At 60.5% G+C, this 55,742-nt stretch carries 56 protein-coding genes and 1 pseudogene (2 of these 57 cut by a window edge); 33 read left to right on the top strand and 24 right to left on the bottom strand.

The genetic code is table 11. The annotated features are described in order from the left end of the window. Positions 1 to 392, bottom strand: partial view of a GtrA family protein gene (locus ABIB48_RS15240; RefSeq protein ID WP_354213533.1) — the 5' portion only. It extends 106 nt beyond the left edge of the window; the window shows 392 of its 498 coding nt (coding positions 1-392); it begins with the start codon at positions 390 to 392; the stop codon falls past the left edge of the window. Between the two features lie 367 nt (positions 393 to 759). On the opposite strand from ABIB48_RS15240, the gene secA2 reads away from it, so the two are divergent. Both secA2 and ABIB48_RS15230 read left to right on the top strand, forming a co-directional pair. Then, complete coding sequence (gene secA2 / locus ABIB48_RS15235; RefSeq protein WP_354213532.1) at positions 760 to 3,135, top strand: accessory Sec system translocase SecA2; 2,376 nt, start codon at positions 760 to 762, stop codon at positions 3,133 to 3,135. Positions 3,136 to 3,206: 71 nt separating this feature from the next. Next, positions 3,207 to 3,773 (top strand): dihydrofolate reductase family protein, encoded by a 567-nt coding sequence (locus ABIB48_RS15230; RefSeq protein WP_110105384.1) that lies wholly within the window; start codon positions 3,207 to 3,209, stop codon positions 3,771 to 3,773. A 10-nt stretch (positions 3,774 to 3,783) separates the two neighbouring features. Here ABIB48_RS15230 and ABIB48_RS15225 read toward each other — a convergent pair whose 3' ends face one another. Further along, entirely contained in the window at positions 3,784 to 4,542 is a 759-nt protein-coding gene (locus ABIB48_RS15225; RefSeq protein ID WP_354213531.1) for a M50 family metallopeptidase, read from the bottom strand. A 76-nt stretch (positions 4,543 to 4,618) separates the two neighbouring features. On the opposite strand from ABIB48_RS15225, the gene ABIB48_RS15220 reads away from it, so the two are divergent. Further along, positions 4,619 to 4,969 (top strand): hypothetical protein, encoded by a 351-nt coding sequence (locus tag ABIB48_RS15220; protein WP_146212997.1) that lies wholly within the window; start codon positions 4,619 to 4,621, stop codon positions 4,967 to 4,969. On the opposite strand, the gene ABIB48_RS15215 is transcribed toward ABIB48_RS15220, so the two are convergent. Further along, positions 4,949 to 5,653, bottom strand: coding sequence for a hypothetical protein (locus tag ABIB48_RS15215; protein ID WP_354213530.1), 705 nt, complete (start codon positions 5,651 to 5,653; stop codon positions 4,949 to 4,951). The genes ABIB48_RS15220 and ABIB48_RS15215 overlap by 21 nt on opposite strands. 134 nt (positions 5,654 to 5,787) lie before the next feature. Between ABIB48_RS15215 and pta the strand changes: the two genes are divergently transcribed. Then, positions 5,788 to 7,875 (top strand): phosphate acetyltransferase, encoded by a 2,088-nt coding sequence (pta, locus tag ABIB48_RS15210; protein WP_110105648.1) that lies wholly within the window; start codon positions 5,788 to 5,790, stop codon positions 7,873 to 7,875. Beyond that, positions 7,875 to 9,008 (top strand): acetate/propionate family kinase, encoded by a 1,134-nt coding sequence (locus ABIB48_RS15205; RefSeq protein WP_354213529.1) that lies wholly within the window; start codon positions 7,875 to 7,877, stop codon positions 9,006 to 9,008. Before pta ends, ABIB48_RS15205 begins: the two co-directional genes overlap by 1 nt. Positions 9,009 to 9,039: 31 nt before the next feature. Here the strand turns inward: ABIB48_RS15205 and ABIB48_RS15200 are convergent, their stop codons facing one another. Both ABIB48_RS15200 and ABIB48_RS15195 read right to left on the bottom strand, forming a co-directional pair. Further along, the gene (locus ABIB48_RS15200; protein ID WP_354213528.1) at positions 9,040 to 10,503 is read right to left on the bottom strand and encodes a pyridoxal phosphate-dependent decarboxylase family protein; all 1,464 of its coding nucleotides are present in this window, start codon (positions 10,501 to 10,503) and stop codon (positions 9,040 to 9,042) included. Further along, a complete protein-coding gene (locus tag ABIB48_RS15195) occupies positions 10,500 to 11,909 on the bottom strand; it encodes an MFS transporter (RefSeq protein WP_354213527.1) in 1,410 nt (469 codons plus the stop codon). The genes ABIB48_RS15200 and ABIB48_RS15195 overlap by 4 nt, the downstream gene beginning before the upstream one ends. Positions 11,910 to 12,006: 97 nt before the next feature. On the opposite strand from ABIB48_RS15195, the gene ABIB48_RS15190 reads away from it, so the two are divergent. Then, the gene (locus ABIB48_RS15190) at positions 12,007 to 13,962 is read left to right on the top strand and encodes a glycoside hydrolase family 3 N-terminal domain-containing protein (protein ID WP_354213526.1); all 1,956 of its coding nucleotides are present in this window, start codon (positions 12,007 to 12,009) and stop codon (positions 13,960 to 13,962) included. Between the two features lie 144 nt (positions 13,963 to 14,106). Here ABIB48_RS15190 and ABIB48_RS15185 read toward each other — a convergent pair whose 3' ends face one another. The 3 genes from ABIB48_RS15185 to ABIB48_RS15175 form a co-directional block, all read right to left on the bottom strand. Then, complete coding sequence (locus tag ABIB48_RS15185; protein ID WP_354213525.1) at positions 14,107 to 16,296, bottom strand: S9 family peptidase; 2,190 nt, start codon at positions 16,294 to 16,296, stop codon at positions 14,107 to 14,109. A gap of 67 nt (positions 16,297 to 16,363) precedes the next feature. After that, a complete protein-coding gene (locus ABIB48_RS15180) occupies positions 16,364 to 17,197 on the bottom strand; it encodes an SDR family oxidoreductase (protein WP_315914402.1) in 834 nt (277 codons plus the stop codon). Further along, on the bottom strand, positions 17,194 to 18,900 hold the full coding sequence (locus ABIB48_RS15175) for an FAD-binding oxidoreductase (protein WP_354213524.1): 1,707 nt from the start codon (positions 18,898 to 18,900) through the stop codon (positions 17,194 to 17,196). Before ABIB48_RS15175 ends, ABIB48_RS15180 begins: the two co-directional genes overlap by 4 nt. A gap of 17 nt (positions 18,901 to 18,917) precedes the next feature. Here ABIB48_RS15175 and ABIB48_RS15170 point away from each other — a divergent pair, with 17 nt between their 5' ends. The 7 genes from ABIB48_RS15170 to paaZ all read left to right on the top strand — a co-directional run bounded on the left by ABIB48_RS15170 (position 18,918) and on the right by paaZ (position 27,248). After that, on the top strand, positions 18,918 to 19,541 hold the full coding sequence (locus ABIB48_RS15170) for a TetR/AcrR family transcriptional regulator (protein ID WP_110105392.1): 624 nt from the start codon (positions 18,918 to 18,920) through the stop codon (positions 19,539 to 19,541). Continuing rightward, complete coding sequence (locus ABIB48_RS15165) at positions 19,538 to 21,109, top strand: glycerol-3-phosphate dehydrogenase/oxidase (protein ID WP_354213523.1); 1,572 nt, start codon at positions 19,538 to 19,540, stop codon at positions 21,107 to 21,109. Before ABIB48_RS15170 ends, ABIB48_RS15165 begins: the two co-directional genes overlap by 4 nt. Then, a complete protein-coding gene (locus tag ABIB48_RS15160) occupies positions 21,106 to 22,035 on the top strand; it encodes a diacylglycerol/lipid kinase family protein (protein WP_354213522.1) in 930 nt (309 codons plus the stop codon). Before ABIB48_RS15165 ends, ABIB48_RS15160 begins: the two co-directional genes overlap by 4 nt. 140 nt (positions 22,036 to 22,175) lie before the next feature. Continuing rightward, complete coding sequence (locus ABIB48_RS15155) at positions 22,176 to 23,402, top strand: thiolase family protein (RefSeq protein ID WP_354213521.1); 1,227 nt, start codon at positions 22,176 to 22,178, stop codon at positions 23,400 to 23,402. Then, positions 23,402 to 24,199 carry an enoyl-CoA hydratase/isomerase family protein gene (locus ABIB48_RS15150; RefSeq protein WP_354213520.1) on the top strand — a complete coding sequence of 266 codons (798 nt, stop codon included), beginning with the start codon at positions 23,402 to 23,404 and terminating at the stop codon, positions 24,197 to 24,199. The genes ABIB48_RS15155 and ABIB48_RS15150 overlap by 1 nt, the downstream gene beginning before the upstream one ends. Positions 24,200 to 24,303: 104 nt before the next feature. Then, positions 24,304 to 25,152 (top strand): 3-hydroxyacyl-CoA dehydrogenase family protein, encoded by an 849-nt coding sequence (locus ABIB48_RS15145; protein ID WP_502914141.1) that lies wholly within the window; start codon positions 24,304 to 24,306, stop codon positions 25,150 to 25,152. Further along, positions 25,149 to 27,248: a phenylacetic acid degradation bifunctional protein PaaZ gene (gene paaZ, locus ABIB48_RS15140; protein WP_354213518.1), complete on the top strand. Its 2,100-nt coding sequence runs from the start codon at positions 25,149 to 25,151 to the stop codon at positions 27,246 to 27,248. The genes ABIB48_RS15145 and paaZ overlap by 4 nt, the downstream gene beginning before the upstream one ends. 9 nt (positions 27,249 to 27,257) lie before the next feature. Here paaZ and ABIB48_RS15135 read toward each other — a convergent pair whose 3' ends face one another. From ABIB48_RS15135 to paaI, 4 genes are all read right to left on the bottom strand, one after another. Continuing rightward, positions 27,258 to 29,255, bottom strand: a complete 1,998-nt coding sequence (locus ABIB48_RS15135; protein WP_354213517.1) for an HNH endonuclease signature motif containing protein — start codon at positions 29,253 to 29,255, stop codon at positions 27,258 to 27,260. A 157-nt stretch (positions 29,256 to 29,412) separates the two neighbouring features. Beyond that, positions 29,413 to 30,030: a TetR/AcrR family transcriptional regulator gene (locus ABIB48_RS15130; RefSeq protein ID WP_354213516.1), complete on the bottom strand. Its 618-nt coding sequence runs from the start codon at positions 30,028 to 30,030 to the stop codon at positions 29,413 to 29,415. Between the two features lie 38 nt (positions 30,031 to 30,068). Then, positions 30,069 to 31,394, bottom strand: coding sequence for a phenylacetate--CoA ligase PaaK (gene paaK / locus ABIB48_RS15125; RefSeq protein WP_354213515.1), 1,326 nt, complete (start codon positions 31,392 to 31,394; stop codon positions 30,069 to 30,071). 12 nt (positions 31,395 to 31,406) lie between these two features. Continuing rightward, positions 31,407 to 31,862 (bottom strand): hydroxyphenylacetyl-CoA thioesterase PaaI, encoded by a 456-nt coding sequence (gene paaI, locus ABIB48_RS15120; RefSeq protein ID WP_354213514.1) that lies wholly within the window; start codon positions 31,860 to 31,862, stop codon positions 31,407 to 31,409. 189 nt (positions 31,863 to 32,051) lie between these two features. Between paaI and paaA the strand changes: the two genes are divergently transcribed. The 6 genes from paaA to ABIB48_RS15090 are packed head-to-tail and all read left to right on the top strand — an operon-like array spanning position 32,052 to position 36,808. Further along, a complete protein-coding gene (gene paaA / locus ABIB48_RS15115; RefSeq protein ID WP_502914140.1) occupies positions 32,052 to 33,014 on the top strand; it encodes a 1,2-phenylacetyl-CoA epoxidase subunit PaaA in 963 nt (320 codons plus the stop codon). 2 nt (positions 33,015 to 33,016) lie between these two features. Beyond that, complete coding sequence (paaB, locus tag ABIB48_RS15110; RefSeq protein WP_315914392.1) at positions 33,017 to 33,358, top strand: 1,2-phenylacetyl-CoA epoxidase subunit PaaB; 342 nt, start codon at positions 33,017 to 33,019, stop codon at positions 33,356 to 33,358. Beyond that, the gene (gene paaC, locus ABIB48_RS15105) at positions 33,355 to 34,236 is read left to right on the top strand and encodes a 1,2-phenylacetyl-CoA epoxidase subunit PaaC (protein WP_354213512.1); all 882 of its coding nucleotides are present in this window, start codon (positions 33,355 to 33,357) and stop codon (positions 34,234 to 34,236) included. The genes paaB and paaC overlap by 4 nt, the downstream gene beginning before the upstream one ends. Positions 34,237 to 34,262: 26 nt before the next feature. Beyond that, complete coding sequence (paaD, locus tag ABIB48_RS15100; protein ID WP_354213542.1) at positions 34,263 to 34,805, top strand: 1,2-phenylacetyl-CoA epoxidase subunit PaaD; 543 nt, start codon at positions 34,263 to 34,265, stop codon at positions 34,803 to 34,805. Beyond that, entirely contained in the window at positions 34,805 to 36,010 is a 1,206-nt protein-coding gene (gene paaE / locus ABIB48_RS15095) for a 1,2-phenylacetyl-CoA epoxidase subunit PaaE (protein WP_354213511.1), read from the top strand. Before paaD ends, paaE begins: the two co-directional genes overlap by 1 nt. A 15-nt stretch (positions 36,011 to 36,025) precedes the next feature. After that, positions 36,026 to 36,808: an enoyl-CoA hydratase/isomerase family protein gene (locus tag ABIB48_RS15090; protein WP_354213510.1), complete on the top strand. Its 783-nt coding sequence runs from the start codon at positions 36,026 to 36,028 to the stop codon at positions 36,806 to 36,808. Here the strand turns inward: ABIB48_RS15090 and ABIB48_RS15085 are convergent. The 3 genes from ABIB48_RS15085 to ABIB48_RS15075 form a co-directional block, all read right to left on the bottom strand. Beyond that, positions 36,795 to 37,349: a hypothetical protein gene (locus ABIB48_RS15085; RefSeq protein WP_354213509.1), complete on the bottom strand. Its 555-nt coding sequence runs from the start codon at positions 37,347 to 37,349 to the stop codon at positions 36,795 to 36,797. The two genes, ABIB48_RS15090 and ABIB48_RS15085, sit on opposite strands and share 14 nt — an antisense overlap. A 363-nt stretch (positions 37,350 to 37,712) precedes the next feature. Beyond that, positions 37,713 to 38,321 carry a recombinase family protein gene (locus tag ABIB48_RS15080; protein WP_354213508.1) on the bottom strand — a complete coding sequence of 203 codons (609 nt, stop codon included), beginning with the start codon at positions 38,319 to 38,321 and terminating at the stop codon, positions 37,713 to 37,715. Positions 38,322 to 39,277: 956 nt separating this feature from the next. Continuing rightward, positions 39,278 to 39,703, bottom strand: coding sequence for a hypothetical protein (locus ABIB48_RS15075; RefSeq protein ID WP_354213507.1), 426 nt, complete (start codon positions 39,701 to 39,703; stop codon positions 39,278 to 39,280). Between the two features lie 302 nt (positions 39,704 to 40,005). Between ABIB48_RS15075 and ABIB48_RS15070 the strand changes: the two genes are divergently transcribed. After that, positions 40,006 to 40,620: a hypothetical protein gene (locus ABIB48_RS15070; RefSeq protein ID WP_354213506.1), complete on the top strand. Its 615-nt coding sequence runs from the start codon at positions 40,006 to 40,008 to the stop codon at positions 40,618 to 40,620. A gap of 85 nt (positions 40,621 to 40,705) precedes the next feature. Here the strand turns inward: ABIB48_RS15070 and ABIB48_RS15065 are convergent, their stop codons facing one another. Further along, a complete protein-coding gene (locus ABIB48_RS15065) occupies positions 40,706 to 41,137 on the bottom strand; it encodes a hypothetical protein (RefSeq protein WP_354213505.1) in 432 nt (143 codons plus the stop codon). A gap of 199 nt (positions 41,138 to 41,336) precedes the next feature. Here ABIB48_RS15065 and ABIB48_RS15060 point away from each other — a divergent pair, with 199 nt between their 5' ends. The 5 genes from ABIB48_RS15060 (at position 41,337) to ABIB48_RS15040 (ending at position 44,562) form a co-directional block, all read left to right on the top strand. Beyond that, positions 41,337 to 41,600 carry a type II toxin-antitoxin system Phd/YefM family antitoxin gene (locus ABIB48_RS15060; RefSeq protein ID WP_110107668.1) on the top strand — a complete coding sequence of 88 codons (264 nt, stop codon included), beginning with the start codon at positions 41,337 to 41,339 and terminating at the stop codon, positions 41,598 to 41,600. Next, complete coding sequence (locus ABIB48_RS15055; protein WP_110107669.1) at positions 41,597 to 41,857, top strand: type II toxin-antitoxin system RelE family toxin; 261 nt, start codon at positions 41,597 to 41,599, stop codon at positions 41,855 to 41,857. The genes ABIB48_RS15060 and ABIB48_RS15055 overlap by 4 nt, the downstream gene beginning before the upstream one ends. Positions 41,858 to 42,188: 331 nt before the next feature. Then, on the top strand, positions 42,189 to 42,416 hold the full coding sequence (locus ABIB48_RS15050) for a hypothetical protein (RefSeq protein ID WP_110107671.1): 228 nt from the start codon (positions 42,189 to 42,191) through the stop codon (positions 42,414 to 42,416). 200 nt (positions 42,417 to 42,616) lie between these two features. After that, the gene (locus tag ABIB48_RS15045) at positions 42,617 to 43,648 is read left to right on the top strand and encodes a PDDEXK nuclease domain-containing protein (protein WP_354213504.1); all 1,032 of its coding nucleotides are present in this window, start codon (positions 42,617 to 42,619) and stop codon (positions 43,646 to 43,648) included. 218 nt (positions 43,649 to 43,866) lie between these two features. Next, the gene (locus tag ABIB48_RS15040; RefSeq protein ID WP_354213503.1) at positions 43,867 to 44,562 is read left to right on the top strand and encodes a hypothetical protein; all 696 of its coding nucleotides are present in this window, start codon (positions 43,867 to 43,869) and stop codon (positions 44,560 to 44,562) included. Positions 44,563 to 44,850: 288 nt separating this feature from the next. Here ABIB48_RS15040 and ABIB48_RS15035 read toward each other — a convergent pair whose 3' ends face one another. From ABIB48_RS15035 to ABIB48_RS15025, 3 genes are all read right to left on the bottom strand, one after another. Next, positions 44,851 to 45,309, bottom strand: coding sequence for a GNAT family N-acetyltransferase (locus ABIB48_RS15035; protein ID WP_354213502.1), 459 nt, complete (start codon positions 45,307 to 45,309; stop codon positions 44,851 to 44,853). Between the two features lie 62 nt (positions 45,310 to 45,371). Then, a complete protein-coding gene (locus ABIB48_RS15030; RefSeq protein WP_354213501.1) occupies positions 45,372 to 45,860 on the bottom strand; it encodes an anthrone oxygenase family protein in 489 nt (162 codons plus the stop codon). Next, complete coding sequence (locus tag ABIB48_RS15025) at positions 45,857 to 46,699, bottom strand: Rossmann-fold NAD(P)-binding domain-containing protein (RefSeq protein WP_354213500.1); 843 nt, start codon at positions 46,697 to 46,699, stop codon at positions 45,857 to 45,859. Before ABIB48_RS15025 ends, ABIB48_RS15030 begins: the two co-directional genes overlap by 4 nt. A gap of 80 nt (positions 46,700 to 46,779) precedes the next feature. On the opposite strand from ABIB48_RS15025, the gene ABIB48_RS15020 reads away from it, so the two are divergent. Next, positions 46,780 to 47,766, top strand: a complete 987-nt coding sequence (locus tag ABIB48_RS15020; protein WP_354213499.1) for an AraC family transcriptional regulator — start codon at positions 46,780 to 46,782, stop codon at positions 47,764 to 47,766. 275 nt (positions 47,767 to 48,041) lie between these two features. On the opposite strand, the gene ABIB48_RS15015 is transcribed toward ABIB48_RS15020, so the two are convergent. The 3 genes from ABIB48_RS15015 to ABIB48_RS15005 form a co-directional block, all read right to left on the bottom strand. Further along, positions 48,042 to 48,395: an Imm8 family immunity protein gene (locus ABIB48_RS15015; RefSeq protein ID WP_110106853.1), complete on the bottom strand. Its 354-nt coding sequence runs from the start codon at positions 48,393 to 48,395 to the stop codon at positions 48,042 to 48,044. Between the two features lie 469 nt (positions 48,396 to 48,864). Further along, a complete protein-coding gene (locus ABIB48_RS15010; protein WP_110106854.1) occupies positions 48,865 to 49,224 on the bottom strand; it encodes a hypothetical protein in 360 nt (119 codons plus the stop codon). Positions 49,225 to 49,436: 212 nt separating this feature from the next. After that, on the bottom strand, positions 49,437 to 49,862 hold the full coding sequence (locus ABIB48_RS15005; protein ID WP_110106855.1) for a hypothetical protein: 426 nt from the start codon (positions 49,860 to 49,862) through the stop codon (positions 49,437 to 49,439). 643 nt (positions 49,863 to 50,505) lie between these two features. On the opposite strand from ABIB48_RS15005, the pseudogene ABIB48_RS15000 reads away from it, so the two are divergent. The 5 genes and pseudogenes from ABIB48_RS15000 to ABIB48_RS14980 form a co-directional block, all read left to right on the top strand. Then, positions 50,506 to 50,747 (top strand): annotated as a pseudogene (locus ABIB48_RS15000) (IS110 family transposase); the annotation flags it as partial. A 72-nt stretch (positions 50,748 to 50,819) separates the two neighbouring features. Beyond that, a complete protein-coding gene (locus tag ABIB48_RS14995; RefSeq protein WP_110107675.1) occupies positions 50,820 to 51,227 on the top strand; it encodes a DUF3021 domain-containing protein in 408 nt (135 codons plus the stop codon). Between the two features lie 253 nt (positions 51,228 to 51,480). After that, positions 51,481 to 52,212: a hypothetical protein gene (locus ABIB48_RS14990; protein WP_354213498.1), complete on the top strand. Its 732-nt coding sequence runs from the start codon at positions 51,481 to 51,483 to the stop codon at positions 52,210 to 52,212. A gap of 65 nt (positions 52,213 to 52,277) precedes the next feature. Next, positions 52,278 to 52,481: a hypothetical protein gene (locus ABIB48_RS14985; protein ID WP_354213497.1), complete on the top strand. Its 204-nt coding sequence runs from the start codon at positions 52,278 to 52,280 to the stop codon at positions 52,479 to 52,481. Between the two features lie 301 nt (positions 52,482 to 52,782). Next, on the top strand, positions 52,783 to 53,412 hold the full coding sequence (locus tag ABIB48_RS14980; RefSeq protein WP_146213099.1) for a hypothetical protein: 630 nt from the start codon (positions 52,783 to 52,785) through the stop codon (positions 53,410 to 53,412). Positions 53,413 to 53,653: 241 nt separating this feature from the next. On the opposite strand, the gene ABIB48_RS14975 is transcribed toward ABIB48_RS14980, so the two are convergent. Beyond that, positions 53,654 to 53,956, bottom strand: a complete 303-nt coding sequence (locus ABIB48_RS14975) for a recombinase family protein (protein WP_281268053.1) — start codon at positions 53,954 to 53,956, stop codon at positions 53,654 to 53,656. A gap of 64 nt (positions 53,957 to 54,020) precedes the next feature. Between ABIB48_RS14975 and ABIB48_RS14970 the strand changes: the two genes are divergently transcribed. Together ABIB48_RS14970 and ABIB48_RS14965 are read left to right on the top strand one after the other, a co-directional pair. Further along, positions 54,021 to 54,365: a hypothetical protein gene (locus ABIB48_RS14970; protein ID WP_110107682.1), complete on the top strand. Its 345-nt coding sequence runs from the start codon at positions 54,021 to 54,023 to the stop codon at positions 54,363 to 54,365. A 600-nt stretch (positions 54,366 to 54,965) separates the two neighbouring features. Further along, positions 54,966 to 55,439, top strand: a complete 474-nt coding sequence (locus ABIB48_RS14965; protein WP_354213496.1) for a hypothetical protein — start codon at positions 54,966 to 54,968, stop codon at positions 55,437 to 55,439. Between the two features lie 100 nt (positions 55,440 to 55,539). On the opposite strand, the gene ABIB48_RS14960 is transcribed toward ABIB48_RS14965, so the two are convergent. Further along, positions 55,540 to 55,742 carry the 3' portion of a hypothetical protein gene (locus ABIB48_RS14960; protein WP_110107686.1) on the bottom strand. Its footprint extends 163 nt past the window's final position, so 203 of the gene's 366 nt are visible here — the last part of the coding sequence; its start codon lies off the right edge, out of view; it ends in the stop codon at positions 55,540 to 55,542.

Raw genomic sequence — 55,742 nt, 5'->3', positions numbered from 1 at the left:
CGGAAAATGGTGGCCAGAACCAGGCCCACCACGCCGCCGGCAATGAAGTCTGCCGTGAAGGTGGTGTATCCCAGAACATAGCGGGAGATGACCTGGCAGGCCAGCACAATGCCAAGGCCTAGCCCGTTCATCAGCAGAAATAGTGCAAATTCTTTCCATACCCGCTCGGAACGGCGGTGGCGGAAAGTCCAGTACCGGCTGGCGAACCAGGCGAACAAGGTGGCGATGATGGTAGAGACCACGCGGGCCTTGATGGTGCCATCTGACATGGGGCCGTGCCACAGTAACGTGTAGATCCCGTTGTCTATAAACCAGCCCAGACCGCCCACAGCGCCAAACTTAAGCACCTCGCGCCACAGCAGGGCAATGAGGTTGGACATTTTCTTAATCAAGCGAGGTCCTTCCGGCGATTCGGGAGTTCCGGCGCCGCCCTCGCCGCCAGTGTTATGCATCACAATTTAGCATTGAGACCGCAAAAAGTCGCCCCCGCAGCCCAACTGAGTGGCAAATGATCCTTTTGTGACGCAGCGCACTAACGGTAGGGCGCTGTGCGTGGGCGTGTCTGAGGTAATGGGGAGAGGTGGGGGCCAGAAACAGAGGAGTAGGCTGTGGCTGCCTTCGCAAAAGTACTGAGCGCAACCGGGCAAACGCCGCGGCACTGAACTTTCGCTGTTGCCGGAACCGCCGGTGAAACTACAGCCGGGGAGGGTACGTTGGTAGGAGCACCGGCTGGACCGGTTCCCAGAGACTCGAGGTATTTTGCGCCTGCCTAACAAGTTCAAGAACTGGCTCTTCAACGCCCCAGGGGTTGTAGACACCAGCGGCCTCGGTGGCGTTGTCAGCAAAGCCGTCCAACGTGCTGCTAGCCGTGGCGCCGCGCCCGAGCAGATCGAGGCGCTGCTGCAGAAGCTTCGTTCCACCGCCCCCTCTGGGAGCAGTTCCGCAGCCTCCTCTGGGAGCAGTCCCGCGGCCTCATGGAGCAATCAGGAACTCGAAGACTATTTATTTGCTGCCTCCGTGACAGCAACCCGGACCCTAGGCATGACACCCTTTGACACCCAGCTGCTGGCCGCCGCCAACATGCTGCGCGGCACCGTGGTGGAGATGGACACCGGCGAAGGAAAAACCTTAGTGGGCGCACTGGTGGCTGGAGCCCATGCCCTGTGCGGGCGCCGCGTTCATGTTCTGACCGTCAACGACTACCTTGCCCGGCGAGACGCCGCGTGGATGGGCCCGTTCTTTGCGCGTCTGGGTGTCACGGCGGCCGCGGTGACCGAGGACATGGAGTCGGAGGACCGCCGCCGCGCCCATGCATCCGACATTGTCTATGTCTCCGTCAATGAGCTTGGCTTCGATGTGCTGCGGGACCGCACGTGCACCGAACCGGAACAAATCATGGTGGCGCCCTTCGAGGTGTGCATTGTGGATGAAATTGATTCGGTCCTGGTGGATGAGGCGACGGTTCCGCTGGTCCTGGCCGGCCGGGCACGCAGTGAATTGCAGTCAGTTGACGTGGCGGACTTCGTCAAAACGCTTCACGCAGGCCGCGACTACACCATTGAATCCGACAAGCGGAACGTGTCCCTGACCGACGCCGGGCTAGCCAAAGTCGAGGTGAGGTGGCCCGGCGTCGAACTTTATTCCAGTGAAGGCACGCCGCTGTTTTCCTCCATCAACACCGCTCTGCATGCAGAGGTTTTGCTGCAGCGCGACGTTGACTACATTGTCCGTGATGGCAAAGCCCAGATTGTCTCCGATTCTCGCGGCCGGGTTGCAGCGTTGCAGCGTTGGCCGGACGGTTTGCAGGCCGCCGTGGAAACGAAGGAGGGCCTGAACACGACGGAGCAGGGCGAGGTACTGGACCAACTGCTGGTGCGGGACCTCATTAAGTCGTTCAAGTCCGTGACGGGTATGAGCGGCACGGCCGTGGCGGTTTCGGAGTACCTGCGCACGCACTATGAGCTGGATGCTGGCCGGATCGAATCCCACAAGTCGTGCATCCGCCAGGACCTGCCTGAGAAGATTTATGCCACCGCCGGGCAGCGCGATGCCGCCGTCATTCAGGCGGTCCAGGACGCCCATGCCACGGGCCAGCCCGTTCTGGTGGGCACCCACAACGTGGCCACTTCGGAGCGGTTTGCCACACTTTTTCAGGCCGCCGGCATTGACTGTCAGGTCCTGAATGCTCGCAATGACAGCGTGGAGGCGCAGGTGATCGCCCAGGCCGGGCGGCGTGGCACCGTCACGGTCTCGACCCAGATGGCCGGTCGCGGCACGGACATTCTGCTCGGTGGATCGCCGGCGGACCCGGCGGCGCACAAGGAGGTCGCGGCGCTGGGCGGCCTGTTGGTGGTCATCGTGGGCCGGTTCTACTCGCCGCGGTTGGACTCCCAGCTGCGGGGCCGGGCCGGGCGGCAGGGTGATCCCGGCGCCAGTATTATCTTCTCCAGCATGGAGGATCCCGCCGCCAATGGTGAGGAGGCGCACGGTCTAGAACTCACGGATGCTGTTGCCCAGGACTTGGACGACGCCGGACTGGTCACCAAGGCGGGCGTGTCCACGTTGTTGGACCGGGCGCAGCGGCTCGCGGAACAGGAACGCTTCACCACGCAGCAAAACTCGTGGAAGTACAACGAGTTGATCGCCTACCAGCGCAGGGTGGTGCTGGCCGAACGGGACCGTTTCCTGCGCACCCCGGGAGCGGCACTGGATGCGTTGGATGCCATTGCCGAAGGCCCCCGGCTGGATGAACTCCTCAAAGCCGTGGGGGAGGAGGAGCTGGCCCGCGTGTGCAAGGCCGTAATGCTCTTTGTGCTGGACGGGATGTGGAGCGATCACTTGGCCCAGTTGTCTGAGCAGCGGGCCGCGATCCACTTGCGGGCGCTGGGGCGGCAGAACCCGTTGGATGAATTCCGGCGCGAAACCATCAGAGTCTTTGAGGGCTTCCTCGACGACGCCCGAGCAGAAGCCCTCACCACTGTTGAAGAGCTGGACGTGGTGGACGGGCACGTGGACTTAGACGCGGCCGGAGTGCGCAGCGGCTCCACCACCTGGACGTATGTGGTGGATGAGAACCCCTTCGGCAACCCGGGAGACCAAGCCATTAAGTGGTTGTTGAAAAAGTTGGGAAAATAGCTTCCATCCAACGCCGTGACCCGTGAATACTTGAGAAAAACACAGTCACGTTCCGGCAGGAGACCCGCGCCATGGCCAAGCTCATTTACGCCACATTAACGTCACTGGACGGCTACCTCGAGGACCGCGAAGGCAGTTTCACGTGGGCCATGCCAGATGAGGAGGTCCATGGCTATGTCAATGAGTTAGAACGAGGCATTGGCACCTACCTTTACGGGCGCCGCCTCTACGAAACCATGAAGGTGTGGGAGCAGATCTACCACCAGCCGGAACAAAATTCCGTGATGCAAGAATACGCCGAAATCTGGCACGGAACGGACAAAGTTGTTTTCTCCGCAACGCTTGAAAGCGTGAATACGGAACGGACCCGCCTGGAGCGCACCTTTGATCCGGAGGCCATCCGCACGCTCAAGGCCGGCTCGTCCATGGACATCTCCGTAGGCGGAGCTAACCTTGCCGCCCACGCATTGCGGGCGGGGCTGGTTGATGAGATCCACATGTTCCTCTCACCCATTGTTGTTGGAGGGGGCAAAGCCATGCTGCCGCCTAATTACGCAACCCGGCTGGAACTGCTGGGGCAGCGCGCCTTTGGCAACGGCGTCGTGCATCTCCACTACACAGTCTCCAGTGCCGGGTGACTACGCGCGGCTAGCGGGCCAGCATTCCCCACACCAGCCATGCCGAGGCCGCGGCGGACCCGGCAATCACTGCCGCAAATCCGCTGAGCCAAATGAACGACGGCGCGCCTGTCGCCTGAGCCAGAAGGTAGGCATCGGAGCTGGCAAGCTGAGTGCGGCGGCGCGTATGGACGGCTGCCACCTTGAAGAAGTCGCGCACGGAGCCCACGCCCAGGGCTATTCCCAGTACCAAAACAGCCCAGCTGACAGTCCGCGCATCCGCGAACATGACAAGGGTTTGGGCTATGCCAGCACTCAGTAGCGCCACTACAATCCCCGTGAAATTGCGCAAAAACAACAACGCCACCAACAGGATCAGGGCGCCGATGGAGGCTGCAGCACCGGCCCAGCCAGCAGAAACAGACCAAACCAGTGCCAGCCCAACTACTGCCGGGGCCGGATAACCCCAGAAACCTGACCAGGTGGCACTGAAACCGCGCCGTCCGCTGCTCACCAGCTGGCCGGAATGGTCCAGTCCAATCTTTAGCCCGTGCACCACGCGCCCCGTCATGAGTGCTGCAAAGGCGTGGCCAAGCTCGTGCACAAACGTCACATAGAGCCCAAACCATCGCCACGTTACCCGCGGGATACTCACAATGACGGCAACGGCCACAATGCCGAGCAGGATTCCGGCAGGGACACTTAAAGGATCCGTGCGGGTGAAGCCTGCCAGTACCGCGTTCCACCAAGTGGACGCGGCATTTGTGATCTGTTGCGCTGCGTTGTTCATTCCTGAAGAGTAGAGCATCCAGTGCGGTCTCTTGGCACCCAGACCTCCTGCGGTGGTGCTCTGGCGAGGTGCGTCTTTGCCCCCTGAACAGGACTACGGGGATAAGCTGGCAGGCGTGAGTCACATCCCGAAAGCAACGCGCCGTTTTGAAATGACCCTCAGCAAGCCGAAGCTGGGCTGGTATCCCAGGCCCACGGTGGTGGTCAGTGGAGACGCTCAACCCGCCCAGTGGGGTACCCGGAATTGGAAAGTCCCTGAGGCGCAGGAGCTCACAGTCACAGTGTTCTTATTCAACCGGTTGTGGAAGTACGGAGAAGCGAGCTTTGTTCTGCGCCCTGGAGCTGACGGACCCTTTTACTACCGGGCACCGTGGTTGCCGTTCGGCCAGGGGCGGATCAACAACGCATCAGCTGCTCTTAGGAATTGAGCCCCAACGGCCCCAGCCGTACAACGCCAGGAGTCCTTGCGCCAAGAACAGGAAGATCAGCACCGAACCACCGGCGGAGAGCGTTGTGCCCACAATTCCGGTCAGCGAGGCCGCCGCAATCAAGAACCAGCCCCATCGGGACCGCTGTGCCAGGCCCAGCAGTCCCGCTGGCAGCAAACCAAACAAGAATCCGTTCAACGCCAGGACGCCCAGCACTCCAACGGGTGGCGTGCTGGCTGAAAATCTGAGGAAAATACTCAAGGTGGCTAGCAGCGATACGCCCGTATAGAGGATCGCCACGAGTAGCGGGAACAACAGATCCGAGGTTGCAAAGCGCCGCAACGTGAAGTCTCGGATCATTGAGTTAGCCGGCGGAAATTTTTGGAACATGAGGAGGCCGTAAACTCCCACACCCGCAGTCAACACCAGGGTAATAACAAGGCTGATCAAAGTCAGAGCCAGTACCACTGTAGAACCACCTGCGGAGCTCACATTGTTGATCAAAGCTGCTGCGCTTGCGCAGATGAAACCTGCCGCAACCAGCCACCAACCCAGCTGGTTCCGCCGGCCCAGAAGCGCCAAAGCAGCACACATCACGGCCACGCTCAGCACGTTCAAGGACACCACTATCACGCTGAGGGTTCCGGACGTACGGCAAAAAAGCAGATCGCTCATTCCATCCATGCCTCCACTCTAAAGGGGGCACTGAACTTTGCTTACTTCTGGCAAATAGCGGGGTGATTCGTGCCGCAATTTGCCTCAGAAGTCACTGGAGAGTGCTTGGATTGGGAGATACCCGTGAAAGGCGGAAAATGACCATGGCCCGTGGAATTTATGTCAGTGCAACCACTCCTGGATCCGGAAAAACGTTAGTGTCTCTGGGCTTGGCTGATGCCTTGCACAGGCGGGCGGACAGGATCGGTTTTTTCCGGCCCATCACCTCCGCAGCGGACCCCGAATCCGATCCCACCGTGGCCATGCTGCGCCGCATCTATGGGTTGAGCCCAGAGGTGTGCCGCGCCGGAATGAGCAGCTCAGAGGCACGCATGCTGCTGGCCGCCGGCAAACGCGAGGAAATAGATGCTCGCGCCGTGGAGATTTTCTCCGAGATTGCCAAGAACGCGGATGTCATCATTGTTGAAGGTACTGATCTCACCGGTCAGGATGCGGCTGTGGAATTTGATCTCAACGCCCGCCTGGCCAACAATTTGGGCCTGCCCATGCTGGCCGTGGTTGGTGCCCGCGGCTTGGCAGCAGCAGAGGTTGCTGACGCCGTTGACGTGGCCCGCAAAGAACTAGCCTCAGTGAACTGCTCACTGCTGGCCATGATGGTCAACCGGGCCGATCCGGCAAATATGGAAGCAATTGCTGCAGCTATCCGTCCGGGCCACAGCCACCGCCCCGTCTATGCCATCCCCGAGATTGACGAAATTTCCCGGCCCACAGTGGGGGAGGTGGCCGCTGCCCTTTCTTTACGCCAAATGGCTGGCAGTTCTGAGCTGGACCGTGACGTCCACGCCATCAAGGTGGCCGCCATGACCGTGGGGAATTTCCTCAGTCAGCTCCAAGCCAATGATCTGGTAATTGTCCCGGGGGACCGCGCCGATGTCATGGTGGCCACGCTGGCCTCCGCATTTTCCCCTGAATTCCCGGTGCCCAGTGGCATGATTCTGACGGGTGGGCTGGCCCCGGATCCTCATGTTCTAACGTTCCTTGCCCACGCCCCCTTCCCTGTTTTTGCGCACGACGGCGATACCTTCCGTGCCGCTCAAGAAGTGAGTGAAGTGCGCAGTGAAATCACTACGGGTCAACGGCGGAAGGTGGCTGCCGCCATGGGCGCATGGGCCCGCAGCGTGGATGAGAGCGAACTATTAGAACGCCTTACCTTGCCCCGTCCGGCCACCATGACCCCGCTGCGGTTCTTACACGAACTCATTGAGCGGGCGCGCAGCGAACGTAAACACGTGGTGCTCCCGGAAGGCAATGATTCAAGGGTGCTGGCGGCCGCCGAGATTTTGCACCGCCGGGATGTCTGCGAGTTGACGGTTCTGGGCTCTGTCAGTGCGGTGGAGGAACTGGCTGCCTCCCACGGCATTGACCTGAACGGGATTAACATTGTTGACCCGGCGCTCTCCCCGTTACGGGAGGCCTTCGCTGTTGAATACCACCGGCTGCGCGCCCATAAGGGTATTGACTTGGCCCACGCGCGGGAGGTCATGCTGGACGGCTCCTACTTTGGCACCATGATGGTTCAGCTGGGCCACGTAGACGGTATGGTTTCCGGCGCGGCCCACACCACGGCCAACACAATCCGCCCGGCACTGGAGTTCGTCAAGACCCGTCCCGGCGCAAAGATTGTCTCCTCCGTATTTTTGATGCTGCTCGCAGACAGGGTGCTGGTGTATGGCGATTGTGCCGTCAACCCGGAGCCCAATGAGGAACAGCTGGCGGACATTGCCATTGCGTCTGCGGCCACAGCCGCCCAATTCGGGGTGGAGCCGCGCATTGCCATGCTCTCCTATTCCACCGGCGGATCTGGCTCCGGCGAGGCTGTGGACGCGGTTCGCCGCGCCACGGAACTGGCCCGAGCTGCCCGCCCGGATCTGGCCATTGAGGGCCCCATTCAGTACGACGCCGCCGTGGATGTCTCCATTGCCGCCTCCAAGTTGCCGGCCTCAGCAGTGGCAGGGCAGGCCACGGTGTTCATCTTCCCTGACCTGAACACCGGCAATAACACCTATAAGGCGGTGCAGCAGTCTGCAGGTGCTGTTGCCGTGGGACCCGTTTTGCAGGGGTTGAACAAGCCCATCAACGATCTCTCCCGCGGCTGCACGGTGGAAGACATTGTGAATACTGTAGCCATCACCGCCATCCAGGCCCAAACCAGCCAAGTGAAGGATTTCTAATGCGAGTGCTCGTGATCAATTCCGGATCCTCCTCCTTGAAGTATCAGGTGCGGGATACAGACACCAATGAGGTGGCGGCCAACGGGCTGATTGACCGTATTGGAGAAGGTGCCGGCGGGCCCGCGGATCACGGCGAGGCGATGGATCAGGTAGCGGCTGCGTTAGAAGATGAGCTGGCGCAAAGGCCGCTGGATGCCGTGGGGCATCGAGTGGTGCACGGCGGGGAGCGTTTCAGCGAGCCGGTGTTGATCAACAATGAAATTACCCGTTCCATTGAGCGGTTGAATCCGTTGGCACCCCTGCACAACCCCGCGAACGTGCTGGGTATCCGGGCCATCGCAGCCAAGTGGCCGCACATGCCGCAGGTGGCTGTTTTTGACACTGCTTTCCACCGCACGCTGCCTGAGCACGCCTGGCGTTACGCGATCCCGGATGAGTTGTACCGCCAATACGGAATCCGGCGTTATGGCTTCCATGGCACCTCCCACCAGTTTGTGACGGGCCGTGCCGCCGAACTGCTGGGTGTGCCCGTGCACGCGTTCAACGCAGTGGTAGCTCACCTGGGCAACGGTGTTTCGCTCACCGCCATCCAGGGTGGAGCCAGCATTGACACGTCCATGGGATTCACTCCACTGGAGGGCCTGGTTATGGGTACCCGCAGCGGCGACGTGGACCCGTCCATCCTCATTTTCCTGCAACGTCAGGGCATGTCAGCGCAGGATATTGACACCATGCTGAACAAGGAATCGGGGCTCAAGGCGCTCTTTGGCGATAATGACATGCGGGCCATTGTTGATGCGGCCAACGCCGGTAATGCCCGGGCCACGCTGGCCTTGGAAATAGCCTCCTACCGGTTGGCGAAGTACATTGGCGGCTACCACGTGGCGGTGGGAGGGGCTCAGGCGTTGGTGTTCACCGCGGGCATTGGGGAGAACTCCGCAGACTTCCGTGCACTGGTGGTCTCCCGCTTGAGTGCCCTGGGGGTGAAGCTCGACGGCGCCGCGAACCTGGTGCGTTCCAGGGAGCCCCGGGTTGTTAGCGCCCCGGATTCACTCATTCCGGTCCTGGTGGTGCCCACCGATGAAGAACAGGCCATCGCGGAGGCAACAGCGGCCGTGGTCCGCGGGAAATAGCAAGGACCAAACGGGCGGCAGGGCCTGTTGCTTAGGGTTCCAGAAGCTCGGCCAGCAGTTCGGTGAGGAGCCATTCCGTGACGCCACTGGGCAAGGCTTCCACCAGTGCCAGCACCGGGGCCATGGCGCTTGGTAGCCCGCCACCGTTCAGCCCCATGGCCCCCAGGATTTGGCGGGCAGTGGCGGAATTCCGGGGGAGCTGCGCCGCGCCCGCCAACAGTGCAGCCATGGGTCCATCCGCCGGGCCCAGCACCTGATGTGGATCGATTCCGGGCACCCCCCGAACATCGGCACCGGCTTGGATCATGGCCTGTTGAAGCTCCGGTAGGCGGGACTCCGTGACGGGCGTGATGGTCAGGTGCGTTGTCCTGGGCAGAACCGAGCCATCGCTTTGGATGAAAGCTGGTTGTAACTGGGCTGTGAACCCGTAACTTTTTAGCCGGTCCGCCCAATGGTGCGGATCGATCCGCCCTGCTTCCGGAACACCCTCATCAACAGCCACGGCAAAGAGCGGGCCGGTAGGGTTTCCCGCCACCGCCAACCCCTCAATGCCCGCCACCGTTTCCAGCAGTGCCCCCGTGGAGCGGTGGCAGGACGTAGCCAACTCCGCAAAGCCGGCGGTGCCCAAGAACTTGATAATTGCCCAGGCGGCGGCCAGCGGCGCAGCGGACTTTGATCCGAGCAGGGTGGGGTTCACTACGGGGTAGCCGGGCCAGGATGTGCTCGCAAAGTACTGGGCCCGCTGCCGGTCCCGGCCGCGTGTCAGCAGCACAGAGGCGCCCTTGGGGGCGTAACCGTACTTGTGCAGATCCGCGGAAATGCTCGTGACGCCGGGAACGGCCAAATCCCAGGCGGGAAGATCCGGCCAGAACGGCAGCACCAACCCGCCAATGCAGGCATCAACATGAAGGTCTATACCCTTGGCCTGCGCGGCTGCAGCGATCTCAGTGACCGGGTCTAGTATGGCGTGCGGATAGGAGGGGGCTGAGATGACAACCAGGGCCACACCAGGAACCATGGCAGTGATCATAGCGGTGGCATCGGCTCTGCCGTCTGGGCCGACAGGGACCAACTCAAGGGTCAGCCCAAAGTAGTGTGCGGCCTTGTGGAAGGCGGCATGCACTGACGCCGGGGCCAACAGCCGCGGGGCTCCTTGCCCGCGAAAGTTCTCCCGCGCCGTTTTGACCGCCAGCATGCAACTTTCCGTCCCGCCGCTGGTCACGGTGCCAACAACGTCCTCATCACCGCCCAACAACTCGCGCGTGAAGGCGATGACGTCGCGCTCCATGGCGGCCACCGAGGTGAACGTGGTGGGGTCCAGACCGTTGAGTGGCTGAACGGCGAGCATGGCTGCCGCCGCAAGATCGTCGAGGGCCGCCAGCCCTGAATCGTACACATAGGAGAGGACCTTACCGCCGTGAGTGGGGGCGTCGGCGGCCCGCAGGGTGGCCAGCTCATGGAGGATTTCTTCAGCGGTGGCTGCGAACTGGATCATGAGGTTCCTTCCCTACGGGGTGTTGTTGAGATGTTCTGGCCTGCATCAATGTCCTGCTGACGCAGTGGGTAGCGGCGGAATACCAACAAGCTGGCAACAACTAACAGCGCCGGGACCAGACTAAAGCTGAGGATGATGCCGTTGGTTGCGGCGGGGCTCTGGGCCGCTGTTTCACCGGCTACAGATTGAACATAGCCACTGGCAGCAAGCACCGCCGTCAGAACGGTGGCCCCCAAGGCCATGCCTGTGGTTTCTCCTGCAGTCCAGACACCACCGAAGATCCCTGCCGAGCCCTCCCCATGTTTTTGCCCATCATGGGAGATGACATCGGGGAGCATTGACATGGGCAGGGACTGCATTCCCGCGTAACCGGCACCAGCTAGGGCTACGGGCAGATAGATCCACTCGCCGGGCGCCGCCAGTAAACCCACCATTGCCAGCGCGGCCAGGCCAAACATGATGCTGGCGTAGTTAAAGGACCGTTCTTTTCCTATCCGGCCCGCAAGCAGACGCCAGAGTGGGGCGAAGAGTAGAGCCGGGCCAATCAGGGCGATGAACAGGATTGTCACTGCCGACTCGTTCTTCAGCACCCACGTGGCCACATATTGGGCACCGGCCAGCATGCTGCCAGTGGCCAACCCTTGCAGCGCAAAGCAGAAGAGGAGGGAGCGGAAAGCCGGGCTGCGTTTGAGAGCTGCGAAGCCATCCCTGTAGTTGCTGGCAATGCTGCCAGATTGGCTAGATGCGCCCAACTGGCCATATTTGCCACGACGCTGGATTCCCTGTGGGGCCACTCGTGAGGAGAGCAGCATGAAAAATCCAATGAGCACGCCAGCAACCGCCGCCATGAGCAGATAGCCCACGGGCTCATTGTCTCCTCCCAGAGAACGCAACGCCGGCCCGCCCGCTCCGAACAACAAAATGGCGAGCGATAAGACCACCACGCGGACAGTAAGTAGCCGGGTCCGCTGATCGTAACTGGAAGTTAGCTCAGCTGGCAGAGCAATGTAGGGGACCTGGAACAGGCTAAATGCAGTTGCCGTCGCCATGAAGGCAAGCAGCACCCACACACCGGCCAGCCCGGGGCCCATCCCGGCTGGGACAGCGAAGGTCAAGAAAAAGAAGAGTGGCAGTAGCAGCCCGCCTAGGACCATGAGGCGGCGCCTTGAACCGGTGACGGCAAGGGAATAATCAGACTTGGCGCCAATGATGGGATCGATGATGACATCCCACACCTTGGCCGCTGTCACAAGGAGTCCAGCCGCAATGGCAGCAATGCCCAAGGTGTCCGTCATGTAGTAAATCAACACCAGGCCCGGAAGGGTGGAGAATCCTCCTGTACCGAGGGAGCCGATCGCGTATCCGGCTACGGTTCTACGCGTCAGCGGCTGTTCCACCATGGTCATGGTGTGAAGTGTACGCACATAGTGACCATGGTGGAATTGCGGCCAAGGCCGTAAGGTTAAACGCAACCCAGTATTGCCACCCTAAGCCGCGTGAACCATGCGAATCATTGTCAGCAGACTGGCCCGCTGTGCAACTGCCGCAGCCCTCGTCGCTTCCTTCGGTGCCGGCCCCGCCCCGGGAGAAGCCACCGTTGCCGTGTCCTTGCCAAGCACGACGGCTGCGCTCACCACAACAGTGTCGCCGTCGGTGCAACTAGCCCACCTGACGATGCAACAGCGCATCGGCCAAATCTTCATGGTCTCCGCCAGTGCCACGGGAGCTTCCGCAGCTACCCCTTCAGAGATTTCCGCCAACCATGTGGGAAATGTGTACCTCTCCGGCCGCAGTGCTACGGGAACTACAACAACGGCAGGCGTGGTCAGGGCCATGACCAGTAAGGTTTCCCCTAGCTCCACGGGCAGCGTCAAATTGCTCGTGGGCACCGACCAGGAGGGTGGCTATGTCCAGGTCCTGAGCGGGCCGGGGTTCTCAACAATCCCCACAGCACTGTCCCAAGGAACCCAGGCGCCGGCCACCCTACAGGCCAATTCCCTGGCGTGGGGCCGGCAATTGGCGGCGGCCGGGCTGAACCTGAACCTGGCGCCCGTGCTTGACACTGTGCCGAGCGCCGCGTTTGCCCCCTCCAACGCCCCCATCGGTTACTACGAACGTGAATACGGATATGCGCCACAAACAGTTTCCAGCCACGGGCTAGCCTTCAACAACGGCATGGCACAGGCCGGTCTCGTCACTGCGGCAAAGCACTTCCCTGGGCTCGGTCGAGTCACGGCCAACACCGATGTGACGGGCAATGTCCATGACATGCTCACCACCATCAACGATGCTTATCTGCAGCCGTTCCAGGCGGCCGTCAACGCCGGTATTGGCATGGTCATGATTTCCAGTGCCTACTACGACAAGATCGACCCCAACCATATCGGCCCGTTTTCGGCGACCATCATGGAGACCATGTTGCGCCGAAACATCGGCTTCAACGGCGTGATCATCTCCGATGACCTTTGCAACGCGGTACAGCTGGCACCGTGGTCGCTCGCCACCCGGGCAACCAGCTTCTTCAACGCAGGCGGCACCATGCTCCTGTGTGCCAACCCTGCCAGCATCCCCGCCATGTACGGCGCCGTGTTCAACCTGGCGAAGGCCAGTCCGTCCTTTGCCGCAGTGATCAACGCGGCAGCCTTGAAGGTGCTCCAACTCAAGGCCGCCACAATTCCCAGTGCGTTTGGCAATGGGGCAACGAACTACCTGACCGACTTCAATGGCGACGGGTTGGGAGATGTGCTGGCCCGGGATGCTGCGGGGATTTTGTGGTTGTATCCGGGCAATGGTGCTGGTGGTTGGCTGCCCAAGGTGCGTGTTGGTGGGGGCTGGAACATTTACAACGCGATGTTCACTCCCGGTGACTTCAACGGCAACGGCACCTCGGACATCCTGGCCCGCGACGCCGCCGGGAAGCTGTGGTTCTATGACGGCAACGGGCGTGGCGGCTTCGCAACCAGGGTGCAAGTGGGGAATGGGTGGGGCGTGTTTACGGCGTTGTTGAGTCCGGGGGATTTCAATGGTGATGGCCGTGCGGATGTGTTGGCGCGGGATGCTGCGGGGATTTTGTGGTTGTATCCGGGCAATGGTGCTGGTGGTTGGCTGCCCAAGGTGCGTGTTGGTGGGGGCTGGAACATTTACAACGCGATGTTCACTCCCGGTGACTTCAACGGCAACGGTACATCAGACATCCTGGCCCGTGACACAGCCGGGAAGCTGTGGTTCTATGACGGAGACGGGCGCGGTGGCTTCGCAACCAGGGTGCAAGTGGGGAACGGGTGGGGTGTGTTTACGGCGTTGTTGAGTCCGGGGGATTTCAATGGTGATGGCCGTGCGGATGTGTTGGCGCGGGATGCTGTGGGTGGTTTGTGGTTGTATCCGGGAAATGGTGCTGGTGGCTGGCTGCCCAAGGCTCAAGTGGGAAACGGGTGGAACCCGCTCACCGCAGTCTTCTAACCAAGGCCGATTCGGTGCCGCCGGTTCGGGCGGCGTTAACGGATAAGGACGGTGTTCGCGGGTAAAGACGGTGGTAGGCCGCCGTCTTTACCCGCGAACACCGTCCTTTGTGTGCCCGGCCCGGTTTAGCGTAAGTTCCCCGGTTTAGCGCAGTTCCGTGGCGCCGATCGCGCTGGCCAGGAACGCGTAGTCCCACGCCCGGGTCTTCCAGCCCTCGTAGCGGCCCGATGCCCCGCCGTGGCCGCCATCCATCTCAATCTTCATGACAATCGGCGCCGAGCCGGTGGAAACGGCACGCAGTTCCTGCACCCACTTGGCTGGTTCCACGTACAGCACACGGGTGTCATTGAAGCTGGTGACGGCCGCGATCTTGGGGTAAGCCACGGGGCGCACGTTCTCGTACGGCGTGTAGTCCTTCATGTACTTGTACACGTTGGGGTCCGTGATGGGGTTGCCCCATTCCTCCCACTCCAGTGCTGACAGGGGCAGTTCCGGATCCAAAATAGTGGTCAAGGCATCCACAAAAGGCACCTGCGCCACAATGGCCGCATACTTTTCCGGGGCCAAGTTCGCCACGGCGCCCATGAGCAGCCCGCCGGCCGAGCCGCCCATGGCGCCAATCCGCGCCGGATCTACCCAGCCGGACGCTGCCAGCCAATCGGTCGCTGCCACAAAGTCACTGAAGGTGTTCTTCTTGTTTAGCTTCTTGCCGTCCTCGTACCAGTGCCGGCCCATCTCGCCGCCGCCGCGCACGTGCGCAATGACAAACACCACGCCGCGGTCCAACAGCGACAGCCGCGGCACACCGAAGCCGGGATCCATGCTGACCTCATACGAACCGTAGCCGTACACCACTCCGGCGGCTGAACCGTCCCGGGGCAGGTCCGCGCGGCGCAGCACGGACAGCGGAACCAGTGTGCCGTCGCTGGCAGTGGCCCATTCACGCGTGGCGAGGTAATCCTCGGATCGGTAGCCGCCCAGCACCGGGGTTTCCTTGCGCAGCAGCAGCTCACCCTCGGCACCCGCGGCGGGCAGCACGTAGTCGTAGACGCGCGGCGGGGTGAAATCGGAAGTGTAGACCAGCCGGATGACGGGGGATTCATACTCGCTCCCACCCATGCCCGCGGTGTACAGCTCCTCGTCAAAGACAGGTTCGACGGCGGCACTCTGGCCGGGCGTTCCCAACCCTTCCAGCGCGGTCACCTGAATACGCTCAATGGTGTCCTTGCGCAGTGAGAGCACCATATGGGTGGCGGTGACTGTGGCCCCGTTGATGCGAACGGCGTCATCGTGGGCAATCACCGTGGCCCACGTTTGTGCCTCCACAGGCTTACTGAACTCCGCGGCGTCAACCAGGGAAATCATGGAGTTCACGGCGTCACGGTCATGGGTGAGCAGGACCTTTTCGGTGCCGTCTAAAAGGAAAGGTTCGGCGTCGTACAGGATCTCGGCACTGCGGGGGATAAGCACCTGCAGGCCCTTTTCCGGGGCGGCGAAGTCCAGCAGGCGGGTCTCGCTGAATTCGGAGCAGCCGATGCTGATCATGAGGTGGCGGCGGTCAGCGGAGAGGCCAAACCCGGTCCACATGGCCACATCGTCCTCCTGGTAGAGGATCTGATCGCTCTCTACCGGTGTGTCCAGGACGTGGGTTTTGATCTGGTGCGGACGCCATGAATCATCGGCAAGTACGTAAAAGAGGGTGCGCCCATCGGGGGAGAAGGCCAATCCGTAGAAGGCGTTCTCAATGGTTTCGCTCAACAGTTCCCCGGTGCGCAGATCCTTGATGCGAATGGTGAACAGCTCGTCTCCTGCATTGTCCACAGCGTAGGCGTACAGGTTCCCGTCGCGGGTCACGGCGGCGCCGCCAAGAGAGAAGAAGGGCTGGCCCTCCGCTTCTGCGTTGCCGTCCAGCAAGATTTCCTCGCCATCCACCGGAACGCCCGGCTCCACCAGCGGCGGGGTCCAATCCTCAAGAGTGCCGTTACTTTCGGCCTTCACCCGGCACTGGATGCCATAGGACTGACCCTCAACCATGCGCGAGTAGTACCACCAGCCGTCCTTGCGGCTGGGCACCGACAGGTCGGTTTCCTGGGTACGGTTCTTGATCTCGTTGAAGATGTCCGTGCGCAGCTGCTCCTGACCGGCCGTGACGGCGTCCGTGTACGCCTGCTCGGCGTTCAAGTGCGCCACCACATCCGGGTTTTCCTTCTCCCGCAGCCATTCGTAGTTATCCACAAAAGTATCGCCGTGGTGGGTGCGCTCCACGGGAACCTTCTTGGCAACCGGGGGTGTGGGAGACGAATCGGGCGCAGTATTCACATCAGCAAGAGTCATGGAATCCACTCTATAGAGGGAGGCATGAAATGCGGCGGGGTGTCAGCCAACAGCAGAGCGCCGGGAGTTATTTGCGGCCAGTGAAATGCTCCATTGACTTGTAGACGCCAAAAACGCGTCCGGCCACCACGTCCCATGCCGCGATCGGCAGCACTCCACGCAGGGCCGTGCTCAACTTCACGGTCCAAGGCATCATGAGCATGGGCGTGCCTTCCTTCATGGCCCGCCACACGCGCTCCGTGACAGCTGCCGGTTCCATGAGAGGGGTGAACAGTGGCCCGCGGGCACCTTCGAACATGCCTGTTTTGATGTAGGAGGGGCAGAATGTGGTGACCTTGATCTGGTTGTGGCCGGCCTGCTTCAGCTCCAGCCGCAGGGAATCGCTCCAGCCAATCACGGCCCACTTGGAGGAGGAATAGACACTCATCCGGGGATTGGCCAGCAGCCCCGCGGCTGAGGCGACGTTGACAATCCGCGACTCCCTGCCTCCGGCAATCATCTCCGGCAGGAATTCTCGGGTGATGTGCATCAGGGCCAGGGTGTTGATGGACATGGTGGCGACAATGTCTGCGCGCTGGTCGTGCTCCCAAAAGTACTTGCCACGCACAATGCCGGCATTGTTGATCAGGACGTCCGGGGTGCCCACCTCATCCCGCACCTTCTGTGCGGCCGCCTCAATGTCTTCGAGCTTGCTGACATCCACCGCGTAGGCGTGAATTTCAGCCCCGCGCCCGCGCATTTCCGCTGCGGCCTGCTCCAGCATCTGAGCATTGATGTCCCACAACACAACATGCGCGGCGTGGTCCGCCACGGCCAGGTGGGCGTACATTTTGCCCATTCCCATGGCGGCGCCAGTGATCAGGATGGTCTGCCCGGAAAGGTTTTCGAGGGTGTTGCTCATGGGGTTTCCTTTGTGGTGGGGGAGGTGGTGACGGGAGGTGCGGTGGTACGGGGAATCAGTTTGCCGGGGTTCATGATGCCTTCGGGATCCAGGGTGTTCTTGATGCCAGCCAGCACCTTGATGCCCAACTCCCCGATCTCGGCACCCATGTACGGTGCGTGGTCTATTCCGACGGCGTGGTGGTGGGTGATGGTGGCGCCGGCGGCAACAATGGCTCCCGACGCCGCCGCCTTCACCCGCGCGTTCTGGGCCAGGCCATCCGCTTCCAGACCGGACAGGAATGTGAAGTACAGGGATGCGCCGTCGGAATAGACGTGCGAAATGTGGGTCTGCACGTACGCTGCGGCGCCGTTTATCTGCAGGGAATCGAGGATGGCCGCCCTGACACTGGCGTACGTTCCCGCTAGCAGTCCCCACGTGGCCGCCGTCTCCAGCGTCTCCACATACACGCCGCGCGTGAGCAGCTCATCGCGCAGATACGGGCCGCTGAACCGCCCGTGCTCCCACGACTTTCCAGGCAACGGGCCCATGGAAATGCCGCCAGCGGCCCGCATGATCTTGGCGCTGCGCCGCTTGCCTGCCCTGTTTTCCCGCGCGTCACCTTCCCACACGAACAGCGCCATGGCCGGTGTCTTCTGCCCGCGAATGCCCAGATAACGTGCCAGTGCCCCGGTTTTCCAACCGCCCAGCTTAAAGGTCGACGCCGTTTCGTCCGTATCGCTCAACCGGCACACATGCGGCATGTCACCTCGTGCGCCGTCGTGCTTGAGCCTGCGCAGGGCCTCAGCACCTGCCTCAAAAGAGGGAAAGGCCCATGATCCGTACACCTTCTGCGCCGGCACGGGCACCACCTTGACCGTGGCACTCGTGATGACGCCCAAGGTCCCTTCACTGCCAACCACCACATCCAGCAACTTGGGGCCGGCGGCCGTTCCGGGGGCCGGGGAGCCGACGTCGAACGCACCGGCAGGTGTTTCAAGATGCGCGGACTTGACCAGATCATTGGAGCGGCCGTAACCGGTTGAGGCCTGGCCTGCGGAGCGGGTGGCCACGTATCCGCCCAGCGTCGCCTCCTGATGACTCTGCGGAAAATGGCCCAGCGTCATGCCATATGGGGCAAGCGCAGCCTCAATGGCCGGACCGCGGATGCCGGCCTCAAACGTTGCCGTCCGGGCCAACGAATCCACATGAAGCAGCTTGTCCATGCGCGCCATGTCTACGGTGATGACGCCGGCAAAACGTCCCCGCAGCGGTTCCACGCCGCCCACCACGGACGTGCCGCCACCAAAGGTGACAACAGCCAGTTTTCGCTGCACACAGAGGGCCAGGACTGCGCGGACTTCTTCGGCGGTGCCGGGAAAGACGACGGCGTCGGGAGCGTCCAGCGCGTCGCCGCTGCGGCGCCGGATCAGGTCTGGTGTGCTCTTTCCGCCAGCGTGCAGGATGCGGGTGGTGGCGTCGGTGGCAACGTGGTCTGCTCCCGTGATGGCCCGCAATTGCGTCACTACGTCATCGGCCAAGGTGACAGGTCCAACACGCACATCGGACAGCTCCACCGGTGGGTGATTCTGGGCGACGCTGCCCAATTTGAGTGTGCGACGCAGGAATTCCAAGGCGTGCGACCCCAGTGGTTTCCCCCGGGAGGGGTCACCCCAGCCATACCAAACAGAGCGGGGAACTTCATCTGTAACGTGGGTCACCATGGGATACAGTGTGACACATGGCATCACAACGTACCATCTTGCCGGTAGATGAAAAGATGCCGGATGAAAAGCTGATCGCCGCGATCAGGGAGTCAGTGGTGCTGCACGGGGTGCGGCGCACCACGGCCAACGACATTGCCGAGCGCGCAGGCATCTCCCGCATGACGTTTTACCGCCGCATGGGATCCGTGGAGAACGCAGTGCTCGCGGCCCTGACGCAGGAGTTTCGGGCCTACACCTCAACAGTGCAGACCGGAACCCCGGCTGGTACCGGCCGCCAACAGCTGGTCCACTTCGCCGTGGAAAGTGTGCGGGTCTTCGCCACCTCCGACCTGCTGGGTTCCATAGCCGAACGTGACCCGGAATTTCTGATCCCCTACGTCACCGACAGGCTTGGGGCCAGCCAGCAGCTCATCCTTGACCAACTGCATGAGCTGCTGGATTCCGGTGTCCGGGACGGCAGCATTGAATCCGCAGAAGGCACGGCCACAATGCTTCTGCTCGCCGTCCAGGGACTCGCACTGTCCTGCCGGGTCCTGTTCCGGATGGGCGCCTTCGAGGAATCCCTCACAGAGCTGACGAAAATGCTGGAACGCTACCTCACGCCCTCGAACGTCACAGGCGAAGGCAGCCAATCATGACGCCGAACTCCAGCTGGATCAACGAGACCACCAGGCAGAGCTCGCTTGCGTACGTGGCCGAAAACATGGTGGATGTGGCGGTGGTGGGCGGCGGCATCACGGGGGCGGGCGTGGCACTGGATGCCGTGAGTCGGGGCCTGAGCGTGGCGCTGATTGAGAGCGGCGACCTCGCATCTGGGACCAGCGGCTACAGCTCCAAACTGGTCCATGGCGGACTGCGGTACCTGGCAAAAATGGAGTTCCCCGTGGCTTGGGAGTCGGCAAGGGAGCGGCGCTGGCTCATGGCCACCATTGCCCCGCACCTGATTCGGCCACTGGGCTTTGTCATCCCGGATGCCCGCAGCGCACCGGTCTGGGAGGGGCTCGTGGCCGGTTTTGGGACAGTTATTTATGACGCCCTGCGGCGCCTTTCCGGATTGGGCAGCAAGGTTCTGCCACGCCCGCAGCTGCTTTCCAGCCAGGCTGTTGCCGCGCTGGCTCCCGGCCTCGATGTCGCCAAACTGCGGCGCGGCTACCTGTACTGGGACGGCCAAGTAGTGGATGATGCCCGGCTGGTTTTGGGTGTTGCACGCACTGCGGCCGGGCTTGGCGCGCACATCCTGCGCGACGTCCGGGCAACCGCCATGACGGCGGAAACCGTCGACGCCGTCGATGTGCGCAACGGTGCGCCCCTGCGCATCCGGGCCCGTTCCGTGGTGAACGCGACGGGTGTGTGGGCTGCCGACTTTGACCCCGGCCTGACCGTCACGCCCAGCCGCGGCACCCACTTGGTGGTCCGGGCGGAGCGGCTCGGCCAGCCTCACGCCGCGCACACTGTGGCCGTGCCGGGGCACTTTGGCCGCTACGTCTTTGTGCTCCCGGAACCCGGCGGCCGGGTCTACATTGGGCTCACCGATGAGGAAGACCACAGCGCGGACGGACACCATCCGCTGGTGCCGCCGCACGACGTCGACTTCCTCCTGGACGTTGTCAATGCCACCCTGGCGGTGCCCCTGACGCACGACGACGTTGTGGGAACCTTCGCCGGGTTGCGGCCCCTGGCCGAGGCTGCTCATGGTGACGGGTTTGACGGCACCTCCGACATCTCCCGACGCCACCTGGTCCGCAACGAGCCGGGCATGCCCATCACCATTGTGGGCGGAAAAATGACCACGTACCGGCGCATGGCCCAAGACGCGGTGGATGCAGTTGTGGGACGGCTCGGCTCCAGCGCGCAGTGCCGCACCAAAACCCTGCCGCTGGTAGGGGCGGCGCCGGCCACAGTGCTGCGGAACCTCCCTGTGCCAGCCCGGCTGGTGGCGAAATATGGCACCGAAGCTGTTGAGGTCCACGGGCTTGCGCTGCTGGAGACCATCCTTGCCGAGCCCCTGTTTGAAGGGACCGACATTACCGGTGCGGAAATCCTGTTCGCAGTGCTCGCCGAGGGCGCCGCCACCGTAGAAGACCTACTTGAGCGGCGCACCCGGCTGGCTTTTGTGCCCGCTGACGCAGACAAGGCGCGGGAGCGTGTGGCGCAGATCCTTGCCCTGGCAGCCTCCGGGGCCTTCGGTAGGGGAGGCGCGCAATGAGTGCCCCACGTGGCAGGCCGGGGAGTCCTGATATAAGTGGCGGGCCCATCCTACTTCTGGTCAATCCGACGTCGGGTCACGGCCGCAGCATGAAGCTGCTGCCACGCACGGTTGCAGCCTTGGAAGGCGCAGGATTCACGCCCACCGTCCACATCACGGAGAACCTGGCCGATGCCACCGAACACGCCGGCGCCGCAGCAGCAGGCAGCATCGTCGCGGTGCTGGGTGGCGACGGCTTTCTGGGTGCCAGTGCCGCAGGTGCCAAGGAGTCGGGGGCCGTGTTGCTGCCGTTGGCAGGTGGCCGCGGCAATGACACCGTGCGCCGTCTTGGGCTGGCCTTGGACCCGGTAAAAGCCATTGGCAGCCTCGGCCGGCTGGTCACCCGGGACCTGGACATGGGAACCGTGAACGGGCGGCCGTATCTTGGTGTGGCGAATGTTGGCTTTGACGGCCTGGCCAACGAATATGGCAACTCGGCGCGTCTGAACCTGGGCCCGTTCGTCTACCTCTATGGCGGACTCAAGGCGTTCCTGGACTGGAAAAACGTGACGTTCACGCTGTCCGTGGACGGGCGCCAGGCGGTGTTTCCCGGCTGGTTCGTAGCTGTGGGTAATGTGGGCCAGTACGGCGGCGGGTTGCGGATTTGTCCGCAGGCCAAGGTGGACGATGGCCAGCTGGATGTGGTGTCCCTGGGCCGGGCGGGAATTTTGGGCGTGGCAGCCACCTTCCTGCGCTCCTACCGCGGCGCGCATCTGGGCCAGCGCAACATCACGTTCAGTCGGGGCGCCGCCGTGACCATCAAGGCCAGCAAGCCCCTCAACGTCTACGCCGACGGCGAGCTGGTTGCACCCCTGCCCGCGGAGATCGGGGTACTGCCGCAAGCCGTCAAGGTCCTGGTCCCAGCCAACTCCCCGGCCTTGCGCTAGATCCTTCAGGCCGGGATGGTTGACCGCCTGCCCGGCGCATGGAATATTTATAGAACGAACGGTCGGTAATGATGCTGGCCGTGCCGTGCGGAAGGCCCCCGCCGTTCCGCACACCCACGTGATCCGTGAAGGGTGTGGCCATGTCACAAAAGGTGCCGCAGGCGTTCCTGGTGGATGGCGTGCGCACGCCCGTGGGCCGTTATGGGGGAGCGCTATCCAGCGTTCGCCCCGACGATCTCGCCGCTCTCGTGGTCGGGGAACTCGTCGCCCGCACCGGGATCGACCCGGCCGCCGTGGACGAGGTGATCCTCGGCAACGCCAACGGGGCAGGGGAGGAAAACCGCAACGTGGCCCGCATGGCATGGTTGCTGGCAGGCTTCCCGGACACCGTCCCCGGCATTACAGTCAACCGGCTGTGCGCCTCCGGCATGAGTGCCATTACCTTGGCCGGAAACATGGTCAGCGCCGGCGATGCGGACTTAGTTGTGGCAGGCGGCGTGGAATCCATGTCCCGCGCGCCCTGGGTCATGGCGAAACCGGAGAAGGCTTTCGCCAAGCCCGGCGCCAGCTTCGACACCTCCATAGGTTGGCGCTTCACCAACCCGCGCTTCCTCTCCGGCGAGCTGTCCCGCGACGGCAAAATGACGTTCTCCATGACCGAAACCGCCGAGGAGGTCGCCCGCCGGTTCAACACCAGCCGCGAGGACTGCGACGCCTTCGCGTTCCGTTCCCACGAACGCGCCCTGGCAGCCATTGCCGCCGGCCACTTCACGGCCGAAATCGTGCCCGTCACAGTCCCCGGCCGCAACGGCAACACCATGGTCATTGACGACGAAGGCCCGCGCCCCGACACCACCGCCAGCGTCCTGGCCGGACTCCGGCCGGTGGTACGCGGCGGCACTGTGGTCACGGCCGGCAACTCCTCCACCCTGAACGATGGCGCCTCCGCCATCCTCGTCGCCTCCGAAGCCGCCCTAAAACGGTACGGGCTGATCCCGCGCGCCCGCATCGTCGGCGGCGCCACGGCCGGACTCGCCCCGGAAATCATGGGCATGGGCCCCGTCGCAGCCACCCGCAAGCTCCTCGAACGGCAAGGGATCGGCGTTGGGCAGCTTGCCGCCGTCGAACTCAACGAAGCGTTCGCCTCACAGTCCCTGGCCTGCATCCGCGAGCTCGGACTGGACCCCGGCACCGTCAACCTTGACGGCGGCGCCATCGCCCTGGGACACCCGCTGGGCTCCTCCGGCTCACGCATTGTCATCACGCTGTTGGGGCGGCTGGAACGCGAAGCCCGTGGCGGGCTGGGCCTGGCCACCATGTGCGTCGGCGTGGGCCAAGGCGCCGCACTGCTCGTAGAGGGACTCTGATGGAGCGCGCCGAGCACCACCTCCCACCCAAAACTTTCGCCACGCTGCTGGTCACCGAGGCGGCGGACCGTGTTGCCGTCCGGCTGAACCGGCCGCAGGTGCGCAACGCGATTGATGCGGCCATGGTGGCGGAGCTGAACACCGTCGCCGGGATGCTGGAAGCGGAACCCAAAGTGCTCATCCTCTCTGGCACCCCGGCGGATGAAGCCGCTGGCACGAAGGGCGTTTTTGCCTCCGGCGCGGACATTGCCGAGCTGAAGGAGCGGTGCCGGGAGGATGCCTTGGCCGGCATCAATTCCGGGCTGTTTGAGCGGATTGCCCGCCTGCCCCTGCCCGTCATCGCGGCCCTAGATGGGTACGCATTGGGTGGCGGGGCCGAGCTGGCTTACGCGGCCGACTTCCGCATTGGCACCCGAGCCCTGCGCATGGGCCAACCCGAGGCGGGTTTAGGCATCATGGCCGCTGCGGGTGCCACTTGGCGGCTGAAAGAGCTCGTGGGGGAGCCCGTCGCGAAGGAAATGCTGTTGGCCGGACGCATCCTCACTGGCAAGGGCTGTCTGCGTGCCGGACTCATCACCGAACTCGTGGAATCAGCCGGACTCATGGCTGCGGCCCACGCCCTCGCGGACCGGATCTGCGTTCAGGACCCGTTGGCGCTGCAGGCCACCAAACGCGTGTTCCACCTGCCCCGCGACGCGCACCCGGAGGCGGACAACAAGGAGCAGGCGGAGCTATTTGAGTCTCCGGCGAAGTTTGAGCGCATGCAGGCCTTCCTAGACCGAAGGAAAGCGAAATGACCCCGCCCCAATCAGACGCTATCCCACCTTTTGGGCCATTTTCGCCAACGCTATCGCACTCCCCAGTCCTTCCACAGCTTATGGGAGTGCTCGGCGGTGGGCGCATGGGGGCAGGGATCGCACACGCCTTCCTCATGGCTGGCTGCGCTGTAGTTGTGGTGGAGCGCAACGCCGAGGCGGCAGCTGTGGCCCGCGCGAGGGTGGCGAAGTCGGTGGCTGGCTCGCTCGCACGGAACCCGGAACCCACTGCTGAACGTGGCAGTGCTGACGAAATCCTCGCCCGTCTGACCGTCTCCACCAGTTCCACAGACTTTGCCCTCTGCGCCCTCGTGGTGGAGGCCGTGCCTGAGGAGCTGGACCTGAAAAACTCCGCCCTGCAAACGGTAGAAAAACAGCTGGCACCGCAGGCGTACCTGGCCTCCAATACCTCCTCCCTATCCATCAACGTTCTCGCCGAGGGGCTGCAACGCCCCGAGAACTTCGTGGGTCTGCATTTCTTCAACCCGGTTCCTGCCTCGTCGCTGGTGGAGGTGGTGCTGGGCCAACAAACTGCACCCGCACTAGCGACCACGGCGAAAGGGTGGGTTGAGGCACTCGGCAAGACGGCCGTCGTCGTCCGTGATTCTCCTGGGTTCGCCTCCTCTCGGCTGGGGGTAGCGCTGGCCTTGGAGGCCATGCGCATGCTGGAGGAGGGCGTGGCCTCGGCAGAGGACATCGACGCGGCCATGGTGCTCGGTTACCGGCATCAAACCGGGCCGTTGCGCACCACGGATATCGTGGGCCTGGATGTGCGATTGGAGATTGCCGAGTACTTGGCAGCGATGTTGGGGGAGAGATTCGCGCCACCGCAGATTTTGCGCGACAAGGTGGCCCGTGGCGAGTTGGGACGTAAAACTGGCAAGGGATTTTTCGACTGGACTGAGCCCGAAATCGAGCGAAGGAATGCACCATGAACACCACAATTGAAATGATGCCCAGCTATGTCCAGGACAAATGGTGGGTACCGGAAGGATCCGGCGGCACCGAGGCGTTGGACGCCAGTACGGGGGAGGTGCTGGGACGGGTGTCAACCGAAGGCCTAGACCTGAGCGCTGCAGTACATTATGGGCGGACAACGGGGCAGGCTGAGCTCGGGAAGTTGACCCTCCACCAGCGGGCCTTGAAGCTGCGCGAACTGGCCACATATCTCAACGGTCGGCGTGAGGAACTGTATGAGATCTCCGCCAGGACCGGCGCCACACGGGGTGATTCCATGGTGGATATTGACGGCGGCATTGGCGTGCTGTTCACGTATTCCTCCAAGGGCCGGCGTGAACTGCCCAACTCAAACGTCATTGTGGACGGGCCTCTGGAGGTGCTCAGCAAGGACGGCTCGTTTGCCGGAGAGCACATTTACACACGCATCCCCGGCGTGGCTGTGCAGATCAACGCCTTCAATTTCCCCGTGTGGGGCATGCTGGAAAAGTTTGCACCGGCGTTCATTGCCGGCGTGCCCACCGTGGTGAAACCAGCCACCCCCAGCATGGAACTGGCCGTTGCCGGCGTGCGCATGATGGTGGAATCCGGGATACTGCCCCCGGGTTCGCTCCAACTGCTGTCCGGCCCGGCCCGCAGCATCCTGGACGCGCTGGACTACCGCGACATGGTCTCCTTTACCGGTTCCGCCAGTACCGCCAACTTGCTGCGCGCACACCCAAACGTGGCCGCCGGAGGGGTCCGCTTCAACGCCGAGACGGACTCGCTCAACGCAGCCATCCTTGGGCCCGACGCCGTGCCGGGGACCCCGGAATTTGATGCGTTCATCCGCTCTGTGGTTACGGAAATGACCGTCAAGGCCGGGCAAAAGTGTACGGCAGTGCGCCGTGCCATCGTCCCGGAGCAGTTGAAACCGGCAGTGATTGAGGCGATCGGTGCCCGGCTGGCCGGGCGCGTGGTGGTGGGGGACCCGCGCACCGAAGGCGTCACGATGGGCGCGCTCGCCTCCCTCGACCAGCTCTCCTCCGTTCGCGCCGCCGTCGACACCATGCTCCACTCCGGGGGCACGCTCGCCTGGGGGACGCTCGATGCCCCTGACGTTGGTTCTGCCGGTGGGGGCGCGTTCATGTCCCCGGTCCTGCTGGACTGGGCCGACCCCGATTCCCCCGCCGTGCACACCCTGGAGGCATTCGGCCCGGTGTGCGGGGTGCTGGGTTTTTCCATGCACGACGGCGGCGCCTCCGAGGCGGTCCGGCTCGCGGCGCTGGGGGCCGGCTCCCTCGTGGCGACCGTCTGCACAAACGATCCCGACTTTGCCCGGTCCGTGGTGACGGGTATTGCCGGGCACCACGGCCGCGTGCTGATGCTTAACCGGGAGGATGCACGCAGCTCAACCGGGCATGGTTCACCCGTACCGCACCTGGTGCACGGTGGCCCGGGGCGGGCTGGCGGCGGTGAGGAGCTGGGTGGCATCCGTTCGGTCATGCACCACATGCAACGCACCGCCATCCAGGGTTCGCCGAACATGCTCACGGCCGTGACCGGGGTGTGGCACGCAGGCGCGGATCGTGTTGTTGCTGGTGACCCCGAGTATGGCGGGATGGAAGGTGCTGTGCACCCGTTCCGGAAATCGCTCGCGGAGTTGCGGATCGGGGACGCATTCGCGTCGGGGCTGAGGCAGGTCACCTTGGCGGACATCACGGCATTTGCCCAGTCCACCGGCGACACGTTCTACGCCCATACGGACCCGGTTGCCGCGGAGAAGAACCCGTTCTTCCCGGGCATCGTGGCACACGGCTATTTGTTGGTGTCTTGGGCTGCCGGGCTGTTTGTGGAGCCCGCGCCGGGGCCCGTCCTGGCTAACTATGGTCTGGAGAACCTGCGCTTTTTGACACCGGTCGCGCCCGGGGACTCCATTCGGGTTACCCTCACGGCCAAGCAAATCAGTCCGCGCGTCACCGATGACTACGGTGAGGTGTGTTGGGACACTGTGCTGCACAATCAAAACGGCGACATCGTGGCCAGCTACGATGTCCTGACCCTCGTGGAAAAGGAAAACACGCTTTACCCCTGATGCGGGCGGTTAGTGACGGCCACGGTCGTGGTGGTAGGTGTTGCGGCGTTCCCTGCGGGTCATGTCTTCGGACCAAGGAGGCGTGAACCATGCGGTGCCGCCGTCGAGCCTGACCGTCCATCCCCTGTCGTGCAGGTAATGATGATGCAGGCTGCAGCACAGCACTCCGTTATCGATGCTGGTGGGCCCACCGTCCTGCCAAGGGATGATGTGGTGGGCCTGGGTCCATTGCGGCGGTGCCATGCAGTCGGGGAACACGCAGCCCATGTCCCTGGCCACGAGAATTTTCCGTTGTGCGAAGGTGAAAAGCCGTTGCGTACGGCCGACATCCAGGATTGCTCCGTTGCTATCATGCAATACTTCCGTGACTTCAGCGCCGCACACTTCTTCGTTGAACAGCGCCAGGGGTACTTGTCCGCTGTAGGGGGAATCGATACTCCCCGCTCCCTTGCGGCAGTCCAAATCATCTTGTGTCAGTGACAGGTACAGCTGGGTCTTCAACCCGCCATTCAGGGACAATTTGCCCGTACCTGCGGCCATAGCGAGGCAATGGAGCATGCCGTCCAACAACATTTGTGCCCGAGTGCGCCGGTCCTTGACTGCAGGATCAGTGCTATCAGGATCGATGGGGCTCAACCCGGGTAGGGCATCTTCAGATCCTGGTGCAGGAACCGAGACGCCATTGATCAGATGTGGCCACGGTTCCGTACTTTCCGCGGAACTTCCGTCGGCGGAGCCACCCTCTTCCAGATAACCCGTGTCATCGAGATCCGATCCCGACCAACCGGAATTTTCTGCGGTTTCCTGCGCTGCGTGGCTTGCTGGTGGGGGCCATTGCTTGGGCGAAGGTTGGGGGCCAGGATCCGGGATACCTGGAATCCAGAACCATGAATCGCCTTCGTGAACCTGAGGTGACGCATGGGGAGGTGCATCCGGCGGTCGCGGCGGGATTTCGTCCGGATTTAAGCGCCTGCGCCATCCTGGCCCTGTTGTGGGCGCAGATGGGCCCGTACCGGTGTCACCGAGAAGAGTCCGCAACAGAGTTTCCTGAGGAGGCTGCGCCCCGGTGCCCTTCGCCCTGCTGTCGTCTGCCCTGCTGCCAGGCGCCCCGCTGCCAGGCGCCCCGCTGCCGCCCGGAGTCGCCTCGTTCTCGGTGGGGGATTGGGAAGATTCCTCGCTCTGGTTGTCCGCCCGCTTGGGGTTCGTTGCCCAGTCGATGCATGCCATTGTTTGTTCATATTGGTTGATGGTCAGGTAGCCGTCCATCCTGACCCACCCCTTATACGGGCGGTGGAAGGAAAGTCCTTGTTTTGCCAACCGTTGCGACTCGGATGGCTTTTCCCCGTCTGGGTCAAGCAGCGCTAGCGCTCTGATACCCAGGTGCCGTAGGAAATACGGCGGCTCCACTTCGGCGTGTTCGCTGAGCGTGCTCTCAAGTGAAGACACATCTTGGGCATCAACAACTCCCGATTTGGCTAGATGGCTGGCTTTGTCGACGAAACCGGACACCACCAGCGCCTGCTCTATGGATACTTTGCCGGAGAAGAGGGCCGATCCGAGAGTTTGCTGGCTGGGCTCGGTCTCCACGTGGGTCAGTGGGTCGGTGGACGGCAGGAACCTTTGCGCCAGCCGCAGCCGGTTGTTGGCTTCTGCGCGGCTCAGCTTCAAGGATGAACTCAGGAAGTCTACGGGTGTCCGTGCCCCGGATTCCTGGTACCGTCCGGCTGAAATGCGTTCGGCTAGTTCGCCGGAGGTGTGTACGATCAGCCCCTGCAGGAAGCGGTTCAAGTGCTCAAGGGTTTGCGACCACGCCGCGACATCGTTGTCCGTAAGAGAAGCAAGCTCAACGCCCAAGGGGGCGGCAACGAAGGCCTTGGGCTCCGTGCGTGTGGCGGCAGATGTGGCGAGCGCTTCGGCAAGTGCCAGCAGATGGTGGACATGTCCATCAACTGCCCTGCCGTCCTGCGGGGATCCGGTGTAACCGGGCTCCTTTGCCGTCGTCTCCATAGGGCAAACATTACGCGTAGGCACTGACATTGTTCGGTGAAATATATGAAATGTGGAAAACTCTAGAAACTATTCGAACTGTGGAGGAATCGTTCGGGAAAATTACCTCTCATCAGCTATTTCGAACAGGAAGCGGCTGTGCCGGCAGCTGGCCGAATTAGCAGCGCAGGCCCTGAAAGGACATGGCCAGCACGTCGTCGGCTAGCTGTTCGGCAGTGAGTTTCCCGCCTGGCCGGTACCATTCAACGATTGAATTTATGGTTCCGGAAAGCAGTCTGCTGATGGAGGCGGCTTCGATGTCATCCCTCAGTGTTCCGGAGTTCTGGGCGTCTGCAACAAGTGCGGTCATGGCGCGGTCGAAGGTGCGCCGGCGGGCCATCGCATCCCGTTCCATCTCCGTGTTTCCGCGCAGCCGCAGCAGCAAGGTGACAAAGGGGAGTCGGTCCACGAGCACCGCGATCATCCCCCGCAGCACAAACTCGAGGCGGGCTTCGGGCGCTCCGGACGTGGCGCCGTCGAGCATCAACATAGCTTCGAGGCCACCCAGCGCCTCCTCCAAAGCCTGGCGCAACAGTTCTTCCTTGGATGGGAAGTGGTGGTAGATCGCGGATTTGGAGATGCCCAGTTGCTCGGCGAGGATCCCCATGGAGGTGGCCTCGTAGCCGTGCTTGTTGAAAACGCCCACGGCAATTCGCAGCACTGACTGCTGGTCATACCCAGGCCTGCCGCGTTTGACGGGAGTGGCGGGTGTGCCGGTGGGGGCGGAGTTGGGCATGTTTCCTAGTTTCTCACGGGGGTCGGTAGGCCAGCGGGTCAGGGCTTGGGGCGGTTGTCGTAGATGCGGCGCAGCTTGCCGTTGGAGCGTGCCAGGGAGCCAGGTTCCACCACGTCCACGGTGCAGGAGGAGCCGATGGTGGCCTTGATGTGATGTTGCAACGTGGCAGCGGCACCAGTGCGCTCCTCCGCGCTGGTGTTCTCCCTCGGTTCAATGTGGATGGTCAGCTGGTCGAGGCGCCCGGTGCGGGTCAGTTCCAGCTGGAAGTGCGGGCTCAGCGCCGGGATGCGCAGCGCAATTTCCTCAATTTGTGACGGGAACATGTTCACCCCGCGCAGGATGATCATGTCGTCGCTGCGTCCGGAGATGCGCTCCATCCTGCGCATGGCCGGGCGGGCTGTGCCCGGCATGAGACAGGAGAGGTCCCCGGTGCGGTACCGGATGACGGGCATTGCTTCCTTGGTCAGCGAGGTAAACACCAGCTCGCCCTTTTCGCCGTCCGGCAGTGCCGTGGCGTGGTCAAAGGCGTCCACGATCTCCGGGATGAAATGGTCCTCCCACACATGGTTGCCGTCCTTCGTCTCCACACATTCACCGGCCACCCCCGGCCCCATGACCTCGGACAGCCCATAAATATCGCACGCGTCCAAGCCCATGCCCGTCTCTAATTCCGTCCGCATCTCCTCCGTCCATGGTTCGGCGCCGCACACGGCAAACTTCAGCGAGGTGGTCCGTGGGTCGATCCCTCCGTGCGCCATGGCATCCATGATGGTCAATAAGTAGGTGGGCGTGCACATGATGGCGTCGGGATCGAAGTCCAGAATCAGTTGCACCTGCTTCTCCGTCTGCCCGCCGGACATGGGAATCACTGTGGTGCCCAGTGCCTCGGCACCGTAGTGTGCGCCTAGGCCTCCCGTAAACAATCCATAGCCGTAGGCGTTATGGACCTTCATGCCAGGACGGACCCCCGAGGCGCGCATGGACCGGGCCACGAGCGAGGCCCACATGCTGATGTCGTTCTTGGTGTACCCCACCACCGTGGGCCGGCCGGTGGTGCCGGAACTGGCATGAATGCGCACCACCTGGCTTTGCGGCACGGCAAACATGCCAAAGGGATATTCCTGCCGCAGGTCCTCCTTGGTGGTGTACGGGAATTTCGCCAGGTCCGCCAGTTCCTTCACGTCGGAGGGGTGGACGCCGGCGTCGTCGAACTTGCGCTTGTAGAGGGGCACTCGTTCATAGGCCCAGGCCACGCTCTGTTGGAGTCGGGTGAGCTGCAACGCCGCTAACTCGTCGCGGCTCATGAGCTCGGCGGGGTCCAGCTGGGCAGGATCGGCCCCTTGTTCATTGCTTGTGCTGGTCATGGGATGGGCCTTTCAATGCGGGTGTTTCTTGGGGATGGTACGGCTGCGGCCACGGAATTCCGCAACCACGGTGGGAGAATCGGCATCACCGGTGAAGACCTGCACGTCGTACAGCCCACTGCGCCCCTGTTGCTGGCGCAGCGTCGCGACGGCTGTGATGCGCTGGCCCGTGTGTGTTGGTGTCAGAAAATTAATGTCGACGCCGGAGGCAACAGTGACGCTGTCCCCGTCCCCGCCGGGAGGGTTGCAGGCCATGGCAAACGCGGAATCGGCGAAGGCGAAGATCATCCCGCCGTGAGTGGAACCAAAACCGTTCATCATTTCTTCGCGCAGCGTCATGGCGATGACCACATGCCCATTTGCCACCTCGAGCACCTCGATACCGAGCCACTTGGACGCGCGGTCATTGAGCAGGATCGCATGGGCGGGCCCCGCTTCGGTCCCTACGCCTGAATCAACCGCAGCCATGTGTGCTCCCAAAGTTTCCTACCGAATGTTCATTAGGTAATACCCTTGTGCGCGGCCTGTCAATGGAATCACTCCGCCACCGTGGGATGCCCTGCAAAGGCTGCGTAGATTCATTGACTGCCCACGCACTCCACTATATCCTGAACGAACGGTCGGTAATTATAAATGGCCGCCCTGAATGGAGAGGCCATGGCAGAGAATCAGCCCGTCGATGACGCCGGGCAAGCCAACTTTGATGCAGTCATCGCCAAGGATTCACGGATTGAGCCGAAGGACTGGATGCCCGCCGACTACCGCCATGCGCTGGTGCGGCAAATGTCCCAGCACGCGCATTCGGAGATCATTGGCATGCAGCCGGAGGCCAACTGGATCACGCGTGCCCCCAGCCTGAAGCGCAAGGCCATCCTCATGGCGAAGGTGCAGGACGAGGCCGGGCACGGGCTGTACCTGTACTCCGCCACGGAAACCCTGGGCACCACCCGGGATGAGATGACGGAGGCTCTCCTGGCCGGCAAGGCCCGGTACTCCTCCATTTTCAACTACCCCACCGTGAGCTGGGCGGACATGGGCGCCATTGGGTGGATGGTGGATGGTGCCGCCATCACGAACCAGGTGCCGCTGTGCCGGGCGTCGTACGGCCCGTATGCCCGGGCCATGGTGCGTATTTGTAAGGAGGAATCCTTCCACCAGCGCCAGGGTTTCGAGATCCTGCTGGAGCTTTCCCACGGCACACCCGGGCAGAAGGCCATGGCGCAGGATGCCGTGAACCGCTGGTACGCGCCGTCGCTGATGATGTTCGGCCCGCCGGACGCCGATTCGCCCAATACCAGCAAATCCATGGCCTGGAACATCAAGAGATTTGGCAATGACGAGCTCCGTTCCCGCTTTGTGGGCATGCTCGCCGAGCAGGTCAAGGTCCTGGAGCTCGAGCTGCCGGACCCTGACGTCCGCTTCAACGAGGACACCAAGTCCTGGGACTACGGCCCGCTCGATTGGGCAGAGTTCAAGGAGGTCCTGGCCGGCCGTGGCCCCTGCAATGCCCAGCGTATGGAACGCCGCCGTGCCGCGCACGACGACGGAGCCTGGGTTCGTGAGGCAGCCGCCGCTTACGCTGCCAAACAGTCCGCTTCGAATGAAAGGGAGGCCGCGTAGCCATGACCCCCAATTCTCCCGCTTCCCCTTCTGAAAGTTCGACGCCGGGCGCCTCCTTGGGTGCCAGGGCTTGGCCCCTGTGGGAGGTCTTTGTCCGGTCGAACCGTGGACTGAGCCATGTCCACGCCGGTTCGTTGCACGCCCCCGATTCCGCCATGGCGCTGCGTAATGCCCGCGACCTCTATACCCGGCGCAATGAAGGCGTGTCCATCTGGGTGGTCCCCTCCGATGCCATCGCAGCCTCCGACCCCGATTCAAAGGGCTCATTCTTCGAATCCCCGCAAGGAAAGGACTACCGTCACGCCACCTACTACGTGAAGAGTGAAGGGGTGAAACACCTATGATCCCCACCGGCTCCCATCACCGGAACCCCACGCCCTACTCCCTCGGCGACAGCTCCGCCTCCGCCACGAGGATCACGCCCGGCAATGCGCTGCGTCCCGAAGATATTGCGCTGGCAGCAGCCGAAGGAACGGCGCATCCGCGCGAAGCCGTGGCCGAATATGCGCTCCGGCTTGGCGACGATGCCCTCATCCTGGCCCAGCGCCTAGGGCATTGGATTTCTCGCGGGCCAGAACTGGAAGAAGACGTAGCGCTGGGCAACATTGCACTGGACCAATTGGGCCATGCCCGCTCCTTCCTCACCTATGCGGGTGCCGCATGGGGCAAGAACGAAGACGATCTGGCCTATTACCGCCGAGAGCCTGAATTCCGCTCAGCCCATCTCTTTGAACAACCCAACGGCGACTTCGCCGTCACGATTGCCCGCCAATTCATTGCCGCCAGCTACCAGTACCTCTTATATAGGGAGCTGACCCGCTCCAGCGACCCTATGCTGGCGGCCATTGCTGGAAAAGCCGTGAAGGAGGTCGACTACCACTTGGACCACAGCACCCAATGGGTGCTGCGCCTCGCCGGAGGCACGGAGGAATCGAACCGCCGCATGATCGCAGGGCTGGAGCTGATGTGGCCGTTTGTTGGCGAGCTCTTCGAAGACGATCCGCTGATTGCGGAAGTGGGGGACGCCGGCGTCGTGCCTTCCAGTCTGAAGGAAGAATTTGACCGGGCCACTGCTGCTGTCCTGGCGGAGGCCGGGCTGGAGGTTCCCGCGCACCCCATGGCCACCGGCGGCGGGCGGCATGGGCGGCACTCGGAACACTTGGGGTACCTGCTGGCGGAAATGCAGGTCCTGGCCCGCGAATATCCCGGGGCAAGCTGGTGAGCGCCGTGGCTGAAACGAAGAGCGCCGTGGCCCAGACAAAACACAAATCAGTAAACGCGGTGGACCAGGCAACGGCGTGGAACATTGCCGCCACCGTGTGCGACCCCGAACTTCCAGTCCTCACCATCGCGGACCTCGGCATCCTGCGCGCCGTGGACGTGGGGGTGGACACCGTACACTCCAACGCAACCGGGGTCCGGGTCACCATCACGCCCACGTATTCCGGCTGCCCTGCCATGGATGTCATCCGTGCCGACGTGCGCAGCGCTTTCGAGAAGGCGGGCGTATCTAATGTGGAGATCGTGACCGTGCTGGCCCCGGCCTGGACCACAGACTGGATGAGCGCCGAAGGCCGGGACAAACTGGAAAAGTTCGGCATCGCCCCGCCCAGCGGAAGCTCCCACGCCGGCGGGCACAGCGGCCCCATCCGGCTGGCCCTGCAGGTGAAATGCCCGCACTGCCAGTCCCTTGACACCCGCGAAATTTCCCGCTTCGGCTCCACCTCCTGCAAGGCGCTCTACAGCTGCCGCGGCTGCGGGGAACCGTTCGACTACTTCAAGGTGATCTAATGAGCATCCCAGCGAACGCCACCGCCCGGCGCAGGGCCTCGTTCCACACACTGACCGTGACCGAGGTGCGGCGGCTGACCGAGGACGCCATCGAGGTCACCTTCACAGTCCCCGCCAAGCTCGCCGGTCATTACGATTATCTGCCCGGCCAGTACGTGGCCCTGCGCCTGAAAATGCCCGACGAGGCCGGTGTGCTCCGGGAATTGCGACGCAGCTACTCCCTGTGCGCCGTCCCCGTGCAATTCCCGGACGGCAGCTCGGAACTGAAAGTCGCCATCAAGCGCGACATCGGCGGGCAGTTCTCCACCTGGGCCAACGCCGAACTCGCCGCCGGGGAAGTCATTGAGGTCATGAGCCCCCAGGGTGCATTCGTCTCCCGCCACGCCGGGGCAGCCGTCAACGGTGGCGTGAACATCCTGAACAGTATGAACCACCCGGAGGAGCTGGCCCGCCACGCCGGAAACTATGTGGCCATTGCGGCAGGCTCCGGCATCACACCGGTCATGGCCCTGGCAAAGTCGCTGCTTGCCAGCAACAATGAGACCCGGCTGGATCTGGTGTACGCGAACAAGGCCGCCATGGACGTGATGTTCTTGGAGGATCTGGCGGATTTGAAGGACAGGTACCCGGGACGCTTTGCCCTCCATCATGTGCTCTCGCGCGAGCAGCGCATCTCCCCCCTGCTCAGCGGCCGTCTCGATGCGGTGAAGCTGGAAACGCTGCTGGACACGGCCATCCACGCGGACGGTGTTGATGAGTGGTTCCTGTGCGGCCCCTTCGATTTGGTACAGCTCTGCCGTGACGTGCTGGCGGCACGGGGCGTCCCACGGGACGCCATCCGTTTCGAGTTGTTCACCACCGGAAGCCCGGACCGTCCCGCCGGACAGCATGGGCGCCCGGTCCTGATTGACTCCTCCGAGGAAACGTGGAAGCTCACGTTCACCTTGGACGGCCTGCGTGCCGAGCTGCGCAGCCCCGTCCATGCCCGCGAATCCCTCCTCAATGCCGCATTGCGCGTGCGCCCGGATGTGCCGTTTGCCTGTGCCGGGGGAGTGTGCGGCACCTGCCGAGCCAAGCTGGTGTCCGGCGACGTGACGATGGATGAAAACTACGCCCTAGAACCCGACGAGCTGGAAGCCGGCTACATTCTCACCTGCCAATCCCACCCAACCACGCCGGAGGTCACAGTTGACTACGACGGCTGATCCCCAGGAGGACCTGTGATTGAGCTGTCCATCGCCAATTCCGTGGCCGAGATTGTGCTGAACGCCCCGGAAAAGCTGAATTCCCTGAATGAGGCGGCCTTGGGGGAGCTGTCCGCCGCGTACGACGACGCTGCTGCCGCCGCCTCCGCGGGCACCGTCCGGGCGCTGCTCATCAGAGGTGAGGGACGGGCGTTTTGTGCCGGCCGCGACATTGCCGGGGTGGACGGCGCCAACGATGATGCCCGCGGTTACCTTGAGGGACTGCTACTGCCGTTGCTGCGCAAGATGGCGGCATTTCCGGCACCCACATTTGCCGCAGCTCAGGGCGCGTGCCTCGGTGTGGGGCTGGGCCTGTTGATAGCCACGGACGTGGTCTACGTGGCAGAGAATGCCAAGTTCGGTTCGCCCTTCGGCAACCTAGGCGCCACGCTGGATTCGGGCGGGCACTGGCTGTTCACCGAAACGCTCGGTGCGCACCGCACTCTCGACCTCATTTATACCTCGGAGCTCATGAGTGGGGCCGAGGCAGTGGCCTCCGGTTTGTTCAGCCGGGCCATGCCGGTGGAGGGGCTGCTGGACTTCACCCGGGCGGCAGCACAGAAGGCCGCAACCGGCCCCACCCAAGCCTTCAACGCCAGCAAAACCCTTGTTGCGCTGATCCGGCAGGAGCGGCTGGGACTGTGGGACGCCGTCGGACGTGAAAACGAGGCGCAGGTGGCCCTGTCAGCTACAACAGACTATGCGGAAGGTTTCGCGGCATTCACGGCCAAACGGAAGCCCGGCTTTACGGGGCAGTAACCGCGGCAGCCTTGCCGGGGCGGGTGATGAACGGCCAGGCGATGGTCAGGGCGCCGAGAACGGCCAGGACGAGCGCCTCGCCGGGGAAGTCGAGCACGCGCAGTACGATGGCGGCGGCCAGATAGGGCAGTGCCGCCCAGCTGAGTGGCGCGAACTTGAGCCGGACGCCCCACGCCAGGAACATGAGCGCGAAGTACAGGCTCAGTTCAAAGCGGACCGAGAATTCCACGAAGAAGAACACCACACCCACAATGGCAAGGGCCCCGGCAGCCGCCGTGGTTTGGCGGCGCGCCTCCGTCTTGGGCGTGAACTTGAGCGAGAGCCAGAGCAGTACGGCGCAGATGGCCGGGATCATCGGGGTCAGGAAGAACACGGGCGCGCTGATGGTGGCGGGGTCACCGGAACCGAGCAGGAGCAGCAAAGCCGAAAGCAGTGCGCCGAGTCCGGCCACCATGAAGACCCGCCCGTTTACCAGCGGTGCCTCCTGAGCGGCGATGGCGGACTGGTCGGGAAGAGGTGCGGCTGCGGGGGAAGACGTCATGGTTCAATCGTCGCAGGTAAAAGCCGAGGCTGAGTTCAGCCGAGCACGGCCCTAAAAGCGGTCCCTTCTAGGAGACGGCGACCTTCACCACTTCTGTGACTTTTTCTCAACTGCCGGGCTCCACGTTTTCAGTGCCTAGGACACAGGCTAGATCTCCCCGCCATCGAGGCGTGCCGCGTCCTCGAACTCGGCGGTCGGGTAGCGGGTGTTAAACTGCCCGAATTCTTGACGCAGAAAATGACCTTGCCGTTGCTGTTCGCATAGGCTGGCATGCCGTACTAGGTCTTCGGTAGCAGCCCCGGAGCATTTTCAGACACGATCAGGCGAACGCGTTCTGCGAGCACACGGTCGTCGGTGCTGAAGCTAGTGAATTTCTCGGCCATGTATGGCTGCCCTTGTGCGACCGCGTTCAATGGCCCGGTAGACAGTGGAGCGACCGATGGAGAACAGCTCGGCTATTTCGCCCATGGTGTGTTCACCGGCAGCGTGCAGTTCGAGGAGGTGTAATTCTTGTTTGATGGAGAGCTTTGGTTGTTTCCCGCGGAGGCGGCCCTTGGCCTTGGCGATTTTCATTCCTTCGCGAGTACGCATGCTGATCAGGTCGGCTTCGAACTCAGAGATCATGGCCAACACGTTGAAAAGTAGTTTGCCCATTGGATCGGTAGGGTCGTGGACAGAGCCACCGATGTTGAGTTTGATTTCACGGCTGGCGAGGTCGTCGGCTATTTCGTGGGCGTCGCGGACGGAACGGGCAAGGCGGTCTAGCTTGGTCACGACGAAGGTATCCCCGCCGCGACATGCTGCCAAGGCTTCGCGGAGCCCGGCGCGGTTCTTGTTCCTGCTGCCGGTAAAGCCATGATCAACGTAAATTCGTTCACTGCCAACACCAAGGGCAGCAAGTGCATCACGCTGCGCGGTGAGGTCTTGTTCTTCCGTGGACACGCGTGCGTAACCGATCAGTAGTTTAGACATACGACTTAGTGTGCCATATAGCACCCCTTCACCGGTCGGGTGGTCGGACGGGTGTTACGGGACGGTCGTCCGATCAATTCCCGCAATGATGCAGGTCAGAGCCGTATATTGGCCGGTGGTGGACCGGCTTACGGGACAGTTTTGTTTCGTCTATGCGCGACACCACTTGCGGGACGGCTTTGACTGCACCCGACGGAAATGGGACGCCCATATTTTCCGCAGCCGAGTGTTGATTCAGGAGAATCTCCCGACTCGTAACCATGCATTGAGCTCTCGCCTGCTTGCCATCCTATGCACCGAACTTTGCCCACTGCCCCAAAGCCGTGAAGATGAATTGTTCCGACTGGGGTCAGGGGCCAGAGGTGAACTTGTCGGTATTGATGTGCTCAGTTAGCGCTACGCTGCTCTCAGCAGTTGTCGGTCGACCAAGCAGCAACGATTGATATGTGTCCGCCGCTCCGACAACCGGCGAGAACGCAGTCCGAATCTTCTTTCCGCGCATGGTCCGGATCAGCCTGAATACAATTCCGAGGGCTATAGCAATCCAAAGCGCTGCAGAGGCCCCAGCAACAACAATTCTTGCCCCATCGGATTCAACAAAAGAATAGATGGCTATCGCAACGAGTGCCAAGATACACCCAATTACCATCAACACTTTTGACTTCATGGCCCCCACCCCATCCACCTTATCGATTTCTGTAAGACTACAAGGGGAAATTTTGCTTGAACAGGGTCCATCATGCCTCGCCAGAACTCAACTCACCGCTTGAAATGCCTGGGGAGACTTCCTGCGGATCGGAAAGCAATGGCTTCAGGTCAACGATGTTGACTGATCCGAGCCGGACTCGTTGAGAATGAGCCGGCCACACCCAAAACGGTATCTACCACTGGTCGCAGACTGTGCCTCACTTAGCGTTCCGCATATGGAACGGTCTAACGCTGCTGCGCCTAGCCAGTCAGTGCACACTAACGAGCGTTGACCAGGCAACGTCGATCACGCATAGCCCCTCGTCGGTATCACGGTAGAAGACGTCTCCCGGATAGTGGATGCCAGGCACTGCGTCCTCAGGGAGGCCTTCTAGGTTGATGCTCCACTGAGGATCGAGCGCCACTTGGTTGTCCCAATACTGTGGCTTAAACTTTTCCGGTTCACCTGCAGAGAGCCCTGACCAATCACTGGGCGTGCCTAGGTCCGCCACGGAGTCAGTGCAGACAATGTCTGACGTTTCGCCCGAAGCTAAGTCGCTCACAAGCTTCTCGGTCGTTTGAATCACCTGGGCACCATCGCCTCCCCAGATCAGTGTGTCAATTGAACATCCAGTCAACAGGGCCGCGAAAGCACCCACTGAAAGTCCGTAAACAGATCTGCGAATCGGTGTCATGCCCCAAACCTACCGCGCCACCTCACCGGCCTGCGCATAAAAGCTAGACAACGACTTTACTGCCCGGTAAAGGTTCGACAGTGGGATGTTGGGGAATTCCTCGACTTTGCTGCAGAGCGGCTAACTCTGGTCATACAGTGTGATCAGGCGATTGGCGGTCGCCGCGTTTTCAAATCACAGGAACTGGTCATATGGGCAGGAATCCCTGTTCAATAGGATTTTCTCTTCCGCGGCCCGCGCGGCTGTATCCGAATAGGAAGTATTGGGACGAAATGGTGAGCTCTCGAAAACATCCCGGCCTGGTGGCTCTCTACGACGCCTTAGTAGACATCGGATTTAGAAAACGCGCTGATGGGATCTTCACCATGGCCTTCGACAGTGATTCTCTTGGCATTCTCGGCCTGAACTACGCCAGTCGAGCCGGTATCCCTGGTCAGCTTAATATGAATCCAGTGTGTGGCGTGCGTGTCCAACAGATTGAACGCCAGGTTGCTGAACTTCGAGGGCAAAAGTTTCACCAGTATTTTCCACCGACGGTGTCTGATCCGTTGCATTATCTGGCTAGGCCTGGCGTGGCATCAAATTGGGTTCTTTTTCGTGACACTCCTGAAGCAAACGCTGTGGTTATTGCAGACATCGTGAACTGTGTTGAAACCGCTGGCCTGCCCTACATGCGCAAGATGGCGAATCTAGGGACCATGGCCCAAGCACTGGTGGCGGATGGAGGTCGCAGATGGCAGACAGTGTTCCGTGCACCTGTCGCATTGTGGCTTCTCAACCGCGATGCGGAAGCAATGAGCTACATGGACGCCCTGCTCGCTGAATTCGATAACAAACCAGGGGAGCCATATGACGGTTACCGGAACTTCGCCTCAACTCTAAAACGACGCATCGCCGAATCAGCTGCCCTGCGATAGTTCGATATCCCTTATGCCCTTCCTTCGCGGACACGCGAGCCGCTGTCCTGCTCTGATGGGCAATGAAGTCTTATATACGCGATGTTCAGCGATCAGAGACGAGGACGTTGTCTGAGATCTTGATCCAGCCCGATTCGATTTTTCCAGTGTCGGAGTCATCCCCCAGAAGAATCGTTAAATACGGTCCTTTCGCCGACGACACATTAATAATCTCACCGCTGTTTCTAGTCTCGCCGCAACCTACATGCCAATCATTCTCGTCAGGCGGAACAACTGCCACACAGGTCGTTCGGGCATCGTCACTTTGCACAGCGACGTACCGCACACCATCTTTGGCGGCTAGAAGACGTGAGCTGTCCCTGTTCACTTCTTCCGACAGGGTGATAGAGGACGGTAAAGAATCCTCGAGCGTGGCATCCCGCTGCAGCGCCTTTAACCCCGCCTGACCGGAACAACCAGTCAGCAGTAGACCTGCAATACCGACAACGGCAATAAAAGGAAATGATCTGCGCTTCATTGTTTCCCCCCAATATCGATTTTCATTCGAGGCTACAGTATGTGCTCCACAGAGCAACAAGTAGCCAAAACATTCGAAGTGCGTCAGACGTCCCGTATGCCGTTCCCCTCTGGAATTGCCGGAGACAAGGGGAGATGGAGCCGACTTTGGGTGAAAGAATCGTCGTGTCAAATGTGTACACAAGTGCTACTGTGGTTACATGAACACGATTACTTCATCCGTCACAATTCGGGCACTTCGCGATGGTCTCGCTGATGCTGTGGGCCGTGCTAGCTACGGGCATGAACGCGTGCAGATTACGAAGAACGGCAAGCCGGCGGCTGTGCTTATTGGCCCCGATGACTTTGAACTGCTGGAGCAACTGGAAATGTTCCGTGATGTCGCTGAATACCGGGCGGCTAAGTTGGCTGATGACGGTGAGCGCGTCAGCCTGAGTGAACTGCGTGCTGAGCTAGACGCGTGAGTTCTTACCGCATTGAATTCACCACCGCGGCCGCGAAAGAACTCAGAAAGCTTGACCCCGGAATCCGACGCCGCATCCTGTCCGGCATCGCCGAACTTGGGCAGGACCCCCGCCCTGCTGGTTGTAAAAAGCTGGCCGGCGAAAGTACTGCTTGGCGGATCCGCGTTGGTGACTACCGGATACTCTACGAAGTTGTCGACAACCTTCTCCTCGTTACCGTGGTTCGAGTGGCCCACCGCCGCGAAGTCTACAAATAACCATCCGGCTGCGTTTTAATTACTTAGATATCCAAAACTTTGGGCATACTCAACGCGCATTAACGGATGGGATCGCCAGTAGCAGAACGTGCAGCACCTCGGTTCCTGAGGACCTCAGGCCCGATAAGCGCCAAATTTCAGTAAGCGGTCCCGTATCCCGTTCCCCTCTGGAACTGCCTTGGCACGACTTTTCAGCTCCAGCGCCCGCATGATTCCACGGGCCGGTGTCCGACCGGCTAACGAGACAGTTCGCCAATTTCTATACGGGACACCCGGCGCGGGACGCACTTCGCTGCTACCCAAATTCTTGCTGCCGTTCTAGGGTGGGGTCATGGTGGATTGGGAAGCAGCCAGCCGACAAAGCGACGTGCGATTGTGGCGAGCCATGTTCTGGATTCACATCGTACTTTTAGTGCTCGGAATCGTTAGTCTGCTTCTCGTTATTTTTGGGTCCGAGGGCAATCCCGACCCGTGGGCACTTGTGCCAGGCATCGCCATAGTCGTCATGGTGGCAATCTTGCTGCCCAACTCTTACAAGAAGTGGCAATCAAACAGATAGGCCAGAAACTCCATACGATCTGCGAAGGCGTGACCATGGGCAAATATTGTCCTGCGGATTAGGCGCCGGGCGGTCAAGGTTCCCCAGTGGGCATGACCGCGGCTGGCCTCCACGCCTAGAAGTTTGACTGCCAGAACATACTGGAGGTGGGTTGGGAATAAGTGAATGTTTGGTCAAGAGGCGTTGGGTAGTCTTGATTGATGACATCCGGAGACCTTTCCCCTCTTCCCGACGACTATGCCCAGGTGCTGGCTTCGTTGAAGGATCGGGTTCGTGAAGCAAGGATTACTGCCCAGCGCAGAGTCAATACGGAACTCATTAGCCTGTACTGGGGCATTGGGCAGCAAATACTTGCGCATCAAGACAACCAAGGATGGGGTGCCGGCGTCATCCGCCGTTTGGCTGAGGACCTAGGTACCGAGTTTCCGCTGATGAAGGGTTTTTCCCAACGCAACCTGCAGTACATGCGGACCATGGCCAGCGCTTGGGGACCTGAGTCAAATGTGCCACAGCTTGTGGCGCAATTGCCGTGGGGACATATCCGCACCATTCTTGACAAGGCAGAAACCCCTCAAGCGCGTGATTGGTATGCCGCCGCCGCCGTGGAATTCGGATGGTCCCGCAATGTCCTGCTGAACATGATGATGAATCGTTCCATGGAACGCACGGGGACTGCGCCGTCTAACTTCAGGCAGCATTTGGCTGCCATGGACTCGGAGCTGGCGCAACAAGTGGCCAAGGACCCTTATGCCTTTGAGTTTCTGGGGCTCTCGGGCGAGGTGGCAGAAAGAGACCTGGAACAGGCGCTCATGGACCGTATCGTGGAGACACTGCGGGAATTGGGCCCAGGATTCGCCTTTGTCGGTCGCCAAGTTCATATGGAAGTGGACGGAGACGACTTTTACATTGATCTCTTGTTCTTCCATGTCGAGCAGCTGCGCTACTTCGTCATCGAACTAAAAACGGGGAAGTTCCAACCCGAATTCGCTGGGAAGCTGAATTTCTATGTCGCGTTGGTCGATGACAAACTACGACGCCAAGCTCACGCGCCGACAGTCGGAATTCTCATCTGCGGCAGCAAGAACGATCACACCGTTCGATACGCCCTTGGACGTTCCACCTCGCCCATGGCTGTGGCCGCTTACACCTATGATCAGCTCACCAACGAGGATCGTGCGATACTCCCACCAGAGGAACAGCTCACCGCAGCCCTCGATACCCTCCCGGAATGAGCAATCCTGAGCCCGGAAACAAAACACCCGGCTAGAAACCCTGTTGGTATATAGCCAGCGATGAAAAGCGAAGCCTAGACCGTCCCGCAGGAGGTTCCATTTGTGACAGTCCGATGTAGTCTCACTTTGCAAACGGCGTGCATGTTTTCTCTTTTTGGTTCTGGCCGTCCACAACCATTCCAATCATCGTCAGTTTCCACTCCAGATAGAATCCTTCGATGGGGACAGACAAGAAGTACTACCTGCCAGTCAGGTCACGAGTTTATTTGGCCAGCATCGCTTCTCTGTTGCTCGGCTTCGGAGTGGTCATTGGGTTCTTCAACGGGTGGATCCTGGTAGTTGGCTCGCATGTCGTCCGCGCCTGGATACTAAGCAGTGGCCTTTTGCTGGCTTCGCTGGTGATCTGGGTCCTTTGGATCGTCCGTGGCAGCAGGAGGCCGGGCCAGAGAAGGGATGATGGGCGCTGGGGACTGATGCGTTCCGTTGTCTTCTTTATGCTGGTTAGCGTGGTTGGGGCGGGCAGCGCGATGGTGGCGTTTTTCGATTTGGGTACGAGTCACTTCATCCTGGATCCTCATGGACCGGATGGCTGTCGAGCGGTCGTACGGGAGACGGCGATGTTTGGTGGTAGTCAAGGGGAGGCCTACGCCGTCGGCATCATAGGAGTCGGCAGGGCGGCAGGAAAATGGCATACCAATGATGTATACCGGCCAATCAATTCGGGCGACTACACACTGGTGTGGACTGCATCCGGCGGGGAACTTACCATCGCCGACGCTCATGTTTTCAGGACACGCACGCAAAGCATCGCAAGGCACAAGGCGTTGCAGCCGCTCATCGATCGTGGAGAACTCAGCATTGACAATTTGTACGATCAGGAACCATTTGATCGGGAACCGGTCAACTGCCACTGATGCCGAGGCGGAATGGCTCGCGGACCAAGACTCCTGAGGGACAGTCCGATCTACGTACCACTCGAAATCCGGGCTCGCAGTGTTGGCTTTCGGGGCCATATCTTTGGATAGACCGGGTGCGGTCCCCGTCAGATTCGCTCTACAGCCCGACATGATCCAAGGCCAAGGATTGCAGAAATGTCCGGTAGGGGTTCCACTTCCGGAAACCCGCTCTGGCCGAGAATCATCCATAAGTCAGCTTCGGTGCAAACAAGGAAAGCGGCAGAGTGATGGCCCATCTTCGGGTGTCTATCCCAGCAAGAATTCCATAGCCAAGACGCTGGGTTCCGTTGACGTTGGAGCAGTTCTGAATCCGATTCGCTCATATGTGTGGATGGCGGGCGAATTTCCAGCGATGACATTTAGCGTGATCCGGGAGGCTCCTAGTGCTTGAGCCTTGGCCACGGCCAGTGCGACTAAAATTCCGGCGAGCCCTTGACCTCGTTGTGCCGGATCGATGATGACCCGACCTATCCGGAATGTCTCACCGTACTGGGTGAGATCGAAATGGCCTACGGGTTTGCCGTCGCTGCTGCTCGCGCCAATCCATGCACTGAAGTTCTGATCGCTCTCCATCTCTGAGAGCTTCTTTGTCGATAGTGGCCACGTCAATCGTGAGCCAGTGAAAAGGTAGAGAGCCGCAGCATCGGGTACCCATCCAACGATCGTGTCGATATCAATTTTTTTTCGCTGCCGTATAGAGATCATAGATAGAGTCTCACACAGCGTTTCAAGCGCCCGTATGCCGTTAGTGGACGACATAGGGGTGATCATGACGCTCTTGATAGCGGATCAGCCAGAAGGATCGTCGCGGCGACTGCGGTCGATCCCCGCAGCAGGTTCGCTGTGCTCCAGCGACGTTCAAAAGCAGTCCATTGCGCTGCGGATTCCAGGGAATCAGGGGCAACCCGGGCAAGGGCATTGTTGAGGGGAACGTTGCGTGCGACGGTGATGCCGAACGAGGCGAGGGCCAAGGCAGCGCCGACCATGCGGCTTGGATTTTCTAGAGCGGCACCACCGGTTGCTGTTTCGGAAACGACCACGGCGGCGGAGGCGGCTGCTCCAGCGAAGAAAACGGTCATGAAGGGCAGACGGACCGCGCTGTTGTTGATACGTTGCATGGCAGTGATGGCATCGGTTACGGGCAGGGTACGAAGTGCGGGCATGACAATCGCCGAGAAGGCGAAGTAGACCCCTCCGGTGACCCCTGCTCCCAGAGCTGAGGTGATCGTGACGGCGGATATGAACGTGCTGGTCATGCACGTGCCTCACTGCGCAGGTTCCAGGTGCCGTGGGCAGCAACGCGGCGGGCATATTCGGTGAAGTCTGTCCCGGGCTGGCCAAGGGCAGATTCCAGATCGTCGGTGAGGGAGGCATTGCGTCCGTCGAGGATCGATTCGAAGAGTTCGGCGAGGGGCTGGGCATCCTCGTGCGCGATACCGTCTTGGGCGAGGTCGGTTACGAATTCCTCAGCCGTGCTGGGTGAGTAATCAATGTGGCGTCCGGAGGCTGCGGAGATCTCGGCTGCCACGTCGTACATGGACAACAGCCTGGGCCCGGTCACCTCGTACACGGTCCCCGCATGGCCCTGCTCGATGAGTGCTTTGCTTGCGATCTCGGCAAGATCGTCAATATCGATAAATGGTTCCAGGACGTCACCGGCAGGGAGGATGAGCCGCCCGCGTAGAACAGGACCGAGGAGGAAATGCTCGCTAAAATTCTGGGCAAACCATGCAGAGCGGATGATCGTCCATTCTGCGGCGCTCTCTTGCACTGCTCTTTCGCTCGCCAAGGCTCCCTCTTCCCCGCGACCTGAGAGCAACACCAAGCGATTCACACCCGAGTTGCGCGCCTGCTCAGCGAACTCCCCGATCAGCTCCGATACCCCGGGAAAAGCCAGATCCGGGGAGTAGCAGATATAGGCAGCAGAGACTCCAAGCAGCGCATCCTTCCAGGTAGAGCGGTCCTCCCATATGAACGGTGGATTCCCTTGCCTAGAAGCGACGCGGGTTTGGATGCCGCGCTCGTGAAGATAACGAACGATGCGGCCACCAGTGCGGCCAGTTCCACCAAGTACAAGGACATTATGATTAGTCATGGCACCAGCCAATCGCATTTACCCCAGACTATGAATAGTTCAAAAGTGTAGATTCATGCGTGATCGTCTATATTTGTTCCATGGACCCATTGACGCATCTCTTAGATGGCCCACGGGCGCGCCGTGCCTTTGGGCTCCGTATGCTCATGTCACCAGGTTGGTCCATTCTGGTACAGGATCAAGCACCCCTGACTGTCATGGCCATGATGTCAGGCACCGCATCCCTGGAAGCAAATAACGAACGAATCTTGTTGAAGCAAGGCGACGTTGTTCTCGTCCGAGGCCCAGACCCGTATACCGTGACAGATGACTTCTCCCGCGCCCCGGATGTGATTATTCATCCCGGGCAGTGGTGCACGTCCCCTTCCGGAGAAGATGTTCATACAAGTCTGACGCATGGAATACGCACCTGGGGAAACGCTTCTTCAGGTGCAACGACGATGCTCATCGGCACCTACGAAACCGAGGCGGAGGTTGGCGCGGCCGTCACGAACGCATTACCCAACATAGCTGTAGTTCCTTCCGGTCACATCAACCCATCCCTGTTGGACTTCCTTGAAGGAGAAATCACCACCGAGGCACCAGGACAAGGCAGCGTCATCGACCGGCTACTGGATGTGCTGCTCGTCCATTCAATCCGTGCATGGGCCACACTCAACCCCAATTCGGCACGAGGCTGGCTCGCCGGTGGTACCGACCCCATCAGTGCCCAAACGCTAACGCTCTTCCATGGATTCCCCGCCGAGCCCTGGAGCCTTGAATCAATCGCACAGCACCTCAACGTATCTCGGGCCACCCTAGCGAACAGGTTCCGCGCCACCATCGGCGAACCACCCATGACTTACCTAACGAACTGGCGGATGCTCCTTGCAAGCGAACTGCTTGCCGACCCACGGCTCACAACCACGCAGATCGCTACCCAGGTCGGGTATGGAAGTCCTTTCGCCTTGAGTACTGCCTTCAAGAGAAGATTCGGGGTGAGTCCAACCCGATACAGAGACCGAACCTATCCAATAGCTACTGCAGTGACGATTCTCTCCCCAACCGGAAGCTCGCCCCACCGGTGAAAATATAGGCCAACCACCCGACAAAACTCCTTCCATGGACCCGCCTGATTCAGCGAATATCTCCTCGCCTAGGGTTCGCCAAACGTCCCGTAGGCCGTTCCCCAGCGGACGGCTAATTTGATCTCACAGCTACTGCTGCCTCAGCCGATCAGGCCGACCTGTGATCGACCGGCTTGCGGGACGGTTCTGAACTCCGATCCGGACAGACCCCTTACCGGACGCAGGTGGTTGCTTTGGCCCTGCTCCCGTTCCTTTTTAGGGGTATAAACCTGGCACTATGGTTGATAGTTCTCAAATTCCCAGTAGCCCAATCTACTCAGTTGTTCTGCGACCTCGCTCCACGTCGGTCCTTGGCAGGCATTCACATGGCCGACTATATACGAACGAATGCGTTGCCAATTGAAGCCATCCACAATGAGATGATGCCTTCCATTCCAAATACCATCACGGGCAATCAGCTCATCAATCCAGGCAGTGCTGCAGACCGTAATATCGAAGGACTCTTCTCCTGGTTCTTCCAATGGTCCGGCCAGAAGCCGAATGCCTACTGACCAACTTTCTTCCTTGGGTCTCCAAGAGTCCATGTCATCGACATCGAGGCTACCAAGCCAACGAATTGCAGCTCTCATCAGTTGATCTCCGTAATATTCAAGTGCACATTGTCGATTAGCTCGGGCGCATTTTGTCCCTAAACCCAGCTTTCGAAACACGAGGGGAAGTTACCCAACATGGATTCCAGGATGGTGCCGTAACTCTACAAGTTCATCAGCGCCCGCAGAGAGCCCGAATTTCGGGGCATCTCCAGGCTGTGCAGACGACTTCTGAAAATGACAACGTAGTCCTGATACAGGTCGCGGCTCCCACTTGGGCAAGGAAAATTCCCGCTTAGATCCTATTGGCCATTTCAGTCATCAACCGGGCTACGCTTACAATTCCAAGCAGCGCCAGCGTCGTAGGCATCCAGCACTGACAGAATAGATCCAATCAGACGTGATCCTCACGTAGCGCAGTCACCCATCGACAGATGACCGCAGCCTTGATTCATAGATCCACGCGGGTAAGGCAGCTGCCAACATCCATCGGGTCAGACAAGTAGATTCATTCTTCGCTTGACTTGTATTCATGTTCATCCATCAAAAACAATTCAAAAAAACTTGCTTTGTTTTCCTTCAGTATTTCGGCAAATGGACGAATCTGACGAGCATTTTCTTCGACAATATCACCCCATGAACCACTAAACTGGAAGCCACAAACAATTGCCTCCATATCGGGAACTATATAACCTTTCTCACACCAAAACCCTTCAAGAGCTGTAACGCACAAGCTCAATTTCTTAGCGATGTCAAACGCCTCAGCAAGGCATCCTACTCCAACCCATAGAGTATCGGCGTCAATCATAAGCATCCCTGGGGGGTTTTGCAGTAGATATTCCCTAAATGTCTCGTCTGATCCCATCATGCGCTCCAATATATTCAATAACGATCAATTAACTGAACATTGACACCACTTAAATAATTCTAAGTCACACAAGGTCCACGTCGGGAAAATAGCCCGCGGGCGGTCCGCCTATAGGCCCCTCAGGGACGTGCAACCAAGTACTAGATTCTGTGCAGATGATTCTGAAAATGACAACTTTACCGCATTGTCAGGCAGTGCCGAGTTCGTGTGCGCTAACCCGACGAAGCCTGGCTAGCAGCTCGGGTGAAACGGAAGAAAACCCCGGAATCCGGATCGCCAATTGGGATATAAATCGATATTTTCGAACCTTCTTCTTCGGTATACAATTTAAACAATGCAATTAGATCGATGAAGTCAGCAGAGATGTAGGAATAGTTTGCTGACTCATTAAAACCTGAACTCCATGATCCCGAAGCGTTCAAAGTGTCAGTCCAGTCAAGTTCATCGACTGAAAATAAAGACGCATAATCTGGAATTACTTCACGTGGAACATTTGTGATTTCAATCGACATATCTTCGTTCAAGTCCATTGAAGTTTTGTTCCCTTTGGAATCTTGATGGACCCAAGTGCCGAAAAGTCGATCTTCTGGAATGGGATAATTTTCCTTGAAAAAAGAACATGAGGTCACCAAAATCATGATACTGAGTAAAATCGATGTCATCCATAGCATCTTCCCCTGAGAGCGATGGTTTGTTACCAAGAGACATCCTCCTTCCAGTTGAAGGTTTGCTTTTGCTTTAAGAGAGGACAATATTCCCTTGCCCATTTGTTCAGATACTCACGCATAGACGGAGTTGGACCAATCGCCGAGCTAAGTGCCATGCCGCCCCCCAACTAATTCGGTGCACCTGAAATACGGTTCAGCAAAGCCTACACGGTGACTAATTCCACCCAGCGCACACAGATTCGCACGTCCTTACCGCGTAGGTGACACAAGGACTAGCAAACCATCCCGCAGAGGGTTCCCTCAACGGACAAGCTCTGGGCAGTTTCCAATGGCAAGGGATAGTCCCGCGGTTCCCTGGCTCAACTTGCTTCTATGGCCCAGTTCTCCTATGGCTGTCACTAGGGGCAATCTAGTGAGAAATTCCGCTTACTTCTGGGGAATATCTGGGTCTGGGGTTGTGTGAGGTTGGGTTCTTGGGTTCACGGGCTTGGGTGTCCAAGAAACGTGAAAAGGATTCTAATCTGACGGATTCCGCCACTACATCGGACGCCTCGTTGGGATATACCCCAACCGAACCTTCGATTGTCCCTGGCGACACCTTCAGGAGTGCCGGGCCTACTCCGGGAACACGGTCGGGCACCGACTCAACTGGGGCAGTGACCGATCACTGAACAGTGCCCTGCACATGGTCGCGCTCGTCAGGATGACCCATGACACCAAGACTCATGAATACGTGGAAAACGACGAACCGAAGGGCGCACCGACAAGGAAATCCGCCGCTGTATCAAGCGCTACCTGGCCCGCCGTATTTACCGCGCACTCAATGCATCAGCAAAAGCAACAAAAACGGCTTGACGGACATAGAAGAGTCTAGGTAGCCGAGGGTGACATCGGGAGTGGTCTGGCGCTCCGTGATACGTTGGCGCTATGTCTACCCTTCACCTCGGACTCATTCTGGCTGGTGTGCCACTTGTCGTCCTCGGGGTAATGGGAGTTGCGCTGCTTGCTGAAGGGGACTCGGCCACCGCGCGAAGCACATTCGCGGTCGGCGTGATCGCCGCGGCCACAGGCGGCACATCGGTGATCTACCAAGTTGATCGGTGGAAGCTGTCCTTCCAATCAGCAATTCATTTCGTGATCATGCTCTTCACCGTACTACCGGCAATGTTTTTGAGCGGCTGGTTCACCCTCGCCAGTCCTCTCGCATATCTCGCAGTAATCGGAGTTTTTCTCGCGGCAGGGCTGTTAATATGGCTGGTGATGTTCTTCGTTTTCGGAGTGATTCTGTCCAAACGAGGACCAAACCGGAAAGAAACCACGATCAAACGTGACTGATTCCGATTCTGAACACCCTTGCCCCAAAGACCCCTACGCCACGCCGCCCACCTTGGAATTACTCATCTAGTGGGCGTTCTTGGCGGCATCCCAATGGAAGAGGCATCGAGGAGTTCATGACAGCTGTTCGCAGTTCCTCCGGCTGCATTCGCCGCCCGGAGCTCACCACATCAGCGTCGATCAGTTGTCATCTCGTTCGCTGCGAACCATCTGCACTTTCCCAAATTTTGGGCCACAGTAGTGTGCGTTGCCGGTGCTTTTCGCGAGTGGGGAACTGATCGCCGTGGGTCGAGACGGACTGTCCGGCACCGCAAAGAGAGGCACGCTGACGCCGCCGCACTCGTATCTTTATCTTGCGCTGTACGCCTTCGCTCTCGTCGGGTTCGAGATAGTGCTCCTCGCTGTTGAACCAGTGCTCGGGTTACCGCCAGCTAGTTTCCTTGCGCAGATTGTGCACTGGGCTCTCACTATCGTCATCTGGGTTGTTGGTGTGATCGGTTTGACGGCGTGGGCCCTTCGTCGAACCGATTTCACGTTGCGCGGTAAGGCAGCACCGCGGACCAGCACCCTGCGGTGGCTGGTTGTTACCGTTCTCGTAGTTGCCACACTGGCCGCGCAATGGGTGCTTCAGGGAGGTGTGTTTCCGCCAGTTGCAGAGCACACTGCGTTTTCGGAACGCTTCGGCCACGCGGGGACAGCGGCCTGGCTTGTGCAAGTTGCGTACTACTGTGCCGAAGTAGCCGTCATAGTTTTGATCATTGGATTTGGTCAGCGAGCGGGCGACCGCTGGTTCCGACGACAGTGGGTGCCGTGGGGCGGCATTATGCTGGCGATGACCTGGGGTCTTGTCCACTTCCTCACTCAGGATGCGGGTACTGGGATCTATGGCGTCGCTCTGTCCCTGGTCATGGGAACCGTTTATACCTTTACCGGTAAAAGTCTGCTCATCACGTACCCGCTGCTGCTCGTGGTATTCATCCTCTGAGTACGCCAACGAAGCTGGTCGGTATCTCGTCAAAATTTGTGCAGTACCGCATGTAGGATCGGTCCATGGCCGATAAAGGAAGCAACCGAAAACACCGAAGCTTCATTGAATCGCTGCCCGGCATCAGTATAAGTGTGGGCGCATTGGTGGGGATCGCGATCGGAGCCGCTATCGCCGGAGCACAAGGCCTCGCGCTGGGCATCGCCATTGGCGCTGCACTCGGCTTAGTAGCAGGATCGATCGCACGGCTGTGGTGTCGGCGGTCGTGACACGTCGACGGGCAGCATTGTCTATGCGTAACCAGTAGTTTTCAGAACTAGTCTGCAAAAAAACTGGGGCCGGATGCATTCACCGCGGGCCTCGTGGCACGCCACAGAGTGTGAGTACCGGCCCGTTTGAGGGTGATGGTCCTTCACCAGGAATATGGTTCACTCGACTTGTGCGGTTGAATGAGTGCAATTTTGGGGGTTGTGTGTGCCTTGCCCGGTGATCTGGCGATTAGAGTGGCAAGAAGAGTTGGGGCAGCCGACGCGCCTCAACTCTCGGTCGACAGAGTCGGGAAAGTTGGCCATGCTCAGACGCTATCTCACGTACGACAGGTTGATTGTTCGCTTCTTGTCGCTGCTCGCAGTCGTCGCGGTTGCGTTCGTCGCTGTGTGGGGCGCGAGCTATTGGCTGTTGCCGGAGGGGTTGTTGATGGGTCGCACCGGCGCACACGCCCTCGCGGGGACTGGCCTGGCAGGAGGCAGCGTGTGGCTGGAATGGATACGAATCCTTAGCCTCAACCTGGCGCTTGCTGCTGTCTTCATGGTGTCCGGTAATCTAATCATCACCAAGCGCGGCTACCCTTTTGGCTACGTAAGCGTAGTGCTGGTTGGGGTTATTTTTGCCGTGGCGGTCGGGACCAACTCCTTCACTATCCCCATGCCAGTGAGGATGCCGCCTTCACTGGCCATTCTCGGTAGTTCTGGAGCCTACGAGATCATGGCCTACGTCCTTGCGGTTGCAGCCACGACCTCGATTGGCAGATGGCGTATCAGACGATGGTGGGCGATTCACGGGACCACGGAACGAGTCAGGCTTGTAAAGGACAGGTCAACCATCACGGAGCGCAACCTGGGCGTCGTGTTGGCATTCGTTGTTCTTGCCGCAGCGTGTGCCTGGGAGGCTGTACAGATCTCAGCTGACTTGTCCTCATGATCGATCAGTGCGAGGCGGTTGGTCAAGCAGATGGGGCCCTTACGCCCACGACCTTTTGCTTTGGCGCTAGCGAGGCGGGCTCTGTTCCAGGGAACGACACGGAAGCGCTGCTGCTGCCCGCCGGTCTACTCATCCGGCCGCCGAGTCACGCGGGCCCGGATTCCCCAGTGTCCGCCACTATGGGGTCTGGCCTGCAGCGGAACAGTGGTTGGCGCTAAGGATTTTGTTCTTGCGGCATGGTTCAGGGATTGCTGGTTGGCAGGTGGCGGTAGACGGATGCGCGGGAGACGCCCAGTGCCTTGGCGATTTGGGTGGGGCTTTCCCCGTTGCCGGCTCTGGCCTGGGCGGCTGCGAGGGTATCGGTATTCATGACGGTGGGTCGGCCGCCGGTGCGGCCTTGGGCGCGGGCGGCTGCGAGGCCGGCCATGGTGCGTTCTCGGATCATGTCGCGTTCGAGTTCGGCGAACGCGGCCATCATGATGAAGAAGAACTTCCCTTCTCCGGTCGGACTGTAGGTTCCGGTCAGGGTTCCTTCACTGGCCATTCGTTCTGCCTGCCGATTTCTCCGCCAGCCAAGGCAGCGCGGTGACATGTGACACACTGAGGCTATGAGCGGTAAATATCTGACTCGTGTCGCGGCTGCATTCTTGGTCGTCGTTGCCATGACTGGCTGTACCTCCGGCCCGCAATCCGGAAGCGTTGAAGTCGAAGTTCGCGCTATGCGGCCCGGAGCTCAAGGTGGCTCTTACGAGGTGAAAATCATTGGCCCTGATGGAGACTTAGCCGATGCGCAAGAAGTCGCAGTGGGCTCTACTTACGGCGTCGAAGGTATTCCCTTTGGTTGGATCTCAGTCGAGGCAACGTCAGGGTGCAAAGCTAAGACAGAGCTGACCTCAGAGTCGCCCACGCTGCGAATGGTAATAGACGGGGAAGACTGCGCTCTCTCTGATTAGCCCATTCGATCACTCGCCTAGACCGCCGCTTCATCTGACCTCCAGCGACAGCTATCGGAATCTCAGTGCCCTCAAAATATTGCATTCGAGCGCACTGTCCCGCAGATGGTTCCCCTCTGGAACTGCCATGGAGAGACTTTTCAGCTCCAGCGCCCGCATGATTCCACGGGCCGGTGTCCGACCGGCTTGCGGGACGGTTCCACTGCGTCTATACGGTGCACCCCTTACGAAGGATGCGAGAATTCTAAATACAAGGAGGACTCGTTCTTTTCGGCTATGGAATCTAGGAGAATTTCCCGACTCTGCTGCAGAGCGGCGAACTCTGGTCGTACAGTGTGATCAGGCGATTAGCTTCTTGGCGGTTGTGGTGTTTTCAAATCCAAGGGCGGCCCGAACGGCGATACCGAACTAGGAAGTGTGGTTAAGCAAGTGATGAGCTCTCGAACACATCCAGGGGAGGTGGCACTTTGTGATGCTCTGGTGGGCGCCTGATTTAAGAAGCGCGCCGATGGGATTTTCACTATAGTCCTCGACGACGATGTTCTCGGCATTCTCGGACTGAACTACGCAAGCCGTGCCGGAGGACCTGGTGAGTTGAACATGAACCCAATATGTGGTGTGCGCATTCAGTCGCTGGAACGCAGCGTGGCCGACATTACTGGCCGAAAGTACAGTCAGTACATGCCGGCAACTGTGTCAGAACCGCTCCGGTATTTGGTTCCAATCGAACATCGAATGGACTGGATCCTGACGCGCGAAAACCCCGAGAAGAATGCTGCTGTCATCGCAAACATTCTCGCCAGCCTAGAGTCGTATGGTTTGCCTTACATGCGCGAGAGGGCGACTCTTGAGGCCATGGCCCAGGCGCTAGTGGCGAAGGAAGGCCACAGATGGCAGACAGTGTTCCGTGCGCCTGTCGCGTTGTGGCTTCTCAACCGTAATGAGGAAGCCCTAAGCGCCATGGAGGCCCAGCTCACCGAAATCGGGAGTCAAGAAAACGCGGCCTATGACGACTACCGGGCCTTCGCCTCAGCTCTAAAACGGCGTATCGCCGAATCGGCTGCCCTGCCATAGTTTGACGTGCCGTCTGCCGTTCTGCCATTGACACTCACCATAGAACCAAAGTGGTTGGTTGCCAGACTAGCTTGCCGACCCAGCACTGGTAAGGTCTTTGCTAATTTCGAAGGGCCTCCAACTGCGGATCAAAGCACACCAGGCCATGTTCACTGGCAAGTTGCGCGGCAAACTCGGCTGCTTCTTCGGCCTTGCTGTAGACCATGGCGAAATAGATGATCGGTCCGGCAGCATTGTTCATCATGGGCCCGTCGGCCCATGGTGTTTCGTCCTCGTCCTCGTCCTCGTTGTCGAAATCCAGGT

Origin of the sequence: Arthrobacter sp. UYCu511 (genome assembly GCF_040547105.1) — a bacterium.
GTDB classification, from domain to species: Bacteria; Actinomycetota; Actinomycetes; order Actinomycetales; family Micrococcaceae; genus Specibacter; species Specibacter psychrochitiniphilus.
Note: the sequence above shows the minus strand (reverse complement) of the source record. Positions and strands in the feature narration are given on the sequence as shown.

Bases quoted from the DNA above. Each gene is read 5' to 3' on its own strand.
- ABIB48_RS15230 (WP_110105384.1), top strand. From the start codon at position 3,207: ATGGCCAAGCTCATTTACGCCACATTAACGTCACTGGACGGCTACCTC.
- ABIB48_RS15225 (WP_354213531.1), bottom strand. From the start codon at position 4,542: ATGAACAACGCAGCGCAACAGATCACAAATGCCGCGTCCACTTGGTGG.
- ABIB48_RS15215 (WP_354213530.1), bottom strand. From the start codon at position 5,653: ATGGATGGAATGAGCGATCTGCTTTTTTGCCGTACGTCCGGAACCCTC.
- pta (WP_110105648.1), top strand. From the start codon at position 5,788: ATGGCCCGTGGAATTTATGTCAGTGCAACCACTCCTGGATCCGGAAAA.
- ABIB48_RS15205 (WP_354213529.1), top strand. From the start codon at position 7,875: ATGCGAGTGCTCGTGATCAATTCCGGATCCTCCTCCTTGAAGTATCAG.
- ABIB48_RS15200 (WP_354213528.1), bottom strand. From the start codon at position 10,503: ATGATCCAGTTCGCAGCCACCGCTGAAGAAATCCTCCATGAGCTGGCC.
- ABIB48_RS15195 (WP_354213527.1), bottom strand. From the start codon at position 11,909: ATGACCATGGTGGAACAGCCGCTGACGCGTAGAACCGTAGCCGGATAC.
- ABIB48_RS15190 (WP_354213526.1), top strand. From the start codon at position 12,007: ATGCGAATCATTGTCAGCAGACTGGCCCGCTGTGCAACTGCCGCAGCC.
- ABIB48_RS15185 (WP_354213525.1), bottom strand. From the start codon at position 16,296: ATGACTCTTGCTGATGTGAATACTGCGCCCGATTCGTCTCCCACACCC.
- ABIB48_RS15180 (WP_315914402.1), bottom strand. From the start codon at position 17,197: ATGAGCAACACCCTCGAAAACCTTTCCGGGCAGACCATCCTGATCACT.
- ABIB48_RS15175 (WP_354213524.1), bottom strand. From the start codon at position 18,900: ATGGTGACCCACGTTACAGATGAAGTTCCCCGCTCTGTTTGGTATGGC.
- ABIB48_RS15170 (WP_110105392.1), top strand. From the start codon at position 18,918: ATGGCATCACAACGTACCATCTTGCCGGTAGATGAAAAGATGCCGGAT.
- ABIB48_RS15165 (WP_354213523.1), top strand. From the start codon at position 19,538: ATGACGCCGAACTCCAGCTGGATCAACGAGACCACCAGGCAGAGCTCG.
- ABIB48_RS15160 (WP_354213522.1), top strand. From the start codon at position 21,106: ATGAGTGCCCCACGTGGCAGGCCGGGGAGTCCTGATATAAGTGGCGGG.
- ABIB48_RS15155 (WP_354213521.1), top strand. From the start codon at position 22,176: ATGTCACAAAAGGTGCCGCAGGCGTTCCTGGTGGATGGCGTGCGCACG.
- ABIB48_RS15150 (WP_354213520.1), top strand. From the start codon at position 23,402: ATGGAGCGCGCCGAGCACCACCTCCCACCCAAAACTTTCGCCACGCTG.
- ABIB48_RS15145 (WP_502914141.1), top strand. From the start codon at position 24,304: ATGGGGGCAGGGATCGCACACGCCTTCCTCATGGCTGGCTGCGCTGTA.
- paaZ (WP_354213518.1), top strand. From the start codon at position 25,149: ATGAACACCACAATTGAAATGATGCCCAGCTATGTCCAGGACAAATGG.
- ABIB48_RS15135 (WP_354213517.1), bottom strand. From the start codon at position 29,255: ATGGAGACGACGGCAAAGGAGCCCGGTTACACCGGATCCCCGCAGGAC.
- ABIB48_RS15130 (WP_354213516.1), bottom strand. From the start codon at position 30,030: ATGCCCAACTCCGCCCCCACCGGCACACCCGCCACTCCCGTCAAACGC.
- paaK (WP_354213515.1), bottom strand. From the start codon at position 31,394: ATGACCAGCACAAGCAATGAACAAGGGGCCGATCCTGCCCAGCTGGAC.
- paaI (WP_354213514.1), bottom strand. From the start codon at position 31,862: ATGGCTGCGGTTGATTCAGGCGTAGGGACCGAAGCGGGGCCCGCCCAT.
- paaA (WP_502914140.1), top strand. From the start codon at position 32,052: ATGGCAGAGAATCAGCCCGTCGATGACGCCGGGCAAGCCAACTTTGAT.
- paaB (WP_315914392.1), top strand. From the start codon at position 33,017: ATGACCCCCAATTCTCCCGCTTCCCCTTCTGAAAGTTCGACGCCGGGC.
- paaC (WP_354213512.1), top strand. From the start codon at position 33,355: ATGATCCCCACCGGCTCCCATCACCGGAACCCCACGCCCTACTCCCTC.
- paaE (WP_354213511.1), top strand. From the start codon at position 34,805: ATGAGCATCCCAGCGAACGCCACCGCCCGGCGCAGGGCCTCGTTCCAC.
- ABIB48_RS15085 (WP_354213509.1), bottom strand. From the start codon at position 37,349: ATGACGTCTTCCCCCGCAGCCGCACCTCTTCCCGACCAGTCCGCCATC.
- ABIB48_RS15080 (WP_354213508.1), bottom strand. From the start codon at position 38,321: ATGTCTAAACTACTGATCGGTTACGCACGCGTGTCCACGGAAGAACAA.
- ABIB48_RS15075 (WP_354213507.1), bottom strand. From the start codon at position 39,703: ATGACACCGATTCGCAGATCTGTTTACGGACTTTCAGTGGGTGCTTTC.
- ABIB48_RS15065 (WP_354213505.1), bottom strand. From the start codon at position 41,137: ATGAAGCGCAGATCATTTCCTTTTATTGCCGTTGTCGGTATTGCAGGT.
- ABIB48_RS15060 (WP_110107668.1), top strand. From the start codon at position 41,337: ATGAACACGATTACTTCATCCGTCACAATTCGGGCACTTCGCGATGGT.
- ABIB48_RS15050 (WP_110107671.1), top strand. From the start codon at position 42,189: ATGGTGGATTGGGAAGCAGCCAGCCGACAAAGCGACGTGCGATTGTGG.
- ABIB48_RS15045 (WP_354213504.1), top strand. From the start codon at position 42,617: ATGACATCCGGAGACCTTTCCCCTCTTCCCGACGACTATGCCCAGGTG.
- ABIB48_RS15040 (WP_354213503.1), top strand. From the start codon at position 43,867: ATGGGGACAGACAAGAAGTACTACCTGCCAGTCAGGTCACGAGTTTAT.
- ABIB48_RS15035 (WP_354213502.1), bottom strand. From the start codon at position 45,309: ATGATCTCTATACGGCAGCGAAAAAAAATTGATATCGACACGATCGTT.
- ABIB48_RS15030 (WP_354213501.1), bottom strand. From the start codon at position 45,860: ATGACCAGCACGTTCATATCCGCCGTCACGATCACCTCAGCTCTGGGA.
- ABIB48_RS15025 (WP_354213500.1), bottom strand. From the start codon at position 46,699: ATGACTAATCATAATGTCCTTGTACTTGGTGGAACTGGCCGCACTGGT.
- ABIB48_RS15020 (WP_354213499.1), top strand. From the start codon at position 46,780: ATGGACCCATTGACGCATCTCTTAGATGGCCCACGGGCGCGCCGTGCC.
- ABIB48_RS15015 (WP_110106853.1), bottom strand. From the start codon at position 48,395: ATGAGAGCTGCAATTCGTTGGCTTGGTAGCCTCGATGTCGATGACATG.
- ABIB48_RS15010 (WP_110106854.1), bottom strand. From the start codon at position 49,224: ATGATGGGATCAGACGAGACATTTAGGGAATATCTACTGCAAAACCCC.
- ABIB48_RS15005 (WP_110106855.1), bottom strand. From the start codon at position 49,862: ATGATTTTGGTGACCTCATGTTCTTTTTTCAAGGAAAATTATCCCATT.
- ABIB48_RS14995 (WP_110107675.1), top strand. From the start codon at position 50,820: ATGTCTACCCTTCACCTCGGACTCATTCTGGCTGGTGTGCCACTTGTC.
- ABIB48_RS14985 (WP_354213497.1), top strand. From the start codon at position 52,278: ATGGCCGATAAAGGAAGCAACCGAAAACACCGAAGCTTCATTGAATCG.
- ABIB48_RS14980 (WP_146213099.1), top strand. From the start codon at position 52,783: ATGCTCAGACGCTATCTCACGTACGACAGGTTGATTGTTCGCTTCTTG.
- ABIB48_RS14975 (WP_281268053.1), bottom strand. From the start codon at position 53,956: ATGGCCAGTGAAGGAACCCTGACCGGAACCTACAGTCCGACCGGAGAA.
- ABIB48_RS14970 (WP_110107682.1), top strand. From the start codon at position 54,021: ATGAGCGGTAAATATCTGACTCGTGTCGCGGCTGCATTCTTGGTCGTC.
- ABIB48_RS14965 (WP_354213496.1), top strand. From the start codon at position 54,966: ATGAACCCAATATGTGGTGTGCGCATTCAGTCGCTGGAACGCAGCGTG.